56 protein-coding genes and 1 riboswitch (1 of these 57 running past the window's edge) are annotated in these 55,649 nt (G+C 64.3%); of the genes, 20 read left to right on the plus strand and 36 right to left on the minus strand.

The features are described 5' to 3' along the window. From metK to BT173_RS00795, 5 genes are all read left to right on the plus strand, one after another. Positions 1–87, plus strand: partial view of a methionine adenosyltransferase gene (gene metK / locus BT173_RS00775; RefSeq protein ID WP_072426711.1) — the 3' portion only. 1,083 nt of this gene lie to the left of the window's left edge; only the last 87 of its 1,170 coding nucleotides appear in the window; its start codon lies off the left edge, out of view; the stop codon is at positions 85–87. A gap of 120 nt (positions 88–207) precedes the next feature. After that, positions 208–1,836, plus strand: a complete 1,629-nt coding sequence (eptB, locus tag BT173_RS00780) for a kdo(2)-lipid A phosphoethanolamine 7''-transferase (RefSeq protein ID WP_217651370.1) — start codon at positions 208–210, stop codon at positions 1,834–1,836. Positions 1,837–2,029: 193 nt separating this feature from the next. After that, complete coding sequence (locus BT173_RS00785) at positions 2,030–2,608, plus strand: hypothetical protein (RefSeq protein WP_072426713.1); 579 nt, start codon at positions 2,030–2,032, stop codon at positions 2,606–2,608. Between the two features lie 65 nt (positions 2,609–2,673). Beyond that, positions 2,674–2,754: riboswitch (S-adenosyl-L-homocysteine riboswitch) on the plus strand. Between the two features lie 76 nt (positions 2,755–2,830). Beyond that, positions 2,831–4,240 (plus strand): adenosylhomocysteinase, encoded by a 1,410-nt coding sequence (ahcY, locus tag BT173_RS00790; RefSeq protein ID WP_072426714.1) that lies wholly within the window; start codon positions 2,831–2,833, stop codon positions 4,238–4,240. A gap of 170 nt (positions 4,241–4,410) precedes the next feature. Continuing rightward, positions 4,411–7,695, plus strand: a complete 3,285-nt coding sequence (locus BT173_RS00795) for an ATP-binding protein (protein ID WP_072426715.1) — start codon at positions 4,411–4,413, stop codon at positions 7,693–7,695. 142 nt (positions 7,696–7,837) lie between these two features. Here BT173_RS00795 and BT173_RS00800 read toward each other — a convergent pair whose 3' ends face one another. Next, complete coding sequence (locus BT173_RS00800) at positions 7,838–8,317, minus strand: hypothetical protein (protein WP_072426716.1); 480 nt, start codon at positions 8,315–8,317, stop codon at positions 7,838–7,840. Positions 8,318–8,449: 132 nt separating this feature from the next. Beyond that, a complete protein-coding gene (locus BT173_RS00805) occupies positions 8,450–9,193 on the minus strand; it encodes a Crp/Fnr family transcriptional regulator (protein WP_072426717.1) in 744 nt (247 codons plus the stop codon). A gap of 139 nt (positions 9,194–9,332) precedes the next feature. Here BT173_RS00805 and metF point away from each other — a divergent pair, with 139 nt between their 5' ends. Then, entirely contained in the window at positions 9,333–10,175 is an 843-nt protein-coding gene (gene metF / locus BT173_RS00810) for a methylenetetrahydrofolate reductase [NAD(P)H] (protein ID WP_072426938.1), read from the plus strand. Here the strand turns inward: metF and BT173_RS00815 are convergent. Further along, a complete protein-coding gene (locus BT173_RS00815; RefSeq protein WP_139255981.1) occupies positions 10,172–10,951 on the minus strand; it encodes a substrate-binding periplasmic protein in 780 nt (259 codons plus the stop codon). The genes metF and BT173_RS00815 overlap by 4 nt on opposite strands. 102 nt (positions 10,952–11,053) lie before the next feature. Here BT173_RS00815 and plsB point away from each other — a divergent pair, with 102 nt between their 5' ends. Beyond that, entirely contained in the window at positions 11,054–13,582 is a 2,529-nt protein-coding gene (gene plsB / locus BT173_RS00820) for a glycerol-3-phosphate 1-O-acyltransferase PlsB (protein WP_072426719.1), read from the plus strand. A gap of 66 nt (positions 13,583–13,648) precedes the next feature. Here the strand turns inward: plsB and BT173_RS00825 are convergent, their stop codons facing one another. After that, complete coding sequence (locus tag BT173_RS00825; protein ID WP_072426720.1) at positions 13,649–14,392, minus strand: pseudouridine synthase; 744 nt, start codon at positions 14,390–14,392, stop codon at positions 13,649–13,651. 78 nt (positions 14,393–14,470) lie between these two features. Between BT173_RS00825 and BT173_RS00830 the strand changes: the two genes are divergently transcribed. The 5 genes from BT173_RS00830 (at position 14,471) to BT173_RS00850 (ending at position 22,711) form a co-directional block, all read left to right on the plus strand. Next, positions 14,471–15,280, plus strand: a complete 810-nt coding sequence (locus tag BT173_RS00830) for a tRNA threonylcarbamoyladenosine dehydratase (protein ID WP_072426721.1) — start codon at positions 14,471–14,473, stop codon at positions 15,278–15,280. A gap of 154 nt (positions 15,281–15,434) precedes the next feature. Further along, on the plus strand, positions 15,435–16,043 hold the full coding sequence (locus BT173_RS00835; protein WP_217651371.1) for a methylamine utilization protein: 609 nt from the start codon (positions 15,435–15,437) through the stop codon (positions 16,041–16,043). Continuing rightward, positions 16,033–18,387, plus strand: a complete 2,355-nt coding sequence (locus tag BT173_RS00840; protein WP_072426722.1) for a putative bifunctional diguanylate cyclase/phosphodiesterase — start codon at positions 16,033–16,035, stop codon at positions 18,385–18,387. Before BT173_RS00835 ends, BT173_RS00840 begins: the two co-directional genes overlap by 11 nt. A gap of 79 nt (positions 18,388–18,466) precedes the next feature. Further along, entirely contained in the window at positions 18,467–19,786 is a 1,320-nt protein-coding gene (gene argA / locus BT173_RS00845; protein ID WP_072426723.1) for an amino-acid N-acetyltransferase, read from the plus strand. Positions 19,787–19,867: 81 nt separating this feature from the next. Beyond that, a complete protein-coding gene (locus BT173_RS00850) occupies positions 19,868–22,711 on the plus strand; it encodes a bifunctional diguanylate cyclase/phosphodiesterase (protein ID WP_072426724.1) in 2,844 nt (947 codons plus the stop codon). Between the two features lie 11 nt (positions 22,712–22,722). On the opposite strand, the gene BT173_RS00855 is transcribed toward BT173_RS00850, so the two are convergent. The 6 genes from BT173_RS00855 to glnK form a co-directional block, all read right to left on the minus strand. After that, on the minus strand, positions 22,723–24,102 hold the full coding sequence (locus BT173_RS00855) for an EAL and HDOD domain-containing protein (RefSeq protein WP_072426725.1): 1,380 nt from the start codon (positions 24,100–24,102) through the stop codon (positions 22,723–22,725). A gap of 96 nt (positions 24,103–24,198) precedes the next feature. Beyond that, positions 24,199–25,077, minus strand: coding sequence for a phosphoribosylaminoimidazolesuccinocarboxamide synthase (locus BT173_RS00860; protein WP_139255982.1), 879 nt, complete (start codon positions 25,075–25,077; stop codon positions 24,199–24,201). A 79-nt stretch (positions 25,078–25,156) separates the two neighbouring features. Further along, positions 25,157–26,293: a 5-(carboxyamino)imidazole ribonucleotide synthase gene (locus BT173_RS00865; protein WP_072426726.1), complete on the minus strand. Its 1,137-nt coding sequence runs from the start codon at positions 26,291–26,293 to the stop codon at positions 25,157–25,159. 3 nt (positions 26,294–26,296) lie between these two features. After that, positions 26,297–26,785, minus strand: a complete 489-nt coding sequence (purE, locus tag BT173_RS00870) for a 5-(carboxyamino)imidazole ribonucleotide mutase (RefSeq protein WP_072426727.1) — start codon at positions 26,783–26,785, stop codon at positions 26,297–26,299. A gap of 226 nt (positions 26,786–27,011) precedes the next feature. Continuing rightward, positions 27,012–28,541: an ammonium transporter gene (gene amt / locus BT173_RS00875; RefSeq protein WP_072426728.1), complete on the minus strand. Its 1,530-nt coding sequence runs from the start codon at positions 28,539–28,541 to the stop codon at positions 27,012–27,014. Positions 28,542–28,563: 22 nt separating this feature from the next. Beyond that, entirely contained in the window at positions 28,564–28,902 is a 339-nt protein-coding gene (glnK, locus tag BT173_RS00880; protein WP_072426729.1) for a P-II family nitrogen regulator, read from the minus strand. A gap of 236 nt (positions 28,903–29,138) precedes the next feature. On the opposite strand from glnK, the gene BT173_RS00885 reads away from it, so the two are divergent. Beyond that, positions 29,139–29,414, plus strand: a complete 276-nt coding sequence (locus BT173_RS00885) for an accessory factor UbiK family protein (protein WP_072426730.1) — start codon at positions 29,139–29,141, stop codon at positions 29,412–29,414. A 70-nt stretch (positions 29,415–29,484) separates the two neighbouring features. Here the strand turns inward: BT173_RS00885 and hemL are convergent, their stop codons facing one another. The 6 genes from hemL to BT173_RS00915 form a co-directional block, all read right to left on the minus strand. Then, on the minus strand, positions 29,485–30,765 hold the full coding sequence (gene hemL, locus BT173_RS00890; protein WP_072426731.1) for a glutamate-1-semialdehyde 2,1-aminomutase: 1,281 nt from the start codon (positions 30,763–30,765) through the stop codon (positions 29,485–29,487). A gap of 78 nt (positions 30,766–30,843) precedes the next feature. Beyond that, positions 30,844–31,326 (minus strand): CYTH domain-containing protein, encoded by a 483-nt coding sequence (locus BT173_RS00895; protein ID WP_072426732.1) that lies wholly within the window; start codon positions 31,324–31,326, stop codon positions 30,844–30,846. 8 nt (positions 31,327–31,334) lie between these two features. Next, positions 31,335–31,745: a CopD family protein gene (locus tag BT173_RS00900; protein WP_072426733.1), complete on the minus strand. Its 411-nt coding sequence runs from the start codon at positions 31,743–31,745 to the stop codon at positions 31,335–31,337. 48 nt (positions 31,746–31,793) lie between these two features. Next, a complete protein-coding gene (locus BT173_RS00905) occupies positions 31,794–32,621 on the minus strand; it encodes a M48 family metallopeptidase (protein ID WP_072426734.1) in 828 nt (275 codons plus the stop codon). Between the two features lie 49 nt (positions 32,622–32,670). Beyond that, complete coding sequence (locus tag BT173_RS00910) at positions 32,671–33,519, minus strand: J domain-containing protein (protein WP_072426735.1); 849 nt, start codon at positions 33,517–33,519, stop codon at positions 32,671–32,673. Positions 33,520–33,521: 2 nt separating this feature from the next. Then, positions 33,522–33,674: a rubredoxin gene (locus tag BT173_RS00915; protein WP_373279653.1), complete on the minus strand. Its 153-nt coding sequence runs from the start codon at positions 33,672–33,674 to the stop codon at positions 33,522–33,524. 133 nt (positions 33,675–33,807) lie between these two features. On the opposite strand from BT173_RS00915, the gene thiD reads away from it, so the two are divergent. Then, complete coding sequence (gene thiD, locus BT173_RS00920; RefSeq protein ID WP_072426737.1) at positions 33,808–34,647, plus strand: bifunctional hydroxymethylpyrimidine kinase/phosphomethylpyrimidine kinase; 840 nt, start codon at positions 33,808–33,810, stop codon at positions 34,645–34,647. An 85-nt stretch (positions 34,648–34,732) separates the two neighbouring features. Here the strand turns inward: thiD and BT173_RS00925 are convergent, their stop codons facing one another. The 11 genes from BT173_RS00925 to ruvC all read right to left on the minus strand — a co-directional run bounded on the left by BT173_RS00925 (position 34,733) and on the right by ruvC (position 43,465). Then, positions 34,733–35,494, minus strand: coding sequence for a YbgF trimerization domain-containing protein (locus tag BT173_RS00925; RefSeq protein ID WP_072426738.1), 762 nt, complete (start codon positions 35,492–35,494; stop codon positions 34,733–34,735). Positions 35,495–35,590: 96 nt separating this feature from the next. Further along, on the minus strand, positions 35,591–36,124 hold the full coding sequence (gene pal / locus BT173_RS00930) for a peptidoglycan-associated lipoprotein Pal (protein ID WP_308417540.1): 534 nt from the start codon (positions 36,122–36,124) through the stop codon (positions 35,591–35,593). A gap of 69 nt (positions 36,125–36,193) precedes the next feature. Further along, positions 36,194–37,498, minus strand: coding sequence for a Tol-Pal system beta propeller repeat protein TolB (gene tolB / locus BT173_RS00935; protein WP_217651372.1), 1,305 nt, complete (start codon positions 37,496–37,498; stop codon positions 36,194–36,196). Beyond that, positions 37,499–38,287 carry an energy transducer TonB gene (locus BT173_RS00940; protein ID WP_084658026.1) on the minus strand — a complete coding sequence of 263 codons (789 nt, stop codon included), beginning with the start codon at positions 38,285–38,287 and terminating at the stop codon, positions 37,499–37,501. After that, on the minus strand, positions 38,284–38,691 hold the full coding sequence (tolR, locus tag BT173_RS00945) for a protein TolR (RefSeq protein WP_072426740.1): 408 nt from the start codon (positions 38,689–38,691) through the stop codon (positions 38,284–38,286). Before tolR ends, BT173_RS00940 begins: the two co-directional genes overlap by 4 nt. A 10-nt stretch (positions 38,692–38,701) precedes the next feature. Beyond that, the gene (locus BT173_RS00950; RefSeq protein ID WP_139255983.1) at positions 38,702–39,577 is read right to left on the minus strand and encodes a TraB/GumN family protein; all 876 of its coding nucleotides are present in this window, start codon (positions 39,575–39,577) and stop codon (positions 38,702–38,704) included. Next, positions 39,578–40,237: a protein TolQ gene (gene tolQ / locus BT173_RS00955; RefSeq protein ID WP_072426742.1), complete on the minus strand. Its 660-nt coding sequence runs from the start codon at positions 40,235–40,237 to the stop codon at positions 39,578–39,580. A 125-nt stretch (positions 40,238–40,362) separates the two neighbouring features. After that, positions 40,363–41,394 (minus strand): Holliday junction branch migration DNA helicase RuvB, encoded by a 1,032-nt coding sequence (gene ruvB / locus BT173_RS00960; protein ID WP_072426743.1) that lies wholly within the window; start codon positions 41,392–41,394, stop codon positions 40,363–40,365. A gap of 64 nt (positions 41,395–41,458) precedes the next feature. After that, positions 41,459–42,265 carry a substrate-binding periplasmic protein gene (locus tag BT173_RS00965; protein ID WP_072426744.1) on the minus strand — a complete coding sequence of 269 codons (807 nt, stop codon included), beginning with the start codon at positions 42,263–42,265 and terminating at the stop codon, positions 41,459–41,461. A gap of 34 nt (positions 42,266–42,299) precedes the next feature. Beyond that, positions 42,300–42,896 (minus strand): Holliday junction branch migration protein RuvA, encoded by a 597-nt coding sequence (ruvA, locus tag BT173_RS00970; protein ID WP_072426745.1) that lies wholly within the window; start codon positions 42,894–42,896, stop codon positions 42,300–42,302. Between the two features lie 38 nt (positions 42,897–42,934). Next, entirely contained in the window at positions 42,935–43,465 is a 531-nt protein-coding gene (ruvC, locus tag BT173_RS00975) for a crossover junction endodeoxyribonuclease RuvC (protein ID WP_221416832.1), read from the minus strand. A 116-nt stretch (positions 43,466–43,581) separates the two neighbouring features. On the opposite strand from ruvC, the gene BT173_RS00980 reads away from it, so the two are divergent. Further along, entirely contained in the window at positions 43,582–45,015 is a 1,434-nt protein-coding gene (locus BT173_RS00980) for a PAS domain-containing protein (RefSeq protein WP_084658028.1), read from the plus strand. 6 nt (positions 45,016–45,021) lie between these two features. Here the strand turns inward: BT173_RS00980 and BT173_RS00985 are convergent, their stop codons facing one another. Beyond that, the gene (locus BT173_RS00985; protein WP_072426748.1) at positions 45,022–45,942 is read right to left on the minus strand and encodes a TonB C-terminal domain-containing protein; all 921 of its coding nucleotides are present in this window, start codon (positions 45,940–45,942) and stop codon (positions 45,022–45,024) included. Positions 45,943–46,091: 149 nt separating this feature from the next. On the opposite strand from BT173_RS00985, the gene BT173_RS00990 reads away from it, so the two are divergent. Both BT173_RS00990 and dksA read left to right on the plus strand, forming a co-directional pair. Next, positions 46,092–46,397, plus strand: coding sequence for a c-type cytochrome (locus BT173_RS00990; RefSeq protein ID WP_072426749.1), 306 nt, complete (start codon positions 46,092–46,094; stop codon positions 46,395–46,397). A gap of 175 nt (positions 46,398–46,572) precedes the next feature. Then, a complete protein-coding gene (gene dksA / locus BT173_RS00995) occupies positions 46,573–46,986 on the plus strand; it encodes an RNA polymerase-binding protein DksA (protein WP_072426750.1) in 414 nt (137 codons plus the stop codon). 64 nt (positions 46,987–47,050) lie between these two features. Here the strand turns inward: dksA and BT173_RS01000 are convergent, their stop codons facing one another. Beyond that, positions 47,051–47,284 (minus strand): hypothetical protein, encoded by a 234-nt coding sequence (locus tag BT173_RS01000; RefSeq protein ID WP_139255984.1) that lies wholly within the window; start codon positions 47,282–47,284, stop codon positions 47,051–47,053. 117 nt (positions 47,285–47,401) lie between these two features. Here BT173_RS01000 and aroG point away from each other — a divergent pair, with 117 nt between their 5' ends. Next, complete coding sequence (gene aroG / locus BT173_RS01005) at positions 47,402–48,463, plus strand: 3-deoxy-7-phosphoheptulonate synthase AroG (RefSeq protein ID WP_139255985.1); 1,062 nt, start codon at positions 47,402–47,404, stop codon at positions 48,461–48,463. A 66-nt stretch (positions 48,464–48,529) separates the two neighbouring features. Here the strand turns inward: aroG and BT173_RS01010 are convergent, their stop codons facing one another. Together BT173_RS01010 and BT173_RS01015 are read right to left on the minus strand one after the other, a co-directional pair. After that, positions 48,530–49,030 carry a hypothetical protein gene (locus BT173_RS01010; protein WP_072426752.1) on the minus strand — a complete coding sequence of 167 codons (501 nt, stop codon included), beginning with the start codon at positions 49,028–49,030 and terminating at the stop codon, positions 48,530–48,532. A 142-nt stretch (positions 49,031–49,172) separates the two neighbouring features. Further along, positions 49,173–50,048: an SMP-30/gluconolactonase/LRE family protein gene (locus BT173_RS01015; RefSeq protein WP_245794108.1), complete on the minus strand. Its 876-nt coding sequence runs from the start codon at positions 50,046–50,048 to the stop codon at positions 49,173–49,175. Between the two features lie 179 nt (positions 50,049–50,227). On the opposite strand from BT173_RS01015, the gene BT173_RS01020 reads away from it, so the two are divergent. After that, the gene (locus tag BT173_RS01020) at positions 50,228–50,479 is read left to right on the plus strand and encodes a cysteine-rich CWC family protein (protein ID WP_245794109.1); all 252 of its coding nucleotides are present in this window, start codon (positions 50,228–50,230) and stop codon (positions 50,477–50,479) included. Here the strand turns inward: BT173_RS01020 and BT173_RS01025 are convergent. Next, on the minus strand, positions 50,476–51,261 hold the full coding sequence (locus BT173_RS01025) for a hydratase (RefSeq protein WP_072426754.1): 786 nt from the start codon (positions 51,259–51,261) through the stop codon (positions 50,476–50,478). The genes BT173_RS01020 and BT173_RS01025 overlap by 4 nt on opposite strands. A gap of 142 nt (positions 51,262–51,403) precedes the next feature. On the opposite strand from BT173_RS01025, the gene BT173_RS01030 reads away from it, so the two are divergent. Further along, positions 51,404–52,897 carry an AMP nucleosidase gene (locus BT173_RS01030; RefSeq protein ID WP_072426755.1) on the plus strand — a complete coding sequence of 498 codons (1,494 nt, stop codon included), beginning with the start codon at positions 51,404–51,406 and terminating at the stop codon, positions 52,895–52,897. Position 52,898: 1 nt separating this feature from the next. Here the strand turns inward: BT173_RS01030 and BT173_RS01035 are convergent, their stop codons facing one another. The 4 genes from BT173_RS01035 to prmC all read right to left on the minus strand — a co-directional run bounded on the left by BT173_RS01035 (position 52,899) and on the right by prmC (position 55,646). Continuing rightward, positions 52,899–53,672 (minus strand): class I SAM-dependent methyltransferase, encoded by a 774-nt coding sequence (locus BT173_RS01035; RefSeq protein ID WP_072426756.1) that lies wholly within the window; start codon positions 53,670–53,672, stop codon positions 52,899–52,901. A 19-nt stretch (positions 53,673–53,691) separates the two neighbouring features. Then, the gene (locus tag BT173_RS01040; protein ID WP_072426757.1) at positions 53,692–54,312 is read right to left on the minus strand and encodes a LysE family translocator; all 621 of its coding nucleotides are present in this window, start codon (positions 54,310–54,312) and stop codon (positions 53,692–53,694) included. An 85-nt stretch (positions 54,313–54,397) separates the two neighbouring features. Then, a complete protein-coding gene (grxD, locus tag BT173_RS01045; protein WP_072426758.1) occupies positions 54,398–54,712 on the minus strand; it encodes a Grx4 family monothiol glutaredoxin in 315 nt (104 codons plus the stop codon). 103 nt (positions 54,713–54,815) lie between these two features. Next, complete coding sequence (gene prmC, locus BT173_RS01050) at positions 54,816–55,646, minus strand: peptide chain release factor N(5)-glutamine methyltransferase (RefSeq protein ID WP_072426759.1); 831 nt, start codon at positions 55,644–55,646, stop codon at positions 54,816–54,818. Between the last annotated feature and the right edge of the window lie 3 nt (positions 55,647–55,649).

A 55,649-nucleotide genomic window follows, 5' to 3' on the forward strand; every position in this document is an offset into this window, starting at 1 on the left:
TACGGCCACTTCGGCCGTGAAGAGCCGGAATTCAGCTGGGAAGCGACCGACAAGGCCGAGGCACTGCGCGCCGACGCCGGCCTGTAAGCTAGCCCCATCGCTTCGAAATACCCTGACATCGTCGGGGTATTTTTTCGCCCCTTTTTAACGAATCTCGCCGTTTTGAGCCCGCCGATGCTGCGCTTCCTGCCCCGCCTGGGGCCTGCTGTGACTTCCCTGATCCTGGCCCTGTATATCGGCGGGGTGCTCAATCTATCGGTCTTCGGTCAACGGCTGAGCAAGGGCGGCAATGGCCTGAGCACGGCGCTGGAAGCGCTGGCCATGGTGCTGCTGTGCTATGCGCTACTGGCCCTGCTGGCACTGGGCGGGCGCTGGGTATACCGGCCGCTGGCCAGCGCGCTGCTGCTGTTTTCGGCTGCCGCCAGCTATTACATGACCTTTTTCAAGGTGGTGGTCGGCTACGGGGTGGTGATCTCGGTGCTGACCCTGGACGTCGATCTGTCCAAGGAGTCGCTCGGCTTCAAGTTCTTTATCTGGCTATCGATCGCCGCCCTGCCCGCGCTATGGCTGATCTGGCGCAGCCCGTTCACGCCCGAGGCCGGCCGCCGCTTCGGCTGGCGCTGGCGCCTGCTGGCTGGCGCGCTGCTGGCCGGCGTGCTGTGTGCGCTGAGCCTGCAAGCCATCACCCAGATCAAGAAACGCCAAGCGCTGGCCGGCAATGAGTACACGGCCAGCGTGGGCGGCATCGTCGCGCACAGCTATCTGCCCACCAACTGGTTGTCGGGCCTTGGCCTGCATCTTTACCAGCTGCAGAGCGATGCACGTGCCAAGCGCCAGGACCTGTTCAACCCGGCCAAGGCCTTCCACTACCAGGCTGCCGCGCCGATGGATGACACCTATGTGGTGTTCGTGATCGGCGAAACCACCCGCTCCGACCATATGAGCTTGCTCGGCTACGAACGCGATACCAATCCGCTGCTGGCACAGGAGCCGAATCTGGTCGCCTTCAACGGCCATGCCTGCGACACCGCCACCAAGCTCTCGCTTCGCTGCATGTTCGTACGCGAGGGGGGGGCGGAGAACAATACCCAGCGCACGGTGAAGGAAAACAATGTCTTTGCCGTGCTCAAAGACCTCGGTTTCAGCTCCGAGCTGTATTCGATGCAGAGTGAGGTCTGGTTCTACAACAGCCTGCATGCCAATCGCTATGAAATCCGCGAGGTGCTGGCCTCGGCCTATGCCGATAGCGGCAAGCCCATCGACGATATGCTGCTGGTCGAGGAGATGGACAAATCGCTGCAGCGCCATCCGAAGGGCAAGCATCTGATCGTCCTGCACACCAAGGGCTCGCACTATCTGTACAGCCAACGCTATCCGCAGGGCTTCGCGCACTTCTTCCCCGAATGCCTGGGCATTGATGCCGCCTGCAGCGAGGCGCAGCTGTTCAATTCCTTCGATAACAGCGTGCGCTATGTCGACTATGTGCTCAAGCAGGCCATAGACCGCCTGCGCGACAAGCAGGCCATTCTGTTCTACACCTCGGACCATGGCGAATCGATCGGCGAGAACGCCCACTTCCACGCCACCCCGCGTGAGGTCGCCCCGCCCGAGCAGTTCCGTGTGCCGATGCTGGTCTGGGCCTCCGACCGCTTTCTGGCCGCACCCGCACGCCGCGCCGGTTTCGAAAAGCTCAAGCTGCTGGCCAATAAGGGCAAGGTTGGTCGCCATGAGGAGCTGTTCGACAGCGTGCTCGGCTGTCTCGGTTATAGCTCGCCCAATGGCGGCATTGCGGCACGCAATAACTGGTGCGACTACACGGCAGCCGCCCAGCCTTGAGCTGAGTTCAGGCCGCTATCGTATCCACGGGGCAAGCCAACAGGCTTGCCCTTTTTCTTGCCCGGCTGGCGAAGGCGAGGACGATATGCCATACCACAAGTCCTTGTTTCACAACCGGTCAGCCCCCGGCCCGGGCTGGAAGGCGGCACAGTCCGCCGGATCAAGAACGGCCCCGCGAGGGCCAGGAGGTTGTATGAAATCATCTGCGCTACTTCTCGCCATCCTGCTCGGCAGCCTTTCCCTGCCCAGCCTCGCCAGCGACACACCGGCCGAGGCCAGCATCAGCGGCAAGAGCCGCGTGAGCACGGTGGGAAAAATCGAGGCTGTGGTATCGGATATCGATCAAGAGGCGCGCCTAGTGCGCCTCATAGGCAGCAGCGGCAACGCCACCACCCTGTTTGTTGGGCCCGAGGTGCGTAATTTCGCCAACGTTAAAGTGGGTGACCATCTGACGGTACGCTATCGCGAGACCGTGGAACTGGAACTGCTCAAGGAAAAGCTCAATGTGCGCATGCGCCTGGAAAGCGCGGAGGGCGCGCGTGCCGCCCCCGGTAGCAAACCCGGTGGCTGGGTACGTCACAAGCTGGTACTGATGGCCGACGTGGCGTCCGTCGACATGGCCAGTGGTCAGATCACGCTGAAGGGACCGGAGCGCACCACAACCTATGAGGTGGAAGACAAGCCCCTGCTTGGGCTGGTGAAACCGGGCGACCAGGTCAAGGCCACCATCAGCGAGTCGACTGCGCTCTCTATGGAACCCGCGTCGCAGTAGGGTTGACCCCGCGAGGCGACGGGCGTCGGTGGCTCTTGCCGACGCCCGTCGCTATAATCGCCCCCCTAACCGAGGAGCGCTGCGACAGGGTTCCCTGCCAGGCTCGGTTTTCGCGCACTGCGCGGCAAGAACGGCGCTCACCTGTCCAACCCATGCCGGGCATGGGGTGACGGTGAGCGAGCACGCCCGCACCACCTCCCCTCCCGGCCACACGTTCAAAGGATGAACACCGTGGCTGAAATCAAAGACTATGTGATTGCCGATCTCTCCCTGGCCGATTGGGGCCGCAAGGAGATCAAGATTGCCGAGACCGAAATGCCCGGTCTGATGGCGATCCGTGAAGAGTTTGCCGCTGTGCAGCCGCTCAAGGGCGCGCGCATCACCGGCTCGCTGCACATGACCATCCAGACCGCCGTGCTGATCGAGACGCTGCAGGCGCTCGGTGCCCAGGTGCGCTGGGCCTCGTGCAATATCTTCTCGACCCAGGACCACGCCGCCGCCGCGATTGCCGCTGCAGGCACCCCGGTGTTCGCCGTGAAGGGCGAATCGCTAGCCGATTACTGGGAATACACGCACCGCATCTTCGAGTGGACCGATGGCGGCTACAGCAACATGATCCTCGACGATGGTGGCGATGCCACCGTGCTGCTGCACCTCGGTGCGCGCGCCGAGACCGATCTGAGCGTGCTCAGCAATCCGGGCAGCGAGGAAGAGACCATTCTGTTCGCCTCGATCAAGGCCAAGCTGGCGACGGACAAGACCTGGTACTCGACCCGTCTGGCCCATATCCAGGGCGTGACCGAGGAAACCACTACCGGCGTGCATCGCCTCTACCAGATGCACCAGCGCGGCGAACTGAAGTTCCCGGCCATCAATGTCAACGACTCGGTCACCAAGTCCAAGTTCGACAATCTGTATGGCTGCCGCGAATCGCTGGTGGATGGCATCAAGCGCGCTACCGATGTGATGATTGCCGGCAAGGTAGCCGTGGTGTGTGGCTATGGCGATGTGGGCAAGGGCTCGGCCCAAGCGCTGCGCGCGCTGTCGGCCCAGGTCTGGGTTACCGAAGTCGACCCGATCTGCGCGCTACAGGCCGCCATGGAAGGCTACCGCGTGGTAACGATGGATTACGCTGCGGACAAGGCCGATATCTTCGTTACTGCCACCGGCAACTACAAGGTGATCACGCACGCCCACATGGCCAAGATGAAGGACCAGGCCATCGTCTGCAATATCGGTCACTTCGACAACGAGATCGAAGTCGCCGCGCTCGAGCAGTACCAGTGGGAAGAGATCAAGCCGCAGGTCGATCATGTGATCTTCCCGGACGGTAAGCGCATCATCCTGCTGGCCAAGGGCCGCCTGGTGAACCTCGGCTGCGCCACTGGCCACCCGAGCTATGTGATGTCGTCGTCGTTCGCCAACCAGACCATCGCCCAGATCGAGCTGTTCACCCGCACGGCCGACTACCCGGTCGGCGTGTACACGCTGCCCAAGCATCTGGACGAGAAGGTGGCGCGCCTGCAGCTGAAGAAGCTGAATGTGCAGCTGACCGAGCTGACCGATGCACAGGCCGCCTATATCGGCGTGAAGAAGGAAGGCCCATACAAGGCCGACCACTACCGCTACTAAGCCGCAGCCGGCTTTCCGCCGCCCTGACAACGCCCCGCCCTGCGGGGCGTTGTGCGTTTCAGGCCCAGCCCGCGTCAACGGTGCGAAATCGCACTATCGTGCTGTAAAAAATTCACGCTAGCATGCCTGCCTTGGCGCGCAGCGCACCTGTCCCTTCCTGAAAGCCCACTGTGAACGAGCGCATTGCCGAACTGGAACACGCGATTAGCACGCTGGAAGCCCACCGCACCGTGCTGGGCGATGCCGCGACCGAGACCGCGCTGGCGCCGCTGCGCGAGCAGCTGGCCGCCCTGCGCCCGAGTCAGGATGCGCAGCGCCTGTGCCAGCTCAGCATCCTGTTCCTCGATGTGGCGGGTTCCACCGCGCTGAGCCAGCGGCTGGATCCGGAAGATATCAATAACGTGCTGGATGGCGCACTCGCGCGCTTCAGCGCCATCGTGGCCCGTCATGGTGGCCGTGTGCTCCAGTATGCGGGCGACAGCATGCTGGCCGTGTTCGGCCTGGGCGAAGCGCGCGAGCAGGCGCCACAGTTCGCGGTGCAGGCCGGCCTGGCGTTGCTGGCCGAGGGGCGCGCGATCAGCGCCGAAGTGGCCGAGCAATATGGCTTGAGCGACTTCGCGGTGCGGGTGGGCGTGCATAGCGGCGAAGTGCTTCTGGGCGGCGGCGTGGATGGCGAGAACAGCCTGCGCGGCACCAGCGTGAATATCGCCGCGCGCATGGAACAGACCGCGCCACTGGGTGGCCTGCGCATCAGCCGCGATACCTGGCGCCTGGTGCGCGGCCTGTTCGATATGCATGAACAGGCACCGATCAGCATCAAGGGCTGCGCCGAACCGATGATCAGCTATCTGGTGCAGGCCGCGCGCGATGGCAGCCAGGCGCGCCGCGGCGTGGAAGGCCTGCAGACCCCGCTGGTAGGCCGCGCCGAGGAGCTGGCCCAGCTGCAGGCGGCCATCCTCGCCCTGCTGGGCGGCCAGCAGACCGATATGCAGCGCCTGTTGGTGATCGGTGATGCCGGCCTGGGCAAAAGCCGCCTGCTGGCCGAGCTACGACGCTGGCTGGCCGAGCAGGCGCCGGCCGGCCTGCTCGTGCAGGCCGAGGCCAGCGAGAGCCGTCGCCAGCAACCCTATGCGCTGCTCGCTCAGCTGCTGCAACAACAGTTTGGCCTGGGCGCGGATACCCGCGGCCCGCAGGCGCAAGCTGCCTGGCTGGCCGCCATCGCCCCGCAGCTGGACAACGAGGCCGCCGCCGCGGTGCTCGGCCAGTTGCTCGGCTACGACTTCCGCCAGCACCCGGCGCTGGGTTTCGGCGAGGACCCACGCCAGCTGCGCGCCGCTGCCTTCCACTACGCCAGCCAGCTGCTGCGCCGTGCCGCCGCACCCCGGCTGTGGCTACTCGACGACGCCCACTGGCTGGATGCCGGCAGCCAGGACTTTCTCAATCATCTGCACGATCAGCATGCCGATCTGCCCATGCTGATCGTGGCCCTGGCCCGCCCCAGCCTGTTCGAACAGCGTGCCGACTGGGCGGCGCCGGCCGAGCGCCATCGTGTGCTGGCACTCAGCCAGCTCGACAATCTGGCCAGCGACATCCTGGCCGGCGCGCTGCTGGCCCGGCTGGGCAGCATTCCGCCCGACCTGCGCCAGCTGGTGTGCGAAGGGGCGGACGGCAACCCCTTCTTCATGGAAGAGCGGGTCAATATGCTGATCGACCAGGGCGCGCTGCTGTGCGAACCCAGCGGCTGGCACTGGCTGCCCGAGCGCATGCAGGGCAAGGCCCTGCCAGCCACCCTGCGCGGGGTGCTGGAAGCGCGTCTGGCCACGCTGCCCGAGGCGGTCCATCACGTGCTGCAGCTCGCCTCGGTAGTGGGCATGGTGTTCTGGGATGCGGCGCTGCAGGAACTGGATGCCCAGGCCAGCAGTGCGCTGCCCGACCTGCTGGCGCGCGAGCTGATCGTGGCACGCCCGGACAGCCGCCTGAGCGGCCAGCGTGAATACGCGTTCCGTCACCACACGCTGTACCAGACCTGTTACGAGGGCACGCTCAAGCGCGTGCGCAAGCCCGCCCATGCGCAACTGGCGCGCTGGCTGAGTGCGCAGCGCGGCGAGGAGCATCTGGACCTGATCGCCGAACACTATGAGCAGGGTGGCGAGCCGCAGGCCGCTCTTCAGTACTGGCAGAGCGCGGCCGAATCGGCGCGCCAGCGCTATGCGAACAGCTCGGCCATGCGCTTTATCGCGCGGGCCATCCAGCTGGCGCCCAAGGACGATCTGCAGCTCGGTCTGGCCCTGCATTATTTGCAGCTGCGCATCGCCGAATTCCGCACCGGCAGCGGCGATCGTGAAACCGCGCTCAAACAGCTCGAGGAGCTGGCGGCCAGCAGCCAGGACAGGCTGTGGCTATCGCGCGCGGCCGATCAGCGCGCGAACTACCTGCTCGACAAGGGCGACGCGGCCGCCGCCCTGCAGCAGGGCGAGGCGGCCCTGGCCCTGGCGCCGCCCGAGCACAGCGAATGCATGGCGCGCGCCTATCAGGTCATCCTGCCCGCTCTGGGCCGGCTCGGTCAGCAGGAAAGGCTGTTCGAGCTGATCGGCCCCGCGCTCGAGCTAGCACGCAAATCCCAGAACCGCATGGTGGAAGCCGCCATCCTCAATCAGATCGGCATGTCCTTCAACGAGCACGGCCGCTTCAGCGAGGGCATCGCCAAGCTGTCCGAGGCGCTGCAGCTGCATCAGGCCAGCGGCCACAAGAGCAATGAGGCCGGCACCCTGGCCAATATCGCCTACGCGGAGCTGTGTCTGGGGCGCTTTGACGCGGCGCGGCAGAAGTTCGCGCATGCGCTGACCGCCTTCAAGGCCATCGGCCAGCTGCAGAACATCGGCATCATCCATATCAATCTGGCCATGATCTGCCTGATGCTGAATGACCGGGACGCGGCGCTCATGCATGCGGACAGCGCGCTGCAGTTCGCGCGCGAAAGCAGCGATCAGTGGTCGGAAGCCTCGGCCTTGCGCGTGGCCGGACAGGCGCAGATCGCGCTCGGTCAGGTCGAACTCGGTTACCAGCTGCTGCGCGAATCCTGGCAGTTGTTCGATACCTTGCAGATGCCTCATCTGGCCATGGAGGCGATTGCCTCGCTGGCGGAGGCGAAATTCGCGGCCGGCGACTATGAAGACGCGCATGCACTGGGCGTACAGATCGCCGAGCGACTGGAGCGGCATCTCGATCTATTCGGCTGCGACGAGCCCTTGCGTGTGCTGATGACGGCCTACAAGGTGCTGGCCGTGCGTGATCCGGCCCGCGCCCAGCCCTTCTTCCACAAGGCCTCGGAAGAGCTGCATAGCCGGGAGAGCAAGCTGGCCGAGCCGGACGCACGCCAAGTATTCCTGAACAGTATTCCCACCCACCGGGACATCGTGGCGGAACGCGCCAGGCGCGCATTGCAGCAGGCTTAGACAGGGGCTTGGGGTGGGCGTAGGCGCGCAAGCATGAACTAGCTCGCACCAGGTAAACGCGGTTGCGCGCGGCTGGCATCCCGCGCAGCCAGGGCTGCGTAAGCGCCTGGCGGCGCAGCAGCCCTGGGTAGCGATTTAGGGCTTAGGTATTGCGGATCTGCGGGTCGATGATGCCCAGCGCGCCATCGGTGCTGCGCTGGATAACCAGATCGAAGTCGAAATTGTCATTGGCCGGATCGGCATCCAGCGTGGTGATGATGCGCAGACGGGTCTGCTTGCCATTCACATTGATCTTCGGTGTGGTGACCTTCTCGGTCGGAAAGGCTTTCACCCCGACCACATCGCCGCCCGTACCCTGGTAGGCGAGACCCACAGCATGGTAGAGCACCACGGTTTCGCCGCTGGTATCGGGCGCGCCAGAAAATTCCAGATTGGCTTCCTCGCTCACCGAGATGGTTTGACTAGCCGCATCATAGGTCACGCCTTGCGCACCCTGGGTCATGGTCATGGTGGCCTGGGTGTACTGCACCGCACCGCCCTGATTGATCGGCTTGAAGTCGCTCGGATTGACAATCGTGAACAGGAATTTCGCGGTGGGGGTGGCGCTTTGCTCGGTCGTCATCATGCTTCCTTCGCTGTGGTTAAGGGGTAAATGGTCCGGCTTCGGGCCACGTGGCGCGCAGCCTAGCCGGCCGCCGTCCTGGCGGCTGCCCAGCATGCCACAGCTGGCCTGTGCAATTTTTACGGTGGTGTATCAGCTATTGAGCGGCGGACGCACTGCCTTACGCCTCTCCTGCTTGGCATCGGCAGCTTCGCCAGCCTGTGGTCGGCTGTCGGCCAGCGGCTTGAGCACCACCATATGGCGGCCCTCGCTGGCTAGATAGCCGGCATTGTGCAGATAGGTGAGCACGCGGTTCACCATCTCACGAGAGGCGCCGACCCGGTCGGCCATATCCTGCTGGGTGAGCTTCTCGCGGATCAGCAGACGGCCATCCACCTCGCGCGCCAGCTCTTCCAGCACGCGCACCACCCGGCTGTGTACATCGTCCAGCGCCAGGCTCTTGATATTCACCGTACTGCGCCGCACCAAGCCGATCAGCTTGTGAATCAGGTGCATGGCAAAATCCGGATAGTCGGCCAGGAAGTCGCGCAGCTTGGCGCCGGTGACCACGATGCAGCTGACCGGCTCCAAGGTCATTACCGAAGCCGAACGTGGCTGGCCGTCCAGCGACATTTCGCCGAAATACTCGCCCGGCCCGAGCGTGTTGTAGATGACTTCGCGGCCGCTATCGCCCGAACCGAACACTTTGACCCGCCCGACCAGCAGGATATAGATGGCGTCGGTATGGTCGGCCTCATTGATCAGCAGGGTATTGGCCGGATAGGAACGCATGCCGCCGTGGGCGGACATGGCCTTGAGCAGGGCGTCGTCCAGCACGCCAGGGGGCGAAAGCGGATTGGGCATGGCGATGGGCTCGCTGAAAGGAATGGTCAACATGGGGCGAAGATTAAGGCATGGGCGGTATTGCTGGCGAGCGCAGGGGAGCGCATATAAGTACATGCATACAATTCATTAGCCAAGCAAAGTACTAGTGATAGCATTCATTCGGTCATTCGTCCTGTTTATCGAGCCCGCCGTGAGCCCCTCGCCTACCTTCAGCTTTGAATTCTTTCCCCCCAAGACGGTCGAGGGCACGGAGAAGCTGCGCAATACGCGCCGGCAGCTCGCCCAGTTCAAGCCGGAGTTCTTCTCGGTGACCTTCGGCGCGGGCGGCACCACGCAGGACGGCACGCTGGCCACCGTATTGGAGATCAAGTCCGAGGGTTTCCAGGCCGCGCCGCACCTGTCCTGCATCGGCGCCACACGCGCCAATGTGGCCCAGCTACTGCAGACCTATCGCGATAACGGCATCCGTCGCATCGTCGCATTGCGCGGCGATATTCCCAGCGGCATGGTGGAGTTCGGTGAGTTCCGCTACGCGAACGAGCTGGTGGAATTCATCCGTGCCGAGCACGGCGACTGGTTCCATATCGAGGTGGCGGCCTACCCCGAGTACCACCCGCAGGCGCGCAGCGCACACGACGATATCGCCAACTTCGTGCGCAAGGCGCAGGCCGGGGCCGATTCGGCCATGACGCAATACTTCTTCAACCCCGATGCCTACTTCGCCTTCGTGGACGAGGTCCGTGCGCGCGGGGTGGAGATTCCTATCGTGCCCGGCATCATGCCGATCAATAACTTCACCCAGCTGGCGCGTTTTTCCGATGCCTGCGGGGCGGAGATTCCGCGCTGGCTGCGCCTGAAGCTGCAGAGCTATGGCGATGACAGCGCCTCGATCAAAGCGCTCGGCCTGGATGTGATTACCGATCTATGCCGCAAGCTCCTGGATGGCGGTGCGCCCGGCCTGCATTTCTACACGCTGAACGCAGCCGGCAATGTGTCCACCATCTGGCAACGCCTGGGCCTGGACGCGCGCTAATGGTCCTCGTAGCGCTGCAGCAGGCCAGGTAGCGCGCTATCGCGCAGGCTGGCCATGCTGGTCCAGATGCCCTCGGCCAGCTCGCGGTGCGCGTGGTAGAAGCGCAGATTGAAGACCAGGAAATAATCTTTGCTGCTCAAGGGCAGCGGCAGGCGCTCAACCTCGCTATAGCCATAGCGGCGCAAGGCCGCATCCCCCGATAAATCCTGGGTCGCGTAGGCGGCGATGCGCCCATGGCGCAGCTTGTCGAAATTCTGCTGGGTATTCAGCGCCTCCTCCACCGCAATGCCCTGCTCACGCAGATCCTTGCCAATGGACCAGCCGAAATTCACCCCCACCGGCCCCTGCAGCCCCTGGATCGTTTGGCCATCCCAGTCGACCGGTGCATGTTTGAGCCGGTACAGATAGTAGGACAGCCGGGTGATGCGCCGTGTGGCATCCGGCTGCCCATCGCGCATTGGATAAGCTAGGGTGAGCGCGCGGGCGGCGCTGTAGGAGTACATGAATGCCCCGTCATGCCGACCAGCCTGGGTCTCCATCAGCACCCTTACATTGGGCACGCGGCTCAGGCGTAGCAGGCAGCCATGCTGGGCGGCCACTTTCTGCAGCAACTCGACCGCGGCACCCGGGTGCTGGCGCGCCGCCCCCTCATCGCCGAGCAGATAGGGCGGTGCGGGTTCGCTGTTGTACGCAAAGCGCAACTCACAAGGCGCAGCGCTGGCGGCGCCAGCCCAGCCGGCCAGGCCCACGATCATCGCCATGCATCGTCGCAACATGATCACACCCCCGCGTTGGGCAGCCCCGCCAATCGAACAAGCACATGCTAGACAGCCAAGCCGTTTATAATTCGGCGCTTATTTCATTGCAGATTCGGTTTCATGCTCAAGTATCTTGGCCTCGACAGGCCTTTTTTATTGCTCGCCCGCAAGCTGCTATTCAGTGTAGTCCGTACCCATGTCTTGTCAGATAGCCCAAGCAATCTGGGCCTCGATCCGACCCGGCCGGTGGTGTATGTGCTGCAGCGCCGCTTCCTGAGCAATATCCTGGTACTGGACCGCGAAGTCAGCGCGGCCGGCCTGAAATCGCCGCTGGACGGCCTGGCCGCCAATGGCGTGCGCGAAAACCGCGCCTTTTTCTTTACCAGCCGTGGCGAACCCTGGTTCGGCCGCAGCAACAAGGCCGGCTACTCGCCACGCCTGCAGCGGCTGAGCGAGGCAGTGCGCAATCATCCCGATTTCGATGTGCAGCTGGTGCCGGTCACCATTCTGTGGGGACGCACGCCCGATAAGGAAAGCTCAATCTGGAAGCTGATCTTCTCGGAAAGCTGGTCGCCGCGCGGCCCGCTGCAGCAGTTCTTCACCATCCTGCTGCATGGCCGCCAGACCCTGGTGCGCTTTGGCCAGCCGGTCTCGCTGAAGGAGCTGACCCACGACGCCGAGGACAGCGAGCGCGCGGTACGCAAGGTGGCGCGCGTGCTGCGCGTACATTTCCGCCAGCAGCGCGAAATGGCCATCGGCCCCGATCTATCGCACCGTCGCACCCAGGTGGAAGGCATTCTGGAAACCGAGTCGGTGAAGGCGGCCATTGCCGCCCTGGCCAAGGAGAATGGCGGCGGCTACACCGCCGAGCAGAAGGCGCAGGAGAAGGCGCGCCGCTATGCCTGGGAAATCGCCGCCGACTACAGCTACCCAGTGGTGCGGGTATTCCACCGCTTCCTGACCTGGGTGTGGACGCGCCTCTATGACGGGGTGGAGCTGAGCAATTTCGATACCGTAACCGGCATGGCACCCGACCACGAGGTGGTCTATGTACCCTGCCACCGCAGCCATATCGACTATCTGCTGCTCAGCTATATCGTCTACCAACAGGGCCTGATGATTCCGCACATCGCCGCGGGCGCCAACCTCAACCTGCCCATCGTGGGCGGCATCCTCCGCCGCGGCGGTGCCTTCTTCCTGCGCCGCTCCTTCAAAGGCAATCCGCTATATGGCGCGGTATTCAATGAATACCTGCATATGGTTATCGCGCGCGGCAACCCAATCGAGTACTTCGTGGAAGGTGGCCGCTCGCGTACCGGCCGTCTGCTGCAGCCGCGCCCCGGCATGCTGGCGATGACCGTGCAGAGCTATCTGCGCGATTCGAACCGCCCGATTGTGTTTATCCCCGTCTATATCGGCTACGAAAAGCTGTTCGAAGGACGCAGCTATGTGGGCGAGCTGATGGGCAAGCCCAAGCAGAAGGAATCGCTGTTCAATCTGATCCTCAGCATCCGCGAGCTGAAGAAGAACTTCGGCAAGGTGCATGTGAACTTTGGCGAGCCGATCAAGCTGGCCGAGGTACTGAGCGAATCCCACCCGGACTGGAAGCAGGAGCCGCCGCTGGACGAACAGCGCCCGGCCTGGTTCACCCAGAGCGTGCGTCAGCTCGGGCAGAAGATTGCCGACGGGCTGAACAGCGCCGCAGTGGCCAATCCGGTCAACCTGGTCAGCCTGGCGCTATTGGCCACGCCGCGCCACGCGATGGACGAGGACCAGCTGGTGGCCCAGCTGGACGGCTACCGCAAGCTGCTCAGCGCGGTGCCCTATGCCGAACGCGCCCAGCTGACCGCCATGGACGGCCGCGCCATGGTCGAGCACTGCGAAAAGCTGCGCCTGATCCAGCGCCACCCGCATGCCTTGGGCGATGTCATGCACTTCTACCCGGAAGACGCGGTGCTGTGCAGCTATATGCGCAATAACGTGCTGCACTGCGTGGCGCTGCCCGCGCTGATCGCCTGCCTGTTCTCGCGTAATGCCTCGCTGAGCCGCGAGCAGCTCGGCAATCTGACCCGTACCGTCTATCCCTTCCTGCGCGCCGAGCTCTTCCTGCGCTGGCAGCCGGAGGAGCTGGACAGTGCGCTGGATGCCTATCTGGATGCCCTGGTGCAGATGGGCTGGCTGGCCACCAGCAGCGGGCGCGAAGGCATTTACCACGCGCCGAATATGAATGCGGACGAGTATGCGCAGCTCAACCTGCTTGGCCAGGCGGTGCGCCCAGCTCTGGTGCGCTATTTCATCTCGCTGTCGGTGCTCACCCAGCAGGGCAGCGGCACGGTCAGCACCGATGAGCTGGAGGCGCTCTGCCATCTGCTCGCCCAGCGCCTGAGCCTCTTGCGCGAGTTCAATGCGCCGGAGTTCTTCGACCGCGCGATCTTCCGCACCTTTATCAGCACGCTCAAGCAGGCGGGTCTGGCCGGCGAGAACGAGGCGGGCAAGCTGACCTTCAATGGCGCGGTGCGCTCGGCCGCAGCCGAATCGCGTTATGTGCTGCCGCCCGATGTGCGCCAGAGCGTGCTGCATCTGACGCGGCTCGATCGCGGCACGGTCGAACAGGCGCTGAGCCGCCTGGCCGCCAAGGGCAAGGCCTGATCGCATTGAGCAGACGCAAAAAAGGGACGCTATCGCGTCCCTTTTTTTCATGCTGGCGGGTGCGTATCAGAACTTCTCGTGCGGACCGAGGTAGCGCCACTGGCCCATGGGCAGGTCGGAGAGTGGGATACGGCCGATGCGGATGCGCTTGAGGCCAACCACCTTCAGGCCGACCAGCTCGCACATGCGGCGGATCTGGCGCTTCTTGCCCTCGCGCAGCACAAAGCGCAGCTGGTTTTCGTTCTGCCAGCTGACCTTGGCCGGCTTGAGCGCCTGACCTTCCAGGCTCAGGCCGTGGTTGAGCAGCTTCATACCCTCATCACTGAGATTGCCCTCCACGCGCACCAAATATTCCTTCTCGATCTTAGTCTCGTCGCCGATCAGGGCCTTAGCCACGCGGCCGTCCTGGGTCAGTACCAGCATACCGGTCGAATCGATATCGAGCCGGCCAGCCGGCGCCAGGCCGTTCAGGTGGCGGCGCGAGAACTCGATGCCAGAGCGGTCGCCCACATAGCGGTTCTCGGGGCGGATCAACAGATCAGCCGGGCGATGGCCGCCCTCGGCCTGGCCGGACACGAAGCCGATCGGCTTGTTCAGCAGGATGGTGACCCGCTGCGCTTGAGACACGGCCGCCATGCGGTCGAGCTCGATACGCTGGGTGGGCAGCACACGGCTGCCGAGTACATCGACCACAATGCCGTCGACCTTGACCCAGCCGCGTTCGATGTATTCATCGGCTTCGCGGCGTGAGCACAGGCCCAGCTCGGCCATGCGTTTGGAAAGTCTGAGGGTTTCCGGCGCGTCGCTCATATCGGGTCTTTCACTGGCAAAACGCCATTTTAACGCCGCACGCGGCAATTCAGGACGCTCGCGTTAAAATCCCGCCCTATGGATACCCAAGCAGAACTCGATTACGCACGCCGTTTCGGCGGCATTGCCCGCCTGTACGGCGCCCGCGCGCTGGCGCAGTTCGAGGGCGCCCATGTGTGCGTGATCGGCGTGGGTGGCGTAGGCAGCTGGGCTGCCGAGGCGCTGGCGCGCAGTGCGGTCGGCCAGATCACCCTGATCGACCTCGACCATGTGGCGGTCTCGAATGTGAACCGCCAGCTGCATGCGCTGGATGGCAATCTGGGCAAGGCCAAGGTCGCGGCCATGGCCGAGCGTATCCGCGCCATCAACCCGCGCGCGCAGGTGCACGAAGTGGACGATTTCCTGACCCAGGAGAACCTGGCCGCACTGATCCCCAAGGGGCGCTACGACTTCGTGCTCGACTGCATCGACCAGATGCGCGTGAAGGTGGCGCTGGTAGTGCACTGCAAGCGGCAGAAGATTCCGCTGCTGGTTTCGGGCGGCGCCGGTGGGCGTATCGATCCGACCCGAGTCGCGCTGGCCGATATCGCGCAGACCAGCGGCGACGCGCTGCTGTCCAAGATCCGCGCTGAGCTACGCCGCCAGCATGGCTTTGCGCGCGAGGGTAAGAAATTCGGCATTGAGGCGGTGTATTCGACCGAGCCCATCGTGCGCCCGGTGGCCGATGCCTGCGAGCCCGTGGCAGCAGGGCCGCAGGGCCTGAACTGCGCCGGCTATGGTTCGGCCGTGGCAGTGACCGCCAGCTTTGGCATGGCCTTGGCTGGCCGCGCGCTGGCGTTGCTGGCCAAGCCGCCTGCGACACCAGCCACCCCAAGTCGACCGGGCTGAACAGTGGCGTGCATCAGGCCGTGCTGATGCGGCGCCGTCTATACTCGGGGCTGTGTCCGCCGGAGTCCGCCATGCCCAGACCGCCCCACCACCATCCTGGCCACCCAGCACCAAGCGTGTGTACGGCCACCTGTACAGACATCGAGGTGCGAGCTTGAAGCGCTGCCTGTACGGCCTGCTGGCCTGCCTGCCCCTGCTCTGCAGCGCCCAGCTCAGCATCAACGTGACGGATGCGGGTGGCCAGCCAGTGGCCGATGCGGTCATCTATGCCGACGCGCTGAGCGGCAAGCCGCCCAAGGGCAAGCTCAATGCCACCATCGACCAGATCGACAAGGAGTTCGTCCCGCTGGTCACCGTGGTACAGACCGGCACGGCGATCCGTTTCCCGAACAAGGACAATATCCGCCACAACATCTATTCCTTCTCACCGGCCAAGGTGTTCGACCTGAAGCTCTACTCGGGCACGCCAGCCGCCCCCATCGTGTTCGACAAGGCCGGCCAGGTAGTGCTCGGCTGCAATATCCATGACTGGATGGTCGCTTATCTGCTGGTGGTCGATACACCCTGGTTCGACAAAAGCGACGCCAAGGGCATGGCCAGCTTGGTGGGGCTGCCGGCCGGCGACTATCTGTTGCGCGTCTGGCATCCCTACCAGAGCACGGAAGCACCAGCTCAGAAGATCAAGGTTGGCAGCGGGGCGGAAAGCCGCTTTGTGTTCCGCCTGAAACTAGCCCCACCCAGCACAGGTACGCATGCGAAATGAGTTCTGGCAGCGCAGCCGGCAAAGCCTGACGCTGCGCATCGTGGTTTTTTTCACCGCGCTGCTTGCCCTGGTGCTCAGCGCGGCCTTTGCGCTGGTCAGCGCGGCCAATTTGCGTATCTCGCGCGATACGGTCGCCCATGAGCTCGATACCGGCGAGAAGGTATTCCGCCGCCTGCTCGAACAGAACGCCAGCAAGCTGACCCAGGGCGCCGGCGTGCTGGCCAGCGATTTTGGTCTGCGCGAGGCGATTGGCACCGGCGACACCGCCACGCTGCTGTCGGCCCTGCGCAACCACGGCAATCGCATCGGTGCGCAGATCGCCATGGTGTCCGGCCTGGACAACCGCCTGCTGGCCGACACGCTGCACCCGGACCGCAGCGGCCAAGCCTATCCGTTTGCCCCGCTGCTGGCCGAAGCCGGCCAGCGTGGCAGCGCCAGCGGCATCGAGGTCATCGATGGCCGCCTGTATCAGATCCTGGTCGTGCCGGTGCGCGCGCCGATCACGCTAGCCTGGATCACCATGGGCTTCGAGGTCGACGACCCGACCGCGGCCGACCTGCAGGCGCTGGCTGGCCTGCAAGTGTCCTTCCTGGTCCAGCAGCGCCCGGGCTGGCAGATTTACGCGTCCACGCTCGGCCCCGCCCAGCGCGCAGCACTTCAGACGCAGCTGAGCGCGCTGCGTGCCGCCGGCCAGCTGACGCTGGCGCAGGAGGTCTACGCCACGCGGCGCATCCAGCTTGGCCATAGCGTGAAGGGGCCGGTGTACGCGCTGCTGGCCCGCTCGCTGGATGAGGCGATGGCACCCTTCTATGCGCTGCAGGGCACCCTGATCATCCTGGCCGGCTTTGCCCTGTTGGTCTGTCTGCTGGTGGGCATACGGCTGGCGCGACGCATTACTGGCCCGCTGCGCGCGCTGGCCCTGGTCGCCCAGCGCATCCGCGCGGGTGACTATCGCCAGGACATCGCCATCCATGACGGCAGCGAGATCGGCCAGCTGGCTGGCAGCCTGGCACATATGCAGCAGGCGATTGCCGAGCGCGAGGCGGAGATCAGCAAGCTGGCCTTTCAGGACAGCCTGACCGGTCTGCCCAACCGCCTGCGCTTCAACCAGCGTCTGGACGAGGCCATCCTGCGTGCCGAGCAGGCACAGGGTCAGCTCAGCGTGCTGCTGATCGACCTCGACCGCTTCCAGCAGATCAACGACACGCTCGGCCATCCATATGGCGATCGCGTACTGGCCGAGGTGGGCCGGCGCCTGGCCGCCTGCGCACGGGCCGAAGACACGGTGGCACGCCTGTCCGGCGATGAGTTCGCCTTGCTGCTGCCCGGCATGTCGACCAGCGCCGTGCTGCAGAATATCGGCCGCATCAAACGGGTGTTCGACCAGCGCTTCGATCTGGATGGCCGCCCGCTCGATGTGCGCGCCAGCATCGGCGTGGTCGGCTATCCCGAACATGGTGATAACGCAATCGAGCTGATGCGCTGTGCCGATATGGCCATGTATCGCGCCAAGCGTAGCGGCAGCGGGCATGCGCTGTACGACACCGGCATGCGTACCTTCCGCGAGGAACATCTGTCCCTGCTCGGCGATCTGCAGCAGGCGGTCGACAATAATGAGCTGATCCTCTACTACCAGCCCAAGGTCGCCATCAATGGCGCTGGCGGTGACGAGGCCGAGGCGCTGGTGCGCTGGATACACCCGCGCAAGGGCTTTATCCCGCCGGGCGAGTTCATCCCCTTCGCCGAGCAGACGGGCTATATCAAGGAGCTGACCCGCTGGGTGCTGGCGCGCGCCATCAAGCAGGCCGGCCAATGGCTGCGCGAGGGGCGTCCGGTTAAGGTATCGGTCAATCTGTCCACGCGCGACCTGCTCGACCCCGGCCTGCCGGCCACCGTGGCCAGCCTGATCGACCTGGCCAACCTACCGCCCGACTACCTATGCCTGGAAATCACCGAGAGCGGCTTCATGGATGAACCGGCCAAGGCGCTCGATGTGCTGCACAAGCTGCGCACGCTGGGCCTGTCGCTGGCTATCGACGACTACGGCACCGGTTACTCCTCGCTCGCCTATATCCGCCGCCTGCCGATCACCGAACTAAAGATAGACCGTGCTTTCGTGTTGGAACTCGCGCATAGCCAGGGCGATGCGCAGATCGTGCGCTCCACCATCGAGCTCGGACACCGGCTGGGGCTGAAGGTGGTGGCCGAGGGCGTGGAGGACCAGCCGGTGGTGGCCGTGCTGGCCGAAATGGGCTGCGACCGCATCCAAGGCTATGTGTTTGGCAAGCCCATGCCGGCCGAGGCCTTTGACCAGTGGCGCAACGCGCGCCTGCAGTTGCAATAAAGCCGGTTTCGGTAAGCCCTAGCCGCGTGATCTAGGCTGCTTCTGCTAATCTTGCGCGGTTTTCCACGAGCACACTGCCATGCCCGAGATCGGTTCCCCTGAGTTTGTCTTCTGGTTCCGCCAGGCCGCCCCCTATATCCACGCGTTTCGGGGCCGTACCTTCGTGGTCGCCTTCGGCGGCGACCTGATACGCGACGGCGATTTCGGGCCACTCGCGCATGACCTGAACACCCTGGTCAGCCTGGGTGTGAACCTGGTGCTCGTGCATGGCGCACGCCCGCAGATCAATCAGCGCCTGGAGGAAGCCGGCCTGCCGCTGCAGCTGGAGCGCGGCGTGCGGGTCACCGAGCGCGACGCGATCATTCCGGTGCTGCAGGCCATCGGCCAGGTGCGCTTCGAGATCGAGGCTGGCCTATCCATGGGCCTGGCCAACTCGCCGATGGCGAATGCCGATATCCGCGTGGCCGGCGGCAACTTCGTCACCGCCCAGCCCATGGGCGTGCGCGAGGGTGAGGACATGCAGTACACGGGCGAGGTACGCAAGCTGGACGTGGCCGCCATGCGCGACCGTCTGGAATTCGGCGAAACCATCCTGCTTTCGCCGGTCGGCTACTCGCCCACCGGCGAAGCGTTCAACCTGACCCTGGAAGACGTGGCCACTACGGCCGCCGTGGCCCTGCAGGCCGACAAGCTGATCTTCCTGCTCGACCAGCCCGGTGTGGTGGACGAGCAGGGCGAGCTGGTGAATGAGCTGACCGCGGCGGAAGCCGAGGCCTATATACCGAGCGAGCGCAGTACCAGCAGCGATCTGGATTTCTACCTGCCCTGCTGCATACGCGCAGTACGCCATGGCGTGAAGCGTGCGCACCTGATCTCACGCCATATGGACGGCGCGATGCTGACCGAGCTGTTCACCCACGAGGGCATCGGCACCATGATCTCGCGCGAGCCGCTCGAGACCCTGCGCCGCGCCATCATCGACGATATCGGCGGCATCCTGGCGCTGATCGAACCGCTGGAAGAGCAGGGCGTGCTGGTCAAGCGCTCGCGCGAACTGCTCGAGCGCGAGATCGAGCGCTTCGCCGTGCTCGAACACGACCGCAAGATCATCGGCTGCGTGTCGCTGCATACCTTTGAAGAGGGCGAGATTGCCGAGCTGGCCGGCCTCGCTGTCCACCCCGACTACCGCGATGGCGGCCGCGGCGAGCAGCTGCTCAAGCATGTGGAACGCGAGGCGCGCCGGCTGAATATCCGCAAGTTGTTCGTTCTTACCACACGTACCGCGCACTGGTTCGTCGAGCGTGGCTTTGCGCCAGCCGAGGTCGATATACTCCCGATGAAGAAGAAAGAGCTATACAACTGGCAGCGGCGTTCGAAAGTGTTTATCAAGACACTGTAAACAGCCGGTAGCCAGCGCGCGTCACCCTCGCATCCGTCAAACACGTCGCCCACAACGCTCACGTCGCATGAAAGCTGATTGATGCAGGTTCCCTTCTTCCGCACGCTACGTGCCCGACTGATCCTGGCCATCCTGGTCGTCCAGTCGCTCGTGCTCGCGGTCTTGCTGGCCAATGTCAATCGCGTCTGGTCCGATATGGTGCTGCGCGCCACCGAGGTGCGCGTGGAGGAGCTGGCCCGGCTGCTGAACGCGGCACTGGCGCCGCCCATGGCCTCGCTCGACTATGCACCGGCCGCCGAGCTGCTGGACAGCATGCGTACACCGGAAGGCATCGACTACCTGGTGCTGTTCGACCGCCAGGGCAAGGTGGTGGCGGCGCGCGGCTGGGATGTGGGCACCGCACTGCCGCCGCCCGATCAATTCAGCACGCTGAGCGGCAGCGGCAATATCCCCCCGGTCGTGCATGCCAGCAGCGAGATCAAGCTGGCCGGCCAGCAATATGGTCTGCTGCGCTTTGGTGTGTCCACCGAGCTGCTGGGCGAATCGGCCGACCGCATCCTCTGGCAAAGCGCCACCGTCATTGCCACCGGCGCCGGTGTTTCGGCCTTGGTGCTGGCCCTGCTCGGCTTCTGGCTGACCCGCCGCCTGTACCGACTGATGGATGCGGCCGACCAACCCGGCCAGAACGGCCTGCCGCAGCTGATTGCCATCGATGGCGAGGATGAGGTCAGCGCGCTGGCTGAGCGCTTCAACCAGATGTCGACCGGCATCCAAGAGCGGCTGGATGCACTGAAGAAGAATGAAGAGAAATTCCTCGCCATCGCCGACTACACCTATGGGGTCGAGCTGTGGCTGAACCCGGCGGGCGAGCTGGTATGGGTGAATGCCTCGGTGACGCGGCTGACCGGCTATACGGTCAAGGAATGCATGGAGATGCGCTACTTCCCGCTGCCCCTGGCCACGCTGGACGAACGCGGTCGCGTCTCGGACACGCTCAAGCAGGCATTGGGCGGCACGGCCGGGCAGGATTTCGAATTCCGCGCCATGCGCCGCGATGGCAAGACCTTCTGGGCTGCCATGAGCTGGCAGCCGATCTACGATGGCAGCGCGAACTACCTCGGCATCCGCGCCTCAGTGCAGGACAATAGCCAGCTGAAGGAAGACCGGCTGGCCATGAAGCGCGCGGTATACGAGCTGCAGCAGTCGCAGGCGCTCAATCAAACCTATCTGGCGCGCGCTGAGAGCGAGCGTTCACGCCTGAGCGCGCTACTTTCAGCCATGCGCTTCGGCGTGCTGTTTGTGGATACCGACAATCTGGTGGTGTTCCACAACCCGGCCTTCCGCTCGCTCTGGCTGATTGACGACAGCACGCTCATCGTCGGCAAGCCAATCGGCCAGGTGCTGCAGAGCGCACTGAACCGCCCGGCCGCTTATGACTTCGCCACCCTGCTGGAAGCCAGCGAGAGCATGGCGGCCATGGATGTCTACCCGGGCGACCTGACCATGAACGATGGGCGCATCGTCACCCAGCACTGCTATACGGTGCGCGATGAGCAGGCCTATATCACCGGCCGGCTATGGGTGTACGAAGACGTGACCCAGGAGCACTTCCTGAATGAGCGCATGGTCTTCCTGGCCGAGCGCGATGCGCTGACCGGCCTGCATAACCGCCATGCCTTCCAGGAACAGCTCGAGCGCATGCTGGCCGAAGCCGAGCGCAACCAGGAAAACCTGGCCGTGCTGTATTTCGACCTGGATGAGTTCAAATATGTGAACGACACCTTTGGTCATGGTGTCGGCGATGATCTACTCAAGCGAGTGGCCGAGGAAATCTCCGGCCAGGTACGCCGCAACGAGTTCTTTGCCCGCCAGGGCGGCGATGAATTCGCCATCCTGGTGCCCAACTGCAATGAGACCGATATCAACTACCTGGCCACCCGCATCGTCGCCACGGTGGCCGGCATTCAGTTCAATGTGGATGGCCAGCCGCTGCGCCTGTCGTCCAGCCTCGGGGTGGCCATGTACCCGCTGCATGCGGAAAGCGCCGAAGACCTGGTCGCCCATGCCGACACCGCCATGTACCAGGCCAAATCGGCCGGCAAGGCGACCTGGCGCATGTATCAGGCCGAGCGCGATGCCAGCCGTGAGATGGTCAACCGGCTGACCTGGAACGAGCGCATTCAACAGGCGCTGGAGAACGACGGCCTGGTGTTGTACTTCCAGGGCATCTACGAGGCGGCCACGCGTGAAGTTGCGCACCTGGAAGCGCTGGTGCGCATGAAGGACCCGAACAATCCAGGCCAGATCATTCCGCCCGGCCACTTCATTCCGCACGCCGAAAAGAGCGGCAAGATCCTCGATATCGACCGCTGGGTGATACGCAAAGCGATCAGCATGCTGGCCGAGCACCCGAGCATGCCCTCGGTGGCGGTCAATATCTCCGGGCGCAGCTTCGACGAGACCAGCCTGCCTGAGTACATCCGCACCCAGCTAGAGGAAGCCCATGTGGAGCCAGCGCGCCTGATGGTGGAGCTGACCGAAACCGCGGCGGTATCGGATATGCGCGACGCGCAGCGCTTTATCGAGGCGCTACGCAATACCGGCTGTACGGTCTGCCTGGACGACTTCGGCGCCGGCTTCTCGTCGTTTGCCTATCTCAAGCATCTGAAAGCCCATGTGCTGAAGATAGACGGGCTGTTTATCCGCGATCTGCCGCGCGACCACGATAGCCAGATCTTCGTGAAGGGCATGGCCTCGATCGCGCGCGATATGGGTAAGCAGACGGTAGCCGAGTTCGTGGAGGACGAGGAAACCCTGCGCATGCTGGTCGAATTCGGCGTGGACATGGTGCAGGGCTACTACCTCGATAAGCCCAGCCCCGATCACCCGGCCATCCACGGTCTAATGCGCAGCAGCCACGCCTAGCCCGGACCGGGCTAGACCACTTCCTCCGCCCACAGCATGGCTTCGATTTGGGCGCGGTTCGCGTCATTGCGGCTGACACCGGCCGCCACGAACAGAGCCGGCTCATCGGGCAGCTCACCATGCTCGCAGGCCAGCGCCAGATCCAGCAGGGCACCGAAGGGGCCACTGCGATTGAGCAAGGCCTGGCTGACCGGCTCAGGCAGACTCAGCTTGTCGAGCAGCTTGGCCATGGGCTGGCGCAACAGCGCTTCCAGCATCGAAAACATGCCGGTGGTGAACAGCAGATCGAGTTCGGCACGCTTGAACTGCTTGGCGCCCAGGTTCTCCATCATGCGTGCCCGGATCAGGGCCATCTCCAACAGCACGGCCTGATCGCCTTCCAGGCGTTCATGGCTGAACAGCAGCAGAGTCAGCCAGCGATACAGCTGCTTGTTGCCGAGCACGATCATGGCGCGGTCCAGGCTATCGACCTTGGTCATCAAGCCGGCGGCCGGCGAGTTCACATAGCGCAAGAGCTTGAAGCTCAGCATGGGGTCGTACTTCATGGCCTGGGCAATCACCGCCGGTTCGGCATCGGCACGCACCAGATTCAAGACTTCCAAAAGGCGCAGATAGCTGGCGTCGACCGCATCGGCGTCCGACAACTCCTTGCGGCGCAGATAGCTGCCCTGCAGGAACTGCACCGGCAGTTGGCGACAGACCTGCAACTCCTCGAAGAAGTGGATATCGGCCACCACGATGGCCGATTCGGGTGCCGCCATGGTCAGCGCGGCCACGCTGCGCGCCATCTCGGTCACATCGCGCTGGGCAATCGACAGCTTCAGGTAGTCGGCCAGTGGAAACAGCGGCTGCAGCGCCGGGGTAAGCGGGAAGTTATCGAAGCCAAGCTGGAAGCCCTGTTCCTTAAGCTCCTGCAACAGCGGCTGGCGCGAGGCTGGGTCGGCAAAGAATTCCTCGTTGTAGATCAGCATCAGTACAAAGCGCCCTTGCGGCAGCTTGCGTAGCAAGGGGCTGTCCAAGGCCCAGACCGAGACCTCGAGCACGATGCGCTTCTTGCCGAAGGCTTTGGTAGCCTCCTCGGCCAGGAAGTTACGCAGCAGCACCTCGTCATACAGACGCCAGACCGAATCGGCCATCTTGGACTTACGCCGCAATACGCTCTCGCGCAGACGGAAGTTGTAGCCCATCACCTGCAGATCACGGTCGAGCATGATCTCGCGTTGCAGCATGGTCTCGACAGGTGCCCCGGCCACGAAGCCGGCCTGGCCGGGCGCGGCGCCCAGCGCGACATGGCCGCTGCTGGCCTGGCTGGCCGTACTGGTTGGCGCAGGTTGGGGAGGGGTGGTGGGCGACGCCGCTTCGCCGAAGAGCTTCTTGATGAGCCCAAACATAAAGGCCTGCCGTTTCTGTCTAATGGCTGCAAATGTGCAGCGCCATTATAGGCAGAAACCGCAGGCCTCAAGCCGGGGTCGCTGGGGCTGAAACGCTTAGCCGGTCAGCTTTTCCAGCGCTTCACGGTACTTGGCGGCGGTCTTCTCGGCCACCTCAAGCGGCAGGGCTGGCGCGGGCGGTGTCTTGTTCCAGCCGGTGGTTTCCAGCCAGTCGCGCACGAACTGCTTGTCGTAGCTGGGCGGATTGCTGCCCGGCTGGTATTGGTCGGCCGGCCAGAAGCGGCTCGAATCGGGTGTCAGCGCCTCGTCCATCAGGCATAGCGTGCCGTCTTCATCCAAGCCGAATTCGAACTTGGTATCGGCGATGATGATGCCGCGTGTGGCGGCGTATTCCGAGGCGGCCAGATACAGCTTGATCGCGGTATCGCGCACCTTGGCGGCCAGTTCAGCGCCGATCAAATCGCAAGTCTGCGCAAACGAGATCGGCTCGTCATGGTCGCCCACCGCCGCCTTGGTGGATGGGGTGAAGATCGGTTCGGGCAGCTTCTGCGCTTCCACCAGGCCAGCCGGCAGGGTGATGCCGCTGACGGCGCCAGTGGCCTTGTAGTCCTTCCAGCCGCCGCCCACGATATAGCCGCGCACCACGGCTTCCACCGGCACCGGTTTCAGGCGCTTGACCACGACTGCACGGCCTTCCACCTGCGGGCGGTCTTCGGCGCTGACCACGTCCTCGGCCTGCTCGCCGGTGAAGTGACTGGGTACCAGATCCTTGAGCTTGTCGAACCAGAAATTGGAAATCGCAGTCAGGATCTTGCCCTTGGCCGGGATCGGTTCGTTCAGGATCACATCGAAGGCGGACAGTCGATCGGTCGCGATCATCAGCATGCGCTTGTCGTCGATCTCGTACAGATCGCGCACCTTGCCGCTGTAGATCTTCTTCAGGCTGTTCAGATTGGTGGTGGTCAGGCCGTCCATGGCATGTTTCCCGTCAGTCGGGCCGGACCCGACGCAATTGCAAAAGCCCGCCCCAGGGGGGCCGGCATGATTCGTGGTGTTACAGCGTGTCCTTGATGGCTTCCGCCTGGGCCAGTGCATCCTCGGCCGTGTTGGCCAATACGCAGTAATGACCCATCTTGCGACCCGGGCGGGCTTCCTTCTTGCCGTACAGGTGCAGATGGGCATTGGGCGCCTGCATCAGCACCTCCCAGTTCGGCTCGCCGCCATCGTCCTGCCACACATCGCCGAGCAGATTGACCATCACCACCGGCGAGAGCAGATCGGGCTTGCCCGGGTGCAGATGGCACATGGCGCGCACCTGCTGCTCGTACTGGCTGGTCACGCAGGCATCGATCGTGTAGTGACCGGAGTTGTGCGGGCGCGGTGCGATTTCATTCAGCACCAGCGCGTCGCCCTCCAGCACGAAGAACTCCACCGCCAGCACGCCGATATAGTCCAGCGCTTCCGCCAGCTGGATGGCCATCTGCTGCGCGCGCGCCGCCAGCTCGGGCGCCACCTGGGCAGGCACGATGCTCACATCCAGGATGCCCTTGGCGTGGCGGTTCTCGGCCAGCGGGAACACCGCGCTCTCGTGCGCGGAGGTGCGGGTAACGATGGCCGACACCTCGCACACCAGCGGCAGCATCTTCTCCAGCACACAGGCCTGGCCGCCCAGATCGGCATAAGCAGCGCGCGCTTCCTCGGCCGTCTTCACGCGCACCTGGCCCTTGCCGTCGTAACCGAGGCGGGCAGTCTTCAGGATGCCGGGCAGATAGGGACTCAGATCGTGGTTCAGGTCCTCGACCGTCTCCAGTGCCAGATAGGGCGCTGTTTCCAGCCCGGCCTTGCGAATCCAGCTCTTTTCCAGGATGCGATCCTGGGCAATCGCCACGCAGTCACCCGAGGGGCTGACCGGCACATGCTGAGCCAGCCAGCGCATCGAATCGGCGTTGACGTTCTCGAACTCGGTGGTGACCGCCGCGCAGCTATCCGCCAGCTGCTTGAGCGCCACGGGGTCGTTGTAGGCCGCGCACAGATGCACATCGGCGAAATCGGCCGCCGGCGCATGCGCATCCGGGTCGAGCACGGTAACGCGGTAGCCCATGGTCTTGGCGGCCACGGTGAACATGCGGCCAAGCTGGCCGCCACCGAGGATGCCGAGCATGGCCGGCGGCAGGATCGCTTTGCGGGCCATGGCTTACTCGACCTCGGGCAGGCTCATCGCCAGCACGGTGTTCTTCTGGTCTTCGCGGAACTGATTGAGCTTGGTGCGCAGTTCGGGAATCTCGTTGGCCAGCAGGGCCACGGCAAACAAGCCCGCATTGGCGGCGCCCGCCTCACCAATCGCGAAGGTGGCGACCGGAATGCCCTTGGGCATCTGCACGATGGACAAGAGCGAATCTTCACCACGCAGGTATTTGCTGGGGACGGGGACACCGAGCACCGGCACTGTGGTCTTGGCGGCCAGCATGCCGGGCAGATGCGCCGCGCCGCCGGCACCGGCGATGATGGCCTTCAGGCCACGCGTTTCGGCGCTTTCTGCGTATTCGTACAGCAGGTCGGGGGTGCGGTGGGCCGAGACGACGCGCGCCTCGAATTGGATGCCGAAGGCTTTCAGCTGGCGGGCAGCATGCTGCATGACTTCCCAGTCGGAATTGCTGCCCATGACGAGGCCGATTTGGATCATCGGGTAATCCCCTGTTTCAAAAAGCGGATTCTACAGAAATTCGCCGGGCTGCCAAAACCTCGACGGCGTGAAATCTGCCGCTGTGGCAAATGGCCACGACGCTGGCTGGTGCAGGTAGCTGGCGGACCTGCAAACGGCAAAGCGGCCTGTCGAATCGACAGGCCGCTTGCAGGTGCAGCGCGCGGGTTTGGCTCGCCAGCAGTGACGGGCCAAACCTCGTTTGTGCTTACAGGTTGTAAGCCTTTTCGCCGTGCGAGGTCACATCCAGGCCTTCGCGCTCTTCGTCTTCCGGTACGCGCAGACCCAGCACCAGGTCGACCAGCTTGAAGGCAATGACCGAGACCAGGGCCGACCAGACCAGGGTCACCAACACGCCCTGGGTCTGAATCCAGACTTGCGAACCGATCGAGTAGCCCGGTGCCACACCATTGGCCACGTAGTCCCACACGCCCAGGCCACCGAGGGCCGGATCGGCGAACACGCCGGTCAGAATGGCACCCAGGATGCCGCCCACACCGTGCACGCCGAATACGTCCAGTGCATCGTCAGCACCGAGCAGCTTCTTCAGGCCGTGCACGCCCCACAGGCAGACCACCCCCGCCAGCGCACCGATGGCCAGCGCACCACCCACACCGACGAAGCCGGCAGCCGGAGTGATCGCCACCAGGCCAGCCACGGCGCCGGAAGCGGCACCCAGCATCGAGGGCTTGCCCTTCCACATCCATTCCACAGCCATCCAAGCAAAGGCGGCCAAGGCGGTTGCCACCCAGGTATTCAGGAAGGCCAGGGCGGCGATGCCGTTGGCTTCCAGTGCCGAGCCGGCGTTGAAGCCGAACCAGCCCACCCACAGCAGCGAAGCGCCGATCATGGTCATGGTCATATTGTGCGGGGTCATCGCTTCCTTGCCATAACCGACGCGCTTGCCCACGAAGTAGGCACCGACCAGACCAGCCACGGCGGCGTTGATGTGCACCACGGTGCCGCCGGCAAAGTCGAGTGCGCCCTTCTGGAACAGCCAGCCAGCGGTAGCAGTGGCAGCCGCAGCGGCATCCGCGCTGGTGTAGGCATCGGGACCGGCCCAGTACCAAACCATATGTGCCATCGGCAGGTAGCTGAAGGTGAACCAGATCACCATGAAGGCCAGCACGGCGGAGAACTTCACCCGCTCGGCAAACGCACCGACGATCAGACCGCAGGTGATGGCGGCAAACGCGCCTTGGAACACCACGTAGATCAGCTCGGAAATCACCACGCCCTTGGACCAGGTTGCGGCCAGCGAGGCATCGGTCACGCCCTTCAGGAACAACTTGCCGAAGGAGCCGAAGAAGGCATTGCCCTCGGTGAAGGCCACGCTGTAGCCATAAATGACCCACAGCACGGAAATCATCGAGAACACCACGAAGACCTGCATCAGCACGCTGAGCATGTTCTTCGAGCGCACCAGGCCGCCGTAGAACAGGGCGAGGCCGGGGATGGACATCAGGATCACCAGTGCGGTGGCGATGAAGATCCAGGCATTGTCGCCCTTATTGGCGCTGGGCGCGGGTGCGGCAGCCGGCGCAGCTTCAGCGGCCGGGGCGGCCACGGCAGCGGCGGGTGCTGCCGCTTCAGCCGCAGGCGCTGCAGCCGGGGCGCCGGCATCAGCGGCCGGTGCAGCGGCTTCCGCCACGGGGGCGGCGGCCGGCGCATCTTCCGCCCATATCGGCGCGAAACTCATGGCACTGGCCAGGGCCAGCGCAGTCAGTAGCTTTTTCATGTCTGAGTCCTCCCTGTCGGACTTAGAGCGCTTCCGCACCGGTTTCACCGGTGCGGATACGGATCACTTGTTCAAGCTCGAAGACGAAGATCTTGCCGTCGCCGATCTTGCCGGTATTGGCCGCCTTCTCGATCGCCTCGATCACCTGTTCGAGCAGGTCTTCCTTGACGGCGATTTCCAGCTTGACCTTGGGCAGAAAGTCGACCACGTATTCCGCGCCGCGATACAGCTCGGTATGGCCCTTCTGACGGCCGAAACCCTTGACCTCGGTGACGGTGACGCCCTGCACGCCGATGGCGGACAGCGCCTCACGCACTTCGTCAAGCTTGAACGGCTTGATGATGGCGGTGACGAACTTCATCTTCGCTCCTTAAATGGGTAGACCGGGGAACTCGGTGAAGTCTTGTTAGCACGCGGCGTGCCAAAGGAATATATCGCTATCTATCAATAACTTGAGCGGTTATGCACCATGAGCAGCGCGGCTTTCGCACAATAACGGTGCGCATAGCATGCGCACCGCCTGTGCATGGTGCAGGCGCCAGGCAAGGGTGGGCTTTGCTAGACTAGACAGCAAACCCATCTGCAAGGAGCAAGATCATGCTGGCCCAACGCCTGTTCGATGAAGTAAGCGGCAAGATCGCCGAGGTCATGGCCGCTGGCCCGGCCCGCGATATCGAGAAGAATGTTCGCGCAGTGCTGAGCGCCGGCTTTGCCAAGCTCGACCTAGTGACGCGCGAAGAATTCGAGGTACAGCAGGCCGTGCTGGCCAAGACACGTGAAACGCTGACTGCGCTGGAAGCACGCGTGGCCGCGCTGGAAGCCCGCCATGCCGGCGAGGTGGCCGAGGCTGCCAATCCGCAGGATGATTTTTAAGCGCCTGCCGACGCCCGCAAACGAACAAGGCCACCCCGCGGGGTGGCCTTGTGCTTGGCAGGGTGGCGCCTCAGCCCAGTCGGGCAAATACGCGTGTGGCGGCGGCCAGCGTGTCGGCAATATCGGCATCGCTGTGCGCGGCCGAGACAAAGCCGGCCTCGTATAGGGCCGGGGCGATATACACGCCCTCGTCGAGCAGGCCGTGGAAGAAGGCATTGAAGCGCGGCTTGTCGGTGCTCATCACCTCGGCATAGGTCTTGGGCGGCTGCGGGGTGAAGTAGACGCCGAACATGCCGCCGACAGCATCGGCCGAGAAGGTATGGCCGGCAGCACGGCCGGCTGCCTGCAGCCCCTCGGCCAAGGTCTTGGTCTTGGTGCTCAGCACATCGAAGAAGCCCGGTGCGCTGATCAGCTCCAGCGTCTTCAAACCGGCCGCCACCGCCACCGGGTTGCCGCTGAGCGTACCGGCTTGGTACACCGGGCCGAGCGGGGCGATCTTGGCCATCACATCGGCACGGCCGCCAAAGGCCGCCAGCGGCATGCCACCGCCAACCACTTTCCCTAAGGTGGTCAGATCAGGCGTCACGCCGTGCAGGCCCTGGGCGCAACCGAGGCCAACACGGAAGCCGGTCATCACTTCGTCGTAGATCAGCAGTGCGCCATGCTGTTGCGTCAACGCACGCATGGCGGTCACGAACTCGGCGCTCGGGCGCACCAGATTCATATTGCCGCAAAACGGTTCCACGATGATGGCGGCGATCTCATCGCCTTTCTCGGCGAACACCTGTTCAAGCTGGGCCACGTCGTTGTAGGTGAGCACAATCGTGTGCTCGGCCACGCTGGCCGGCACGCCGGCACTGGACGGGTTGCCGAAGGTCAACAGGCCAGAGCCGGCCTTGACCAGCAGGCTGTCGGAATGGCCGTGGTAGCAACCTTCAAACTTGATCAGCTTGTCTCGGCCGGTAAAGCCGCGTGCCAGACGGATCGCGCTCATCGTCGCCTCGGTGCCGCTGGAGACCAGACGCACCTTTTCCATCGAGGGCAGCATTTCGCACAGCAGGTCGGCCAGATCAATCTCGGCCTCGGTCGGCGCGCCAAAGCTCATGCCTTCGGCCGCGGCCTTCTGCACGGCCTCGACCACGGCCGGGTGGGTGTGACCGAGAATCAGCGGGCCCCAGGAACCCACGTAGTCGATATAGCGCTTGTCATCGGCATCCCACACATAGGCGCCACTACCCTTTTTGAAAAAGCGCGGCGTACCACCAACGGCGCCAAAGGCGCGCACGGGCGAGTTGACCCCGCCGGGGATATGGCGCTGGGCGCGGGCAAACAGCTGTTCGTTCTTGCTCATCAGGTTTCCGATTCAAATCAAGCGCGCGCTCTGGCGCGGAAGCTCGGGCGCGCCTTATGGGCGGCCGAACTGGGTCATTCAAGGCTTGGGCTGGTTTTCCGGCCAGCTTGGCCAGGCATGCTGGCTCAGGTGCGAATTGGTATAGCGCGGATCCTCGGTCACTTCCTCGCCCAGCCAGGCCGGCGCCGTATAGGCCTCGTCCTCGCTGGCCAGCTCTACCTCGGCCAGGACCAAACCGGCGTTATTGCCGAAGAACTCGTCCACTTCCCATAGATGCGGGCCAATGGCGATGCGGTAGCGCTTCTTTTCCACCAGCATCGGGCACATGGTGGCCAGTATGGTTTCCGCATCGGCGAGCGGAATCTCGTACTCGAACTCGTGGCGCGAGACATTGGAGATATTCGACTTCAGGGTCAGCCAGGCCTGCGTGCCCTTCACACGCACACGCACCGTGCGCTCGCGTTCCACCGACAGATAACCCTGCTTCAGCCATTCACCCTCAACCAGGCCGCGCCAGTCGTCATTCTTGAGCCGGAAACGGCGTTCAATCTCGTGCGCCATGGGCTGCCTTAAAACGGTTTGACCACCACCAGGATGACGATGGCGATCATCAACAGGGTGGGGATTTCATTGAAATAGCGATACCAGACATGGCTGCGGGTATTGCGGCCAGCCGCGAAGTCGCGCACCAGCTTGGCGCAATACACGTGGAAGCCGATCAGGCCCAGCACCAAGGTCAGCTTGGCGTGCAACCAGCCACCAGCAAAACCCCATTGCAGCCACAGCCACAGGCCAAAGATCAGTGCCAGTTTGCCCAGCAAGGTCGTGAAGCGCAGCAGCTTGCGCTGCATAAGCTGCAGCTGGGCCTGGGTCGCCGCATCGCTGGCCATGGCGTGGTTGACGAACAGGCGTGGCAGATACAACAGACCCGCCATCCAGCTGATGACAAAGATGATATGAAAAGCTTTCACCCACAGCATGGTGTGCATCCAGAAGTAAGGCGCCGGCACGCGGCCGGCGGATTGGGTTCAGCCCTTCTTGCGCGCCGCCTGGTAGAGCGGCAGCACCTTGGGAATATTCGCCTGCAGATCGCTGATACGCGTTTCATTGGACGGGTGGGTGGAGAGGAATTGCGGCGGCTGGCCCTTGGCCGCGGCGCTCATCTTCTGCCACAGGCTGATGGCAGCGGCCGGATCGTAACCGGCGCGGGCCGCCAGCTCGATGCCCATCGCATCGGCTTCCGATTCGTTCTGGCGGCTATTGGGCAGGTTGTAAGCGACATCGGTGACCTGGCTGGCCAGACCGATATAGCCGTCGTACTGGCCCTGGGTAACCACCGACAGCAGCTGGGCACCGATCTGCTGCGCATAAGCCTTGCTCATGCGCTCGCGGCCATGCTCGCGCAAGGCATGCGCCATCTCGTGGCCCATGATGGCGGCGATCTCATCGTCATTGAGCTTGAGCTTCTCGATGATGCCGGTGAAGAACATGATCTTGCCACCCGGCGCGCAATAGGCGTTCAACTCGGGACTGTCCTCCACATTCACTTCCCACTTCCAGGCCAGCGCATCCTTGCGGAACACCACCACCTGCGGGATCAGCCGCTTGGCCACCGCGCGCACGCGGTTGGTCAGTGCCGAATCCTTGTTCAGGATGCCCTTGCTCTGCGCCTGCTTGAGCGTGGCGGCATAGGATTCGGCAGCCATCTGGTCCACCTGCTCGGAGGGCAGCATGGCGAACATGGTTTGCTTGCGATTGACGCCAATCGCACCGCCCTCGGTGGTATGCACCTGCTGGCAGGCACCCAGCAAGAGGCTGGCGGCCACGGCCAGCGCGCTCAGACTGATTTTCGACATGATGGCTTCCTTCCTGGCGGCATCCCAAAAACGGATGGCCGCCCTCTTGTCAGCGGCCGTACTTTTCGGCCCGCTCGATCTGGCTAAGTTCATATTCGGTCTTGGCGATTTCACGCGCATCTCGGTAGCGGCCCTCGCTTAGAAACTTCTGCATCAGGCTGAGTCGGTCTCTCTCCACTCGCGCTTCGGCGGTGCGGCGGTCAATTTCTTCCTGATGCTCGGCCGCACGCTTTTCCTGCTCAAGCTCACGCTCACGCTCACGCTCCTTGCGTTGCTGTTCACGCTCGGCGCGCTGCTGTTCGTTCTCGACCTGGTTATTCCACTGGTCGAACTCGCGCTCACGCTGCTCCTGCTCACGGCGTGCCTCGCGCTCCAGCCGCTCCGCCTCCCAGGCGGCCTTTTGCGCCGCCTGCTCCTCGGGCGTGCCGTTATAGGCGGCTTCCTGGGCGCGCAGTATCTCTTCCTGGCGCTGCATGGCGCGCTGCTGTGCACCCATCGCATCACTGCGGAAATCGCTGAGCAGCGCTTGCTGGCGGTAAACGAAAAACAAGTACAAGGCGCCAAATACCACCAGCACGGCCAGGGCAATCAGGCCCAGGGAAGGGCCACGCCCCATGTCCAGCATCTTGGCCGCCTTGGCCTGGCTGGACGGCAGTTGCACCGTGCTGGCCTGGCCCTTAGCCAGGCTCGCGTCGTATACCGAGCGGCGCAGCGGATTGGACAGCTGCTGATAGGCCGCCTCCAGCTGCGACAGACGCTCGTCACGCTGGCGTGCATCCAGCACCACTTCCTGCAACTGCTTCTGCAGTGTCAGGAAGGCGGCATCCAGTTCAGGCTGGCTGGCTGTGGGGCTGACGCCCAGCAGCGCATACAGGGTCTTGCCGCCGGGCCGGCTCATGCTCAGATCTCCACCATTTCAAAGTCTTCCTTGCGCGCACCACAATCGGGGCAGGTCCAGTTCATCGGCACGGCATCCCAGGGCGTACCGGGCGCAATCCCGTCCTCAGGGCGGCCGGCGGCCTCGTCATAGATGAATCCGCAAATCAGGCACATATATTTTTTCATGGGCAGACAATCGAGCGAAGGAAGACGATGGGCTAAAATTCTAGCGTATTGTCCGTGCTCGGCCGCGGTTTTGCCATCGGCGCAGTGCGCGCCTCATCTCTTTCACGCCAGAAATCGCTCAATGAACCCAGCTCCACCCATCGTGCTTGTTTTCGCCGCCAACGACCCATCCGCCGGTGGCGGACTGGCTGCCGACATCCTGACGCTGTCCTCGCTGGGCTGTCATCCGCTGCCGGTGCTAACCGCCGTCACCGTGCAGGACACGGCCGGCACCGAAGATTTTCTCGCCATGGAAGCCGATATGGTTTCCGATCAGGCACGCTTCGTCCTGGAAGACATGCAGATTGCCGCCATCAGGGTTGGTGCGCTAGGCAGCCTGGAAAACCTCACTGTGGTGGCCGAGATCGCCGCCGACTACCCGGATATCCCGCTGATTCTGGAGCCGGTTTTCACCACCGCCGGCAGCGATGAATATGCCGACGAGGAGATGATAGGCGCGGTGCGCGAGATGCTGCTGCCGCACACCACGGTGCTGGTGGTGTCCAGCCTGGCGGCGCGCCGACTGGCGACCGACGAGCCAGACGAACAGGATGGCATGAGCATGGATGAGGCCGCGCTGCGCATCCGCCAGTTCGGCTGCGAATTCGTGCTGGTTACCGGCACCCATGAGCAGACCCCGACCATCAATAACGGCCTGTTCAACCGCTCGGGCCGCGCACGCCAGGACAGCTGGGAACGCCTGCCCGGCAGCTTCCATGGCGCAGGTACCACGCTGTCGTCCGCAGTGGCGGCCTTTATCGCCAATGGCATGGATATACCGCAGGCCGCGCGCGAAGCGCAGGACTACACCTGGAATGCGCTCAAGCATGCGTATCGGCCTGGCATGGGCCAATCGGTGCCGGATCGCCTGTTCTGGGCCCGCCCCAAGCCGGAAGACGAAGGCAGCGCGGCCGAGGACTAGGCGCCGCCGCCCACCAAAGTAGAAAGCCGGTTTGCCACAAGCGAAATCGCGTGGCAAACCGGCTTTTTTTCTTGCGCCTAGGCGCTTACAGCTTCTTCAATTCCTTCTCAGCTTCCTTGGCCGCCTCGGTGCCCGGGTAGCCAGCCACCAATTCCTTGAAGGTCTTGCTGGCCGCCTTCTTATCGCCAGCCCCAAGCTGCAGGGTGGCCATGGCACGCAGCGCATCGGGGGCCTTATCGTGCTGGCGATAGGCATCGACCAGTTTGCGGAAGGACAGCTGGGCCGCCTTGCTATCCCCCGACTTGGCCTGGGCCATGCCCAGCCAGAACAGCGCATTCGGCGCGGCCTGGGTGGCGGCATAGCGGGTGGCCACATCGCTGAGCGCGGTCATGGCCGGCTTAAGCTTGCCATCGCGGTACAGATTGTAAGCCGCCTCATACGCACCGGCCGCCTCGGCTTCCAGCTGGGCGTTCTGCGCCTGGGCAAGTGGGTTGGCGCCGGTCTGGCGCCCTTCTTCCAATGCCTTCAGGCGGGTTTCCAGATCGACATACAGGTCCTGCTGGCGCTTTTGCAGCGTCTGCAGATTGAAGTTGGCCACTTCCAGCTGGCCGCGCAATTCGGCGATCTGCTGCTTGAGGCCGGAAATCTCGCCATTCAGCGCCACCAGTCTCTGGCTGCTGCGGCTATCGAGCTCCTTGTGCTGCTCCTGCAGCTCAACGAGCATTTTTTCGTGCCGATCGCGGATATCGGCGATCTGCTTGCGCGCCTCATCATCGTCGAACAGGCCGGCTTGGCTGGGCAGGGCCAATACGGACAACAGGGCGAGGGATATAAGCCGCTTGGGCATGCTGGTGCTCCTAGATGCAACGATGAAACGCCCCGCACCCATTCACAGGTACGGGGCGCTAGCGAGGCCTCGGCCCGCCTAGGCGGGCGGGGACGACTATTCGCCGTTGTAGATCACGTCAGCGCGACGGTTCTCGGCGTAGCTGGCTTCATCGCGACCGGTGGCACGCGGCTTCTCTTCACCGTTGCTCACGGCTTCGATCTGCGATTCCTTGGCACCCACGGCACCCAGGGCTTGGCGCACGGCCTCTGCACGCTTCTGACCCAGGGCCAGGTTGTACTCGCGGCTGCCGCGCTCGTCGGCATTGCCTTCCAGACGCACCGAACGCGACGGGTTGGCGGCCAGGTAGCGGCCGTGGGCCTCTACCAGCGCAGCCTGGTCAGCGCGCACATCGTACTTGTCGAAGTCGAAGTAAACACCGCGCTTGGACAGCACATTGGCCGGATCCTTGAGCGGGTCGAGCTGTGGCTTGACCGGCTGGATGGTGGTGTCGGCCACCGGTGCGGCTGGCTTGCTTTCCACTACCGGAGCAGCCGGCTCAGCAGCCGGTGCGGTCGGGGCGGAAGGCGTGCTGGCGCAGGCGGACAACAGGCCCAGAACGGTCAGGCTGGCGAGGGTTTTCTTCATCATATTTCTCTCCTTGGGCATTCATTTGCGGCGGGGCCGCCAAGTCATGCAATGAAACGCATAAAGCGCAGGTTACGGGTTAAAAGATAGACGAGTCAGCGGCAATTGCCCGGTATAGGGGCCCCATGCCGGCTCGCGCACATCACCTTCAGCCGACAGGCGCTGTTTGACCAGACCGTCGCTGGATACCATGGCCAGGGTGCCACGGCCACCGACCTCGGTGGCGTAGAGAATCAGCTTGCCATTCGGGGCAAAGCTCGGTGATTCATCGTAGCCGCCTTCGCTCAGGGTCAGCGACTGACGGCTGAGCAGGTCCAGGGTGGCCACCCGGAAGGCGCCATTTTCGCGCCGCACGAAGGTCAGCATCTTGCCGTCCGCCGAGTAGTGCGGCGATACATTGTAACTGCCCTCAAAGCTCAGGCGCTCGGCTTCGCCGCCGGCGGCCGGTGCGCGGTACAGCTGCGGGCTGCCGCCGCGGTCGGAGGTGAACACCACATAGCGGCCATCGGGCGAGAAGCTCGCCTCGGTATCGATGCCGGCGCTGCGCTGTAGCCGACGCGCCTGACCGCCGTCGGACGGGATCAGATAGAGCTGGGAAATGCCATCCAGGGTCAGCGTCACCGCCAGGGTGCGACCATCGGGCGACCAGGCCGGCGCGCTATTGCTGCCCTTGAAATTGGCCACCGCCTTGGCGCTGCCCGCATACAGGTCAAGCACGTATACGATGGGCTTCTTGCGCTCGAAACTCACATAGGCCATGCGGCTGCCGTCCGGCGACCAGCTGGGCGACATGATGGGCTCGTTCGAGGACAGCACGGCCTGCGGATTGTGGCCATCGGCATCGGCAATCTGCAGGCTGTAGCGCTTGCCCTGCTTTTGCACATAGGCGATGCGGGTGGAGAACACGCCCTTGTCACCGGTCATCAACTCATAAATCTGGTCGGCCAACTGGTGGGCGGCGCGGCGCAGCTGATTGGGCTTGGCCACGATCTCGAAACCGCCCAGATGCTGCTGACTCAGGGTATCGAACACGCGCAGACGGATATAGGCGGTGCCGGCGGCATCCACGCGCACCGAGCCGACCGCCAGGCTGTCCGCGCCACGGCCCTTCCAGGCCGGCAGCTCGGCGAGCGGGTTTTCGGCCGGCACGGCACCACCAGTCTCCACCAGCTTGAAGCGGCCACTACGCGCCAGATTGGCGCGGATGATGGGCGTGAGCGCCTCTTTCAAGGCGGGCTCGCCATTCAGGCCGGCAATGGCGATCGGGAACTGGCGCGCGCCGGCACCGGTGATCTCGATGGTCACATCGGCCTGCGCAAGGGCGGGCAGGAGCAGCGCGAGCAGGCAAAGGGTGCGGCTGAGCAAGGTTCGCATCATTTATTCATTCAGACGGAATTTGAGTTTGTGCTGGCGCAGGGTGCGGAACTCGACCCCGGACGGCAGCGGCGGATATTCGCCTGCGCGCAGGATGGCACGGCGTGCCGCCTCATCAAAGGCGGCATTGCCGCTGCTGCGCAGCAACTTGGCCTCCAGCACCGACATATCGGGCAGCAGGCGCACCTCGAATTCGGCTTCCGGATTGCTGGCGCCGTCATCGGGATAGGTCATATTGCGGCGGATTTTGTTCCGCACCAAGGCCAGATAGGCCTTGAATTCCTCGGCCGCCGCGCTGGCCTCGGCCGCCTGCTGGCGCTTTTCCAGCGCATTGAGCGCCACGCTGGCATCCAGCGGTTTGCTATTCAGCTTGCCGGCGGTCTTGCTCTCCTGGCGCGCCTGGCCGGCCTCGATCTGCGCAAGCAGCTTGCCCGGTGCCACTTCCGGCTTCTTGGCCGGTTCCGGCTTGGGCGCGGGCTTAGGTTTCTCCGCCTGTGGCTTGGTCTTGGGTTTTTCCTCGACGATATCGGGCTTGCTAGGCGGAGTGGGCATTGGTTCGGGCTCAGGCTCGGCCTTGGGTGGGACCACCACCGGCTTGATCGGCTTGCTGCTCGGCTCGCTGGGCAGCGAGGCCTCCAGCTGACCGGCCCACAGTTCCACCTCCACTGGGGCCGCCGGCCGGGTCTGCCACTGCATGCCGATATACAGCATGGCCGCGATCAGCCCATGCATGGCGACTGCGAGCACAAAGGAGAGCGCGCGATGTTCCTCGCGCCGGCTAGGCATACTCATTTTTGCGGCTGCACCGCCAGCCCGACGCGCTCGACGCCGTTCTTCTTCAGCGCATTCATCACCTGGATCACCGCGTCATAGCGGACTTCCTTGTCCGCGGTGATGACCACCGGGCGGCTCTGGCTCAGCGTGCGCGCCTTGACCGCCACCACCAGCGCCTCGGCATCGGCCAGCGGCTGCTTCTCGCCGCCATCGGCCAGGGTCAGCGCTTCCTTGGCATCGATCTCGACCCGGATCGGCTTGATATCGAGTGCCCGGTCGGCCTTGTCCACCGAGGGCAGGTTGACCACGCCCGGCTGCAGCATAGGCGCGGCCACCATGAAGATGACCAGCAGCACCAGCATCACGTCGATATAGGGCACTACATTGATTTCCGCCTTGATGCGGCGAGGACGACGAGCCATATCTCGGATCTCAGTATTGTTTGACCTGGAAGCCGCGCGCCTGCAGCAACCTCAGGATATTGTCGGGGCCGACCAGATGGCCGGCGCCCACGATGACTAGCAGCGGCCGCTTGGCGGCCAGCGCAGCGATGCGCTCGGCCATGCCACGGTTGCGCTCATTGAACAGCTTGTTCTGCACGCGCTGCATGACTGCGCCGTCCGGCATGCTGGCATCCAGCACCGCCTGCAGGCCGGCCGTGTCGCCCTGGCGCCAGGCTTGCAGCATGGCATCCAGTTGGGCATCCATCTCGCCGCGCGCCATCGGCGCCAGGGTGGCGCTTAGCATGGCTTGCGCCTCTTCGGCTGACAGACCATCCAGCAAACGGGCCTGGGCCAGCACCGACTCCAGCTCGCGCACCGGCTTGCCATCGCGCTTGGCGCGCTGCAGGAAGTGCAGATCGATGCCGTACTGCGGCTGCCAGCCGCGCTGCTGCATCCACAAGGTAGGCAAGCTCATCGCGGCAAACCAGGGCTTGGCCGCATTCAGTGCAGTGGCAGGCAGACCAAGCTCAGCCAACACCTTGCTCAACTGAGTGCGCTGCTCGGCATCGAGCTCTGCATCCAGGCGCTGGCCGGCCGGTAGCAAGGCCAGCGGCAACAGTGCCGTTGCGGCGGCCGGGTCGCTGATATCGGCCTCCACGGCGATCTGGCTGGACTCGGCATAGGCGCGTTCGATCGCGGCCGGCAGCGGGTACATCTCCGGCTTACCCAGATGAATGGAGCCGAGCAACCAGATACGCTGCTCGGCCTGGCTCGCTTCCCACAGGAACAGGCCGCCGGCCTGGGCGCTCAGGGCCAGCGCGGCCCACAGGCCCAGCCATAGCCCGCGCAGCATGCTCAGACGCACTTACTTGGCCGCCTGGCGTTGCAGGATATTGGAGAACTCTTCCATAAAGCTCTCGAATCGGTTGGCCAGCTTGTCCACATCGTGGGCAAAGCGGTTATAGGCGACCACGGCGGGAATGGCGGCAAACAGGCCGATGGCGGTGGCCACCAGCGCTTCGGCAATGCCGGGCGCGACCTGCGACAAGGTGGCCTGACCGACATTCGACAGGCCCAGGAAGGCATTCATGATGCCCCACACCGTGCCAAACAAACCGATATAGGGCGAAATGGAACCGACAGTGGCCAGGAAGTTGGCATGCGCATCCAAGCGATCCACCTCGCGCTGGAAGGCGGCCTTCATCGCGCGGCGCGTGCCGTCCATCACATCGCTGAGGTCCATGCCGGCCTGGCGGCGCAGCTTGAGGAATTCGGCAAAACCGGCTTCGAACATCTTCTCCATGCCCACGCCGTGACCGTCGCGGCTGATCTGCTGGTAGAGCGAGTTCAGGTCAGAGCCGCCCCAGAACGAGGTTTCGAACTGATCGGTCTTGCTGCGCGCATGGTTGAGGCTGAACCACTTGGAAAAGATGAACCACCAGGACATCAGGGAAAGCAGCAGCAGGGCCAGCATCACCAGTTGCACCACCAGGCTGGCGTTGCTGATCAGGCTGAAGATGGACATGTCATGCGTTGTCAGGGAGGCTTCCAAACCGGTATTCCTTATGTGTTGAATGCGCCGCGCACGCATGGCGTGCAGCCCGGCAGTGTGCCCAGCGCTAGCTGAGCGCCAGCTGAACGAGGCCTGGCCTAGCTTTCGGCCGGCTTGAGGCCGAAATGTTCATAGGCGAGCAGGGTGGCCATGCGCCCACGCGGGGTGCGCTGCAACAGACCCTGCTGGATCAGATACGGTTCCAGCACGTCTTCGATGGTATCGGCCGCTTCGCCGATGGCGGCGGCGACATTATCCAAGCCTACCGGGCCACCGCCAAACTTCTCGATCACCGCGCTGAGCAGCTTGCGGTCCATCACATCAAGGCCGGCATGGTCGACGTCGAGCATGGACAGCGCCGCGTCGGCAATCGTGCGGCTCACATGGCCGTCGTGCTTGACCTCGGCAAAGTCGCGCACGCGGCGCAGCAAGCGGTTGGCGATACGCGGCGTGCCGCGCGAGCGACGTGCCACTTCAAACGCACCCTCGGCATCGATCTCGACATTCAGCAGCGCAGCCGAGCGGGTGACGATGCGGGTCAGCTCTTCCGGCGTATAGAACTCGAGGCGTGCCACGATGCCGAAGCGGTCGCGCAGCGGATTGGTCAACATGCCGGCGCGCGTGGTGGCGCCCACCAGCGTGAAGGGCGGCAGGTCGAGCTTGACCGAACGGGCGGCCGGACCTTCGCCGATCATGATGTCGAGCTGGAAGTCTTCCAGGGCCGGGTAGAGGATTTCCTCCACCACCGGGCTCAGGCGATGGATTTCGTCGATGAACAGCACATCGTGCGGCTCGAGATTGGTCAGCATGGCGGCCAGATCACCGGCGCGCTCCAGCACCGGGCCGGAGGTCTGGCGCAGGTTCACACCGAGCTCGCGCGCAATGATATTGGCCAGCGTGGTCTTGCCAAGGCCGGGAGGGCCGAACAGCAGCACATGGTCGAGTGCCTCGCCGCGCTGCTTGGCCGCCTGGATGAAGATCTCCAGCTGGCCGCGCGCCTTCTCCTGGCCCACATATTCATCGAGCTGCTTGGGGCGCAGCGCGCGCTCCAGCGCTTCTTCCTGGCTGGACTGGCGGCTGGGCGCCACGATGCGCTCGGGCGCGCTGGCGAGATTATCGGACTGGATCATGAGGGGCGTACCGGAGAGGCGCCGCAAGCCGGCGCTGGGTGCGCATTATATAGGTTGAGGCGGCTCAGGAAGCGGGCTGCATTTCCTGGCGCAGATAGGCGGCCCAGTCGTGGTTGGCGCCGGGGAACTGCAGGCCGTGCTTGGCACTGATCGCCTGTACCCGACCGCTGCGTACCATGCGCTCCTGGGCGGCATTCATGCGCGTCCACAGCGGGTGATCACGCCATTTGTTTGCCAGCGCGAAATAGCCGCCACTCTGCTGCAAGGGAGGCTGCAGGGCCAACACCTGGCCGGCCAGGCCGAGCTGCTGGATCACCACCATGGCATTGCGCTGATTGCTGGCAACCAGATCGACCCGGTCCAGCATCAGCTTGCGGAAGGTCTGCTCGAGCGTATTCGCCTCGTCCAGCGCCAGGCTGGACTTGGCCTGCTCATAGCGCTCACCCAAGCTCCAGCCGGCCGCCACCCCGATACGGCGACCGGCCAGACTGGAGAAATCGCCATTCCAGTCCGGCAGGGGCGGTGTGCTGCGCGCATACAGCAGCATGGCATCCAGGTAGAAGGGCAGGCTGAGAAAGCGCATCGCGGCGCTGCGTTCGCGCGTCCGGTAGGGGCCGATCAGCAGGTCGGCATCGCCATTGTTGACCAGGGCCTGCGCGCGCTTCCAGGGCATGATCTCGAAGCGGCAACGGAATTGGGCTTCCTTGCCCAGCGCATCGAGCACCTCGACCGCCACGCCACGCAGCTGGCCACCGTCTTCGCTGTAGATATAGGGGAAGGGGCTACCTACGCAGCGCAGACTTTCCACCGCCAGACTGTGCTGGGCAGTGAGGAGCAAGAGGCTGGCAAGCACGGGACGGTCTAGGCGCATGCCTCACTATAGGCAGGCGCAAGGCCTGCGGGTATCAGACCTTGGCCAGCGATTTCAGCGCCTGGCGTATCCCGTCGTTCACGCTCACATCCTCGGGCAGCAGCTTGATGGCCGCCTCGGCCTCCTTGGCGTTGTAGCCAAGTGCCAGCAGGGCATTCGCCACATCGTCGCGTGCCGAAGCCTGGGCCTGGAACAGGCCGTTGGCCACCTTGGCCTGCAGGGCGGTGGTACCGGCCAGCTTGCCGCGCAGCTCCAGCACCAGACGCTCGGCGGTCTTCTTGCCGATGCCCGGCACCTTCGCCAGACGGGCGGCATCCTCGCCCTCTACCGCAGTGGCCAGCTCATCGGCGGTCATGCCCGACAGCACGGCCAGCGCGATCTTGGGGCCAATGCCGCTGACCTTGATCAGCTGGCGAAAGGTTTCGCGCTCGGCACGGCTGGCAAAGCCATACAGGAGCTGCGCATCCTCGCGCACCACGAAGTGGGTATACAGCGCGGCCTGCTCGCCCGCATGGGGCAGTACATACAGCGTGGACATCGGCACATCCAGCTCATAGCCAACGCCATTCACATCCAGCAGGATTTGCGGCGGGTGTTTTTCCAGCAGCTTGCCGGTGAGTTTGCCGATCATGGACAGGTATTCCTAAGGGGTAAAAGGGAGGGCGGGCATCAGATGCTGACCCAACGGCCACGGCGCGACTTCATGCCGATATTGGCCAGGCCGCCGGTGGCGTGGTTGGCGTGGGCCAAAGCACAGGCCAATGCATCGGCCGCATCCGATTGTGGTACGCCATTCAGATTGAGCAGGCGCTGCACCATATGGCTGACCTGCTCCTTGGCCGCATGGCCATTGCCGACCACCGCCTGTTTGACCTGCAGGGCCGTATATTCGGCCACCGGCAAGCCGGCCAGTACCAGAGCGGAAATCGCCGCACCGCGCGCCTGGCCGAGCAGCAGGGTCGACTGCGGGTTCACGTTCACGAACACCTGCTCGACCGCCGATTGCTGAGGCTGATATTGCTCGCAGACCTCGCGTATGCCCTTGAGCAGCACATGTAGGCGCTCGGGCAGGCTGCCCTCGCCGCTGCGTATGCAGCCGCTGGCCACATACAGGCGCGTCTGGCCCTGGGCTTCAATCACGCCAAAGCCGGTGGTGCGCAGACCGGGGTCGATACCAAGGATACGGATGGGAAGCTCCAAAGCGGGAAGTCGCACTGGCAGCGCCACGCAGCGGCGTGCGTGAAGAACTGCGGCAGAGGTTGCGGTGCTATGCTGGCGATTATATCGTTTGCCTCCCCTTGATAGCGTTCCATGACATGAGCGTCATCGTTCGGCAGTACTTCCCGAGCAATCCCGCCCTTTCTGAAGCCGCCATGCTGGATGGCTTCAAGCAAGGCAGCGCCATCCTGACCAGCCTCAGGACGGTGGCGTTCGCCCTGACCCTGGGGCGCGACAAGCTGCTCTACCTGTCCACTTCAGCCACCGAACTGTATGGCGAGCCGGTCAAGCTGCTGCTTGAGCATCCAAACTTCTGGCTCGAGGCCATCCATCCGGATGACAAGGCCACGGTCTGGATGGGCCTCGACAAGCTGCGTGAGCAAGGCCACGAGCAGATCGAGGTCACTTACCGCCTGGTGTCCAGCGATGGCGATATGCACTGGGTGCGCCAGCAGTGCCGGTTGGCACTGAATGACGCGGGCGTGCCGCTGCGCATCGACTGCCTGGTCACGCCCAGCCTGCCCCCCGCCCCGGCACCGGCGCGCAACGAGGTCGGCAATGCAGTCTTCGTAGCGGCGGCCGATGCACTGCTGGTGCGCGATGCCGCCAGCCTGGATATCCTGGAAGCCAATTCCGCCACCCTGGCCCTGCTGGCCTGTGGTCGGGCCGAGCTGCTGCGTCAGCGCCTGGCCGATTTTTCGGCCCGCACCGAGGGCTTCGATGCCAAGGCCGAGGCCAGTTATCTGGATGCGGCACGGCGCGGCCAGGTCCAGCGCTATGACTGGCTGGTCAGCCCGCGCGAGGGCGGACCCCGCTGGGTGGAGGCCGTCACCAGCCCGATACGCCATGCCGGGCGCGACTGCCTGCTGACCGCCCTGCGCGATGTGGATGTGCAGCGGCGCGCCCAGCAGCAGCAGGGGCTGAATGAAGAATTGATCGAGCGCAGCAGCGATGCGATCGCCTGGGCCGATACCGCCGGCCAGCTGCAGCGCATCAACCCGGCCGGCCTGGCCCTGCTCGGCATCCAGGCCGAGGGCGTGAGCGACCTGTTCCTGACCGACCTCCTGCCCGCCTGGGCGCAGCCGCATTTCCTGCAGACCTGCCTGCCGCTGGCCACGCGCGAAGGGCGCTGGCATGGTGAAATGGCCTTGCTCAGCCGCGATGGGCGCAATCTGCCCGTGATGCTGACCTTGCTCGCACACAAGCAGGGCGGCGCTCTGCGCGGCTATAGCTTGATCGGTCAGGACATCGCGCCAGCCAAGCTACGCGAGCAGCGCTATAAGCAGGAAAAAGAGAATCTGGAAGAGGACAAGCTGTTCCAGGCCAAGCTGCTGGAGAACATCAGCGCCGGTCTGGTGCAGCCCCTGGCCCAGCTCGCGCAGCTGGCCAAGTTGCTGGAGAAGCATCCGGAAGAAGTAACCCGCGCGCTGCCGCACCTAAAGCGCACGGTAGAGCAGGCGCGCCGCCTGGTCGACGCCAGCGCGGAATTCATCCTGGCCGGCGCGCAGCGCGATCTACCGCCGCGCGACTAGGCGCGCTTAACCCGGAGGCGGGCCGCTCAGCTCGGCTTCGCCACCCCGTCGGAAAGTCCAGGTACGGGTAATCGACAGGATGTCGGCCGGCTTGCCGCTGGCGTCGACAATGCCATTCGGCAACGGCGGGAAGGGCGTCGCGCTCTGTACGATACGTCGCACGGCTTCTTCCAGTTCCGGATCATTGCTGAAGCCAGGCCGATTGCGGTGATCGAAACCCACCGCCACGCTGCGGCCATTGGCGTGGATCTCCACCGTCACCAGCAGCTTGCCATACAGGCGCTCGCCGCGCCGGCTGGTCGGGAACAGGCGGTTGCCGATGCGCTCGATCTTCTGCGTCCACGCATCCACATAAGTGGCTTCCACCACCGCCTTGGAACGCGCACCGACGAAGGCCTTACGCGGCTTCTGGTTGTACACATCCTGCTCGCGGCTGATCTCGGCCTCCAGGCGCGCAATCTCGCTCGCCTGCTGACGCAGGGCATTCAGATCCATACCCGCGCTGGACGACGGTGGCGTCTGGCGCGCGGCATCGGCCGACAGCGCCTGCGCATTGCGCAGCGTGCTGATCAGTTTGCGCTGGCGCTGCTCTTCTTCCAGCTGGCGCTTGGCCGCCTGGGCCAGCAACGGCGAGGGCTGCTCGACCGGCTGGGCCGGCAGCGGGCTCTTTGCGCGACGCTTCTCATCGGTATTGCCGCCGCCGTCCAGATTGGCCTGGGCCAATACATCGGGGGTTTTCGGCGCCAGCAGGGAGCGCGCATTGACCAATACAATTTCGAGCGGGGCGCGGTTGAACAGCGTACGCGGATCGGGCGGCACAAAGCGCACCAGCACGATCACCAACACATGCAGCAGCAGCGATACCGTGACGGTGATCGCGAACAGGGAACGGCGAGGAGGCGAGGTATCGAGGCTGGCTGAAGACATGAAGTTAAATGACGATGGCAAGTCGCGCGGCAGTGTAGCACAGCGCCCCCGCCTAGCCGGGCGGCTCAATTGCATCGCCCGGTCAGCAGGACTACCATCCTCGGCTAATCAGCCCTGCAGCACGGGGCGCCCACTTCGGAGAATCGCACATGAAATGGCTGCTTGCCGCCCTGCTCGCCAACCTCGCCGCCGCGGCCCAAGCCGCCCCCGATGGCCAGGCCCTGGCCGCCAAGTACAACTGCATGGGCTGCCATCAGGTCAATAGCGCCGTGGTCGGCCCCGCCTACAAGGCGGTGGCGGATAAGTACCGCAATGACAAGGCCGCACCGCAGCGCCTGGCCGACAAGATCAAGAAGGGTTCGGTGGGCACCTGGGGCAAGATTCCCATGCCGGCCCAGCAGCTTAGCGACGCCGACCTGAAGATCATTGTTCAGTGGGTGTTGAGCCAGAAATGAAAATGCAAAGCCGGCATGATGCCGGCTCTGTTGCTTTTAAGAACCCGCTCGCGGGGCGAGTGCATGATGGTTGCAATCAGGTGAGATGCTCCGTTAAGCTCGCGCCCCGCAACTTTGGGAACGTCCCGACATCATTGCTCGGGATGCCCGTCAACCAGCGTGGAGATGCACCACCATGGCCAAGAAACTGACCGAGGAAGATATCCTCAACTGGCAAGGCGACGACTACATGAACGAGGATCACCTCGCGTTCTTCCGTCAGCGTCTGCTCGATATGAAGGCCGAGTTGCTCGCCAACGCCAATGCCACCAGCCAGCACCTGCAGGAACAGGAAGCCACGCCTGATCCGGCCGACCGCGCCACCCTCGAAGAGGAATACGCGTTGGAGCTGCGCACCCGCGATCGCGAGCGCAAGCTCTTGCTGAAGATCGATTCGACCATCAAGAAGATCGACGATGGTGACTACGGTTACTGCGACGATACCGGCGAACCGATTGGTCTGGCCCGCCTCCTGGCCCGCCCGACCGCTTCGCTGACGGTGGAGGCGCAGGAGCGTCGCGAACGCCTGAAGAAGCAATACGCGGACTAAGCTTCCCAGCAAGCCCGTACCAGACAGAACCGCCTGGCCCTGCCCGGCGGTTTTTGTTTTGTATTCAGCCCTGGCGCCAGGTGCGCAAGCCACGCCACAGTGCGCCAGCCAGCACGAGACAGCCGAGTTGCCAGACCATGCGCGACCAGGCCGGGCCATAGGCATCGCCCCCGTAGGCGTACTGACGCCAGGCCGTAGTAAGCAGGCTGAAAGCCGCCAGTGCCGCGAAGACGAGCGCAGCCAGCGATAGGGCCCAGGCCAGTACCACACCGCTACGACGTAGCCAAACTCCGCGCATGTCCGCTCCACCATATGCGTGCCGACTATCGACCGCATCGAACAAAGTTATTTGCACCGCCAGGGTGGCTGCCATTACCCTAAGCAGCTCCCGATCCCCAGCCCCAAGCGTGCCATTATGCTGTTCCAGACCGACGACGTCCGCATCAAGGAAATCAAGGAATTGCTCCCGCCCATCGCGGCGCTGGAGAAATATCCTGTCACCGAAGTGGCCACGACAACGACCTTCCAGACCCGCCAGGCCATCCACAAGATTCTGACCGGCGAGGACGACCGTCTGCTGGTGGTGGTGGGTCCCTGCTCGATCCACGACCCGGAAGCCGCGCTCGACTACGGTCGTCGCCTGCTGGCCCTGCGCGAAGAGCTCAGCCACGATCTGGTCATCGTCATGCGCGTCTACTTCGAGAAGCCGCGCACCACCGTGGGCTGGAAGGGCCTGATCAACGATCCGCACCTGGATGGCAGCTTCGATATTAATAACGGTCTGCGCCTGGCGCGCAAGCTGCTGCTGGATCTGAACAATATCGGCATGCCGGCCTCGACCGAATTCCTCGACATGATCACGCCGCAATACTTTGCCGACCTGATCAGCTGGGGTGCGATCGGTGCGCGTACCACCGAGTCGCAGGTACACCGCGAACTCGCCTCGGGGCTGTCCTGCCCGGTCGGCTTCAAGAACGGCACCGACGGCAACCTGAAGATCGCCATCGACGCCATCCGCTCGGCCAGCGTGCCGCACCACTTCCTATCGGTGACCAAGTTCGGCCACTCGGCCATCGTCGCCACCGGCGGCAACCCGGACTGCCATGTGATCCTGCGTGGCGGCAAGGTGCCGAACTACGACGCCGAACATGTCGCCGCCGCCGTCAAGGACGTGGCTGCCGCCGGCCTGCCGGAAAAGATCATGGTCGATTTCAGCCACGCCAATAGCAGCAAGGACTACCGCAAGCAGCTGAGCGTGGGTGCTGATGTGGCCGGCCAGATCGCCAGCGGCAACCAGGCCATCTTCGGCGTGATGATAGAAAGCCATATCAACGAGGGCCGCCAGGACCTGGTGGAAGGCCAGCCGCTCAAGTACGCATGCAGCATTACCGATGCCTGCCTGGGTTGGGACGATAGCGCCAGCCTGCTGCGCCAGCTTGCCGCCGCAGTAGCCGAGCGCCGTAGCCGCAAGGCCTGAGCGCAAGCTCTGCCGCAATAAAAAACGCCGCGTCATGCGGCGTTTTTTATTGGCAAGCGAGTCAGCTCAGTCTTCGGCCAGCAAGCGGCGCAATGCGGCCAACTTGCGCAGCTCGGCGCGCACATGCACTTCCACCTCGCGCCGCCCTAGCTGGCCCTGCGGCCCCGCCGGCACCTCATCCGGGGCAATGCCGAGCGCCGCGCACAGGGCGAGTGCCTCGCTATGCACGGCGCTCGGCGCCAGCGGGCGCTGCGCCAGCCGGCAGGCCGGCACCGACAACACCTCGGCCGCATCCTCGGCCGGAATCAGCATCTCGCCAAAGTCCGGCTCATCGGCCTCTATCATGGCCAGCAAGTCACTGGCGGCCAGCGGCTCGCCGATGGCCACGCAGTGCTCCAGCACCATGCCCGCGGTGGGCGTCACCACCACATGCACTTCGCCAGCCACCGCCAGGCGCACCAGCGGCGCATCAGCCTCCACCTGCCAACCTGCTGGCACCAGCCATTCGGTCACCACGGCCGGCGAGCACAGATCGTCAGGGGCACAGACTAGATGGGTGGTCAGCATGGCGGCGCGGCAGACAACGAAATGGGATAGCGGCGATGATACTGAGAAAATGCAGTTTGCATACGCCAGCCTTCCGCGCGGCAGGCGACAGCAGACGAACGCAAGAAGTGCGCGTCCCGCGCGGCTGCCAATACCGCCGGAGCTAGCCGTAGCGGTGCACGGGCAGCCCGGCAACACCGGGCTGGACGGCAAACAGGCTGCCTGCCAGTGGCTGCTCCATCAGCTCGGCCGGGCTCAGGGTTTCCCAGGCCGTGGTGATAAACAGCGTGCGCAGGCCATCGCCACCGAAGCAGACCGAGGCCGGCAAGCTGACCGGCAAGTGCACGGTGGCCAGCAGCTCACCCACCGGGCTGTAGCGGCACACCCGCCCGGCGCCCCATTGGGCAATCCACAAGCAGCCGTCCGCATCCACGGTCATGCCATCCGGCCCGCCTTCGCGCGGGCGGTCGAACTGGCGCCAGAGCTGGCGCGCGCCAAGCCGGCCCTGAGGGTCGAGCCGGTAGGCATAGGTACGCGCCAGATAGCTGTCGTTGTGATACAGCACACGCCCATCCAGACCCAGGGCCGGACCATTGCAGATATGGTAATCGCCGCTGGCCTGCTGCCAGCTGCCATCCGGGTCTAGCCGGCACAGGCTGCCGGCGCGCTGGCTGTAATCCTCGTTATGCATGGAGCCAAACCAGATCGCGCCATGCGCATCGGCCTTCGCATCGTTCAGGCGCAGCAGCGGCGCAGCCGCATGCGGACGCAGCAGGTACTCGATGCGCAGGCTAGGGCTCAGCCACAGGCGCGCAATGCCATCGCGAAAGCCTGCCATGAAGCCATCGCCATCGCGGCGCGGAATCAGCCAGCACAGCCAGGTCGGCAGCGCCCAACTCTGGCGCTCGCCGGTGGCCAGCCGGTAGGCATGCAATTGCTGGCCCTTGATATCGGTGAAGTAGAGCATGCCCGCCTCGGCCAACCAGACCGGCCCCTCGGCCAGTTCGGCCTCCAACGGCCAAAGGCACTCCGCCTGCATTTCACGCTGCATAAAATCGCCCGCCCCGGCTTGGTGTTTGCTGTTATAGCGGCTAGTTTACTGACTTGCCCATGCGCATGAAAACGGTTTCATAATTCACCGCAGTGAAGTGCGAAAAGTCATTGCTAGGCGAGGGAAGTACGGGCAGGCGCTGGCAAAGGATTCACCTTGGCTGGGGCATGTCGTATCGTGTGGGCATTCCCGTCAGGCCCACCATCATGCAAGCCAAGCCCCATCTGTACTGCCCGCTGTGCGGCGCTGCCAACCAGTGCGCGCCCGCGCAGAGCGGCAGCCTGGACAGCCCCTGCTGGTGCCGCACGGCCCAGATCAACCCGGCTGCGCTGGCACGCATCCCGCCCGAACAGCGTGGCGAGGCCTGCCTGTGCCCGCGCTGCGCGCAGCTGAGCACGCCACCAGCCAGCAACGACTAAGGATTGAGCGCCGGATGCGCCTCGAAGCGCACATCCAGGCTACCTAGCTCGGCAAAGCGAATCTGCAGCGGCAGGTCGAGCGGCAGGGTCAGCACACCGGCATAGGAACCGGTGATGATGGCCTGACCGGCGCGCAGACCCTGGCCCTGGTTGCGCAGGTATTCCACCAGCCAGTACAGCGGTGCGCGCGGCACGCCGTTTGGATGGCGGCCTGCGTACTGGCCAATTTCGCCCAGTGCATCGCTGATCTGCAGATGCAGCTCGCTGGCGCCCCGGGCCAGCTCGTTATCAACCTCGGGGCCCAGCCACAGGCCCTGGTTGACCAGGCCATCAGCCAGCGACTCCACAAAGGGCAGGCCGGCGGTATCGCTATAGCGGCTGGCGATCAGCTCCAACCCCAGGTGGGTATGGGTGATGGCGGCGTCGATCTCGGCCTCGCTATAGGGCAGCGCGCGCGCCGGCAGGTCGTGGCCCAGTACAAAGGCCAGCTCGGGCTCCACGCGCGCGTGGCCGTCCTTGGGCCAAAGCCGGCACGGACCATCCTGCTGGATGCCCTGGGTGTAGATGGGGGCGACCACGATGCGCTCGGGCGTGGGCAGGCCGCATTTCCAACCGCCAATCTCGGCACCCAGCTCGCGGCTGACGGCCTGCTGGATCGCCATCGCCTGCTCAAGCGTGGTAGGGCGGCAGGCTTCGGGCAGACGTGGGCCGCTGCTGCCGAGCAAGCGGCGCTTGGCCAGGATTTGCGCCGCGGCATGGGCGGCTTCGGGCTGAACGGACATGGCGGCAGGTATTCCAGGGACGAATGGCGCCCTTATACACCGCTGTGCGGCGCAGCCCAAGTGCAGGCCACACTCGCCGCCGCCCGCCCGGGCGGCTACCATCGTGGCAAGGCGCCATGCGGCGCACTGCCAGGAAGTGTCCATGTCCCACCTCCCCAGCTATATCGCCCCCAGCCGTTTCCGCGACCCACAGGCCGCGCTTGAGCAGGTCAGCGCAATCTACCAGGCCAATATCGCCCATCTGCGCGATGCCATGCAGCGATATGTAGCTGGCGAGCGCCTGCCCGGCCGCGTGCGCGCCTGCTACCCCTATGTGCGCGTGTACACCGATAGCACGCTGCGCCTGCCGGCCGGCGGCGCCACCCATCTGAGCTTTGGCTTTCTGGCCGGGCCGGGCCGCTACGAGACCACGCTGACCCGCCCCGATCTGTTCGCCGACTACTATCTGGCCCAGTTCAGCCTGCTGCTGCAGAACCATGACTGCGAGCTGGAGATCGGCACCAGCAAGCAACCGATTCCTGTGCATTTCAGCTTTGCCGAGCACGACCATATCGAGGGCAATCTGAGCGCGGAGCGGCGCCAGCTGATGCGCGATATGTTCGACCTGCCCGACCTGACCGCCATGGATGACGGCATTGCCAATGGCACCCACCGGCCAGCGCCGGGTGAGCCCGAGCCGCTGGCTCTGTTCACCGCGCCGCGCGTCGATTACTCGCTGCACCGGCTGCGTCACTACACCGGCACTGCGCCCGAGCATTGCCAGAACTTCGTGCTGTTCACCAATTACCCCTTCTATCTGGATGAGTTCATCCGCCTCGGTCATGCCGAGATGGCACGCCCGGACAGCGAGTACATCGCCTTTGTCGAGCCGGGTAATGTGATCACGCGTCGCGTGGGGCTACCGGCCGAGGCCGAGGATGCGCTGGGCAAACTGCCGCCGCGCCTGCCGCAGATGCCCGCCTATCACCTGGTGCGCGCCGATCGCAGCGGTATCAGCATGGTGAATATCGGCGTGGGGCCGGCCAATGCCAAGACCATGACCGACCATATCGCGGTGCTGCGCCCGCATGCCTGGGTCATGCTCGGCCACTGCGCGGGCCTGCGCACCACCCAGCAGCTGGGCGACTATGTGCTCGCGCATGGCTATGTGCGCGAAGACCATGTGCTCGATGAGGATCTGCCGCTCTGGGTGCCGATTCCGGCCCTGGCGGAAATCCAGCTGGCGCTGCAGCAGGCGGTGTCGGACGTGACCCAGGTGCCGGCGGCCGAGCTCAAGCGCATCATGCGCACCGGCACCGTGGCCAGCACCGATAACCGCAACTGGGAACTGCTGCCCGACAATACCCCGCAGCGCCGCTTCAGCCAGAGCCGCGCGGTGGCGCTCGATATGGAAAGCGCCACCATCGCCGCGAACGGCTTCCGCTTCCGCGTGCCCTACGGCACCCTGCTCTGCGTGAGCGACAAGCCGCTACACGGCGAGATCAAGCTGCCGGGCATGGCCAACCACTTCTATCGCGAGCGGGTCGACCAGCATCTGCGCATCGGCATCCGCGCCATGGAGCTATTGCGTGCCCAGGGCGCGGCCCAGCTGCATAGCCGCAAGCTGCGCAGCTTTGCCGAGGTGGCCTTCCAGTAGCTCAGCGGCGCTGGCAGCAATACAGCTCGGTGCGATAGGGCAGGGCGATCTCGGCCTGGCCGGCCAGGGCCGGGTGGGTGGCGATCAGCTCGGTGAGCGCGGCGTGCACCTTGGCGCGTTCCGGGTCGGGCAGGGCGGCAATAAAGCTGACCGATAGCACGCGGTCGACAATCACCTGCTCGGGCGCACCGCGGTGCAGATAGGGGAAGTCGACCTGTTGCAGCGCGCTAAAGCCCGGCGCCGGGAAGACCTTGCGCCAGTCACCCTTGCGGTAGCGCGGCGTGTCACCCTCATAGGGTTGCATGATCGCGCTCATCGCCGCCACCCAGTCCACCGACTCGTCACGCACATTGAACAGCAGCACCAGCCAGCCGCCCGGGCGCAGCACGCGCTCGATCTCGGCCAGCGCGGCCGGGGTGGCGAACCAATGGAAGGCAGTGGCGGCAAACACCGCGTCCAGGCTGGCATCGGGCAGCGGTATCGCCTCGGCCGTGCCATCCAGTACTCGCAAGCCGGGCAAGCTGACCAGCTTGGCGCGCATGGCGGCCACCGGTTCCAGCGCCGTCACCTGCGCGCCGCTGTCGAGCAGATAGCGGGAAAACTTGCCGGTACCGGCCCCCAGGTCGAGTACCTGCCAAGCCGGCTGCAGGCCGAGTTGCTCACCCAGCCAGGGCAGCACCGCCTGCGGATAATCGGGCCGGCCGCGCGCATAGGCATCGGCCTGTTGGGCAAAGCCGCTGGCGGCGGCCGGGTGGAGTGTATTCGTCGTACCCATCAATCCCTCATCCTTTTCATTAGCGCCGAAACGCACCGAGCAGCAGGCCGGCGCCGACAAAGGCCGCGCCAGCCGAGCGGTTGAACCAGACCATGCGGCGGCCTGCACGCAGCCAGATGGCCAGCTTGGCGCCACCGCCCGCGTACACGCACATCCAACCGGTTTCGATCAGCATGAAGCTCAGCAAAAGGATGCTGGCCTGCCCGGCCATGGGCTGGCTGCGGTCGAGGAACTGCGGAAAGAAGGCCACGCCGAACAGGATGGCTTTCGGATTGGACAGCGCCACCAGCACACCGATGCGAAAACGCGCCCAGGCGCTATCGGCATCGGGTCGGCCCTCGGTCTCGATACCCGCATCGGCGCTACGCCAGGTCTTGATGCCCAGATAGATCAGGTAGGCAGCACCCAGGTATTTGATCGCATCAAAGGCATGGCTGGACGCGAGCAGCACGGCCCCCAGGCCACCCAGCGAGATGGACAGGATGACAGCCAGACCGGCCAGCAGGCCGGCCATGGTGGTGAAGGTGCGGCTCAGGCCATGGTGGATGCCATGGGTCATGGCCAGCAGCATATTCGGGCCGGGCGTGCCCGAGATCAGGAAGACGGCAGCCACATAGGCGAGCCAGAGTTGCAGCGACATGGTGCGCTCCGCGCGGGGGTTGAGTTGGGCCGAGCCTGGACACAAAAAAGCCCCGGGGCTACCGGGGCTTTCCTGGATCGGGCCATCAGGCCTTCAGATCGGCAACCATCTGGGCCAGCTCACCGTTCTGGTACAGCTCGCTCATGATGTCCGAACCGCCGACGAATTCACCCTTGATGTAAAGCTGGGGAATGGTCGGCCAGTTGGCGAATTCCTTGATGCCCTGGCGCACTTCATCGTCGGCCAGCACATTCACGGTGGCGAACGGCACTTCCACCGCCTTCAGAATGCTGACGGCCTTGGCCGAGAAACCGCACTGCGGGAAGGTGGGCGTGCCCTTCATGTACAGCACGACCGGGTTCTCGGTAACGGTTTGGCGAATCTTTTCCTGGATATCCATGACATTTCCTTGCATGGCCGCTGCGCAACGGCCGGTTGGGCGGCATTCGCGCCGGGGTGCACGAATACTCGATCAATTCAGTCGGGAATTTTACGGCCTGCGCCTAGCTGGCCGCAAGCCGCCCGCCGCTGACCCGCTCGATATCGGCCAGGTCGGACCAGCTGCGCACCTGCTGAAAGCCCGCAGCCTGCAGCAAGGCGCGGCTGGCGGCAGCCTGATCGTAGCCATGCTCGAACAGCAGCCAGCCGCCGGGCTGCAGATGGCGCGCCGCGCCGGCAATGATCTGGCGGATATGCAGCAGGCCGTCGGCCCCATCGCTGAGCGCGCCAGCCGGCTCGAAGCGCAGATCGCCCTCGACCAGATGCGGGTCGCCCGCGGCGATATAGGGCGGATTGGAGACGATCAGATCGAAGCGCTCCTCGCCCAGTGCCGCATACCAGTTGCTGCGCGCGAAGCGTATCGGGGTCTGGTGGCGCTCGGCATTGCGCTGCGCCACGGCCAGCGCCGTCTCGGAGATATCCAGCGCATACATGGCCAGCTGCGGCCGGTGCTTGCGCAGCGACACCGGGATGATGCCCGAACCGGTACCCAGGTCGAGTGCACTGCTTGGCTCATCAAGCGGCAGGCGCTCAAGCGCCAGCTCCACCAGCAGCTCGGTTTCCGGGCGCGGAATCAGCACGGCTGGGCTGACTTCAAACTCCAGGCTGAAGAACTCGCGCAGGCCGATCAGGTAGGCGACCGGCTCGCCAGCCAGGCGACGGCGCACCAGCTCTCGGAAGGTCTCGGCTACCGCTGCGTCGAGCTCAGTCTCCGGCCAGGCCGCCTGGCGGGTACGGCTCAGGCCGCTCGCGTGTTCGAGCAAGAGGCGAGCTTCCAGCGCGGGCAGGCCGTGCTGGCGCGACTGGCTGATCAGATTGGCCACGGTCGGTTTCATGTC

This window comes from Chitinimonas taiwanensis DSM 18899 (genome assembly GCF_900119825.1).
Taxonomy (GTDB): Bacteria; Pseudomonadota; Gammaproteobacteria; order Burkholderiales; family Chitinimonadaceae; genus Chitinimonas; species Chitinimonas taiwanensis.

Excerpts from the sequence above, each read along its gene's own strand:
- BT173_RS00785 (WP_072426713.1), top strand. The coding sequence starts at position 2,030 with ATGAAATCATCTGCGCTACTTCTCGCCATCCTGCTCGGCAGCCTTTCC.
- ahcY (WP_072426714.1), top strand. The coding sequence starts at position 2,831 with ATGAACACCGTGGCTGAAATCAAAGACTATGTGATTGCCGATCTCTCC.
- BT173_RS00800 (WP_072426716.1), bottom strand. The coding sequence starts at position 8,317 with ATGACGACCGAGCAAAGCGCCACCCCCACCGCGAAATTCCTGTTCACG.
- BT173_RS00805 (WP_072426717.1), bottom strand. The coding sequence starts at position 9,193 with ATGTTGACCATTCCTTTCAGCGAGCCCATCGCCATGCCCAATCCGCTT.
- BT173_RS00815 (WP_139255981.1), bottom strand. The coding sequence starts at position 10,951 with ATGTTGCGACGATGCATGGCGATGATCGTGGGCCTGGCCGGCTGGGCT.
- plsB (WP_072426719.1), top strand. The coding sequence starts at position 11,054 with ATGCTCAAGTATCTTGGCCTCGACAGGCCTTTTTTATTGCTCGCCCGC.
- BT173_RS00825 (WP_072426720.1), bottom strand. The coding sequence starts at position 14,392 with ATGAGCGACGCGCCGGAAACCCTCAGACTTTCCAAACGCATGGCCGAG.
- BT173_RS00830 (WP_072426721.1), top strand. The coding sequence starts at position 14,471 with ATGGATACCCAAGCAGAACTCGATTACGCACGCCGTTTCGGCGGCATT.
- BT173_RS00840 (WP_072426722.1), top strand. The coding sequence starts at position 16,033 with ATGCGAAATGAGTTCTGGCAGCGCAGCCGGCAAAGCCTGACGCTGCGC.
- argA (WP_072426723.1), top strand. The coding sequence starts at position 18,467 with ATGCCCGAGATCGGTTCCCCTGAGTTTGTCTTCTGGTTCCGCCAGGCC.
- BT173_RS00850 (WP_072426724.1), top strand. The coding sequence starts at position 19,868 with ATGCAGGTTCCCTTCTTCCGCACGCTACGTGCCCGACTGATCCTGGCC.
- BT173_RS00855 (WP_072426725.1), bottom strand. The coding sequence starts at position 24,102 with ATGTTTGGGCTCATCAAGAAGCTCTTCGGCGAAGCGGCGTCGCCCACC.
- BT173_RS00860 (WP_139255982.1), bottom strand. The coding sequence starts at position 25,077 with ATGGACGGCCTGACCACCACCAATCTGAACAGCCTGAAGAAGATCTAC.
- BT173_RS00865 (WP_072426726.1), bottom strand. The coding sequence starts at position 26,293 with ATGGCCCGCAAAGCGATCCTGCCGCCGGCCATGCTCGGCATCCTCGGT.
- purE (WP_072426727.1), bottom strand. The coding sequence starts at position 26,785 with ATGATCCAAATCGGCCTCGTCATGGGCAGCAATTCCGACTGGGAAGTC.
- amt (WP_072426728.1), bottom strand. The coding sequence starts at position 28,541 with ATGAAAAAGCTACTGACTGCGCTGGCCCTGGCCAGTGCCATGAGTTTC.
- glnK (WP_072426729.1), bottom strand. The coding sequence starts at position 28,902 with ATGAAGTTCGTCACCGCCATCATCAAGCCGTTCAAGCTTGACGAAGTG.
- BT173_RS00885 (WP_072426730.1), top strand. The coding sequence starts at position 29,139 with ATGCTGGCCCAACGCCTGTTCGATGAAGTAAGCGGCAAGATCGCCGAG.
- hemL (WP_072426731.1), bottom strand. The coding sequence starts at position 30,765 with ATGAGCAAGAACGAACAGCTGTTTGCCCGCGCCCAGCGCCATATCCCC.
- BT173_RS00895 (WP_072426732.1), bottom strand. The coding sequence starts at position 31,326 with ATGGCGCACGAGATTGAACGCCGTTTCCGGCTCAAGAATGACGACTGG.
- BT173_RS00900 (WP_072426733.1), bottom strand. The coding sequence starts at position 31,745 with ATGCTGTGGGTGAAAGCTTTTCATATCATCTTTGTCATCAGCTGGATG.
- BT173_RS00905 (WP_072426734.1), bottom strand. The coding sequence starts at position 32,621 with ATGTCGAAAATCAGTCTGAGCGCGCTGGCCGTGGCCGCCAGCCTCTTG.
- BT173_RS00910 (WP_072426735.1), bottom strand. The coding sequence starts at position 33,519 with ATGAGCCGGCCCGGCGGCAAGACCCTGTATGCGCTGCTGGGCGTCAGC.
- BT173_RS00915 (WP_373279653.1), bottom strand. The coding sequence starts at position 33,674 with ATGTGCCTGATTTGCGGATTCATCTATGACGAGGCCGCCGGCCGCCCT.
- thiD (WP_072426737.1), top strand. The coding sequence starts at position 33,808 with ATGAACCCAGCTCCACCCATCGTGCTTGTTTTCGCCGCCAACGACCCA.
- BT173_RS00925 (WP_072426738.1), bottom strand. The coding sequence starts at position 35,494 with ATGCCCAAGCGGCTTATATCCCTCGCCCTGTTGTCCGTATTGGCCCTG.
- pal (WP_308417540.1), bottom strand. The coding sequence starts at position 36,124 with ATGATGAAGAAAACCCTCGCCAGCCTGACCGTTCTGGGCCTGTTGTCC.
- tolB (WP_217651372.1), bottom strand. The coding sequence starts at position 37,498 with ATGATGCGAACCTTGCTCAGCCGCACCCTTTGCCTGCTCGCGCTGCTC.
- BT173_RS00940 (WP_084658026.1), bottom strand. The coding sequence starts at position 38,287 with ATGAGTATGCCTAGCCGGCGCGAGGAACATCGCGCGCTCTCCTTTGTG.
- tolR (WP_072426740.1), bottom strand. The coding sequence starts at position 38,691 with ATGGCTCGTCGTCCTCGCCGCATCAAGGCGGAAATCAATGTAGTGCCC.
- tolQ (WP_072426742.1), bottom strand. The coding sequence starts at position 40,237 with ATGTCCATCTTCAGCCTGATCAGCAACGCCAGCCTGGTGGTGCAACTG.
- ruvB (WP_072426743.1), bottom strand. The coding sequence starts at position 41,394 with ATGATCCAGTCCGATAATCTCGCCAGCGCGCCCGAGCGCATCGTGGCG.
- BT173_RS00965 (WP_072426744.1), bottom strand. The coding sequence starts at position 42,265 with ATGCGCCTAGACCGTCCCGTGCTTGCCAGCCTCTTGCTCCTCACTGCC.
- ruvA (WP_072426745.1), bottom strand. The coding sequence starts at position 42,896 with ATGATCGGCAAACTCACCGGCAAGCTGCTGGAAAAACACCCGCCGCAA.
- BT173_RS00980 (WP_084658028.1), top strand. The coding sequence starts at position 43,582 with ATGAGCGTCATCGTTCGGCAGTACTTCCCGAGCAATCCCGCCCTTTCT.
- BT173_RS00985 (WP_072426748.1), bottom strand. The coding sequence starts at position 45,942 with ATGTCTTCAGCCAGCCTCGATACCTCGCCTCCTCGCCGTTCCCTGTTC.
- BT173_RS00990 (WP_072426749.1), top strand. The coding sequence starts at position 46,092 with ATGAAATGGCTGCTTGCCGCCCTGCTCGCCAACCTCGCCGCCGCGGCC.
- dksA (WP_072426750.1), top strand. The coding sequence starts at position 46,573 with ATGGCCAAGAAACTGACCGAGGAAGATATCCTCAACTGGCAAGGCGAC.
- BT173_RS01000 (WP_139255984.1), bottom strand. The coding sequence starts at position 47,284 with ATGCGCGGAGTTTGGCTACGTCGTAGCGGTGTGGTACTGGCCTGGGCC.
- aroG (WP_139255985.1), top strand. The coding sequence starts at position 47,402 with ATGCTGTTCCAGACCGACGACGTCCGCATCAAGGAAATCAAGGAATTG.
- BT173_RS01010 (WP_072426752.1), bottom strand. The coding sequence starts at position 49,030 with ATGCTGACCACCCATCTAGTCTGTGCCCCTGACGATCTGTGCTCGCCG.
- BT173_RS01015 (WP_245794108.1), bottom strand. The coding sequence starts at position 50,048 with ATGCAGGCGGAGTGCCTTTGGCCGTTGGAGGCCGAACTGGCCGAGGGG.
- BT173_RS01020 (WP_245794109.1), top strand. The coding sequence starts at position 50,228 with ATGTCGTATCGTGTGGGCATTCCCGTCAGGCCCACCATCATGCAAGCC.
- BT173_RS01025 (WP_072426754.1), bottom strand. The coding sequence starts at position 51,261 with ATGTCCGTTCAGCCCGAAGCCGCCCATGCCGCGGCGCAAATCCTGGCC.
- BT173_RS01030 (WP_072426755.1), top strand. The coding sequence starts at position 51,404 with ATGTCCCACCTCCCCAGCTATATCGCCCCCAGCCGTTTCCGCGACCCA.
- BT173_RS01035 (WP_072426756.1), bottom strand. The coding sequence starts at position 53,672 with ATGGGTACGACGAATACACTCCACCCGGCCGCCGCCAGCGGCTTTGCC.
- BT173_RS01040 (WP_072426757.1), bottom strand. The coding sequence starts at position 54,312 with ATGTCGCTGCAACTCTGGCTCGCCTATGTGGCTGCCGTCTTCCTGATC.
- grxD (WP_072426758.1), bottom strand. The coding sequence starts at position 54,712 with ATGGATATCCAGGAAAAGATTCGCCAAACCGTTACCGAGAACCCGGTC.
- prmC (WP_072426759.1), bottom strand. The coding sequence starts at position 55,646 with ATGAAACCGACCGTGGCCAATCTGATCAGCCAGTCGCGCCAGCACGGC.